The following is a 54,701-nucleotide window of genomic DNA, read 5'->3' on the forward strand; positions in this document are numbered from 1 at the left end:
AAGTATTTACAGATGTTATTATAGAGAAAACTGAATACCAGTTCAAAACAAAACGGATGAAGTTTTTACTTCGTCCGTTTTTCGTATTCTGTCGCCAGCAACTTCAGAATATCGTTCCGGGAATAATGCCAAAGCCCGCAGTCCTCGTCGGGAGGCTTGGCCAGGCAGCCGCCCAAACACCAAGGCAGCAAGCCGCAGATTCTGCAATGCTGGAGACGATAGGGATTCCAGGCCAGATAGCGGAACAGTTGGGGCGAAAAGGGGTCGTCCATTATTTTATTGATCCGGTTTTCCGGCCGGCCCAGGTCGTTCCAGCATTTGTAAATGTTTCCCTCCGCATCCACTATGAAACTTTGGGGGTCGGCGGCCTGGCAGCACACCGGCTTGGGCCGGGGCAGGTTCAGGATCTCAAATCCATCGCTGACCAGGGTTTTAAGAACGTCGGTCTCCTCGTCGCTGAACCGGGGGGCGCTTTGGCAAAACCCGGCCAGATTGCGGCAGAGCGTTTCCGAAGGCTGGCAGGGAATTATCTTGACCGCCGCCGAAGCGGGAAGTTTGCTCCTATTTTCTGCCAGCCCGGCTAGGCTGGCCAGATAAACTGCCTGGAGCGAGGGATCATTCACTATTTCACCGGCTTTCAGGCTGGCATATATCCGGTCCGGAGGGTGGCGTCTGTCTTTAATCATTATCGGCAAATGGTCCGGGCCGCCGTTGGTGATCAGGCTGTAAACTGCACGGGCATTCAGTTTCCGGCAGGTTCCATCCAGCCATTCTTTAAGTTCCAAAGCCAGGGGCCAGGCCAGGGCCGGCTCGCCGCCCCAAAAAGTCACCGAGAGATCCTTAAGGCCGGGACGCTGCAAAACCAGAGCCTTGATCGCTTCGAGGGCCTGAGGGCTTAAATCCCGGGGATTTTCCCGATAGGGGCAGCCGGGGCAGTTCTGGTCGCAGCGGGTGGTCAAGGCGATCCACAGGTCAAGCCGGCCGGAGGAAAAACGGAACAGGTTGGAGGAAAGCTCCAGCTCTAAAATCTCGTCGGCCTGCTCCTCTACCATGAAGCTGCCCGAGGCCAAAAGCTGCAAGGTCCGCTCCACCGTCGGGTCCTTTAAGTTCATCAAATTGCGGGTGATGGGCATCTGCAAACCGCCGTAGATGGCGGCCTGCGCCTGGTCCAGGCTTAAAAAGCTCCGGCGGACGCAGTTGTAAAGCATCTGGGGCAGGCCCCGGCGCCGGATGATGTGGTTGTAGCGGGAAGGCTTCATTAATAAATAGGAAAATAAATAAATGGGAAATAGTTAAATGGGAAATAGTTAAAGTGGAAAATAGGAACTGGGATCCGGTTACGCCAAGACTTTGCCGGACAAGAATGGGAATTGACCGCTACGGGCGAGTAAACATAGTTTCATAAAAAAGCAAAAGGCCGGAAATTCCGACCTTGGTTAACGTCCCCTTATTCCAGGAACAGCTTTATCCGGAAGCCTATTTTACCGGGGGCACAGGGGCCGCCGCCCGGGCCAGGTTGTTCTTCAGATCGTCCTGGTTGTCGGTGTGGATCAAGGCTTCGTCCAGGGTGATCATCCGGCGCCGCACCAGGTCGGCCAGGGAGTGGTTCAAGGGCATCATGCCTTGCTTGGTGCCCATCTGGATAGCCGAGGGGATCTGGCTGGTCTTGCCTTCGCGGATCAGGTTGCGGATGGCGCCGTTAATCAACATCAGTTCGTAGGCCATTATCCGGCCCTTGCCGTCGGCCCGCCGGGGCAGCACCTGGGAAAGCACCGCCAGCAGGTTGCCCGAAATCTGCATCCTCACCTGGGCCTGCTGGTAGGGCGGGAAGACCTCCACGATCCGGTCGATGGTCTGCATGGAATCGGTGGTATGCAGGGTGGAGAGCACCAGGTGGCCGGTCTCGGCCGCAGTGATGGCCAGCTGGATGGTTTCCAGGTCGCGCATCTCGCCGATCACTATCATATCCGGATCCTGGCGCAGTACGCTCGTTAAGGCATTGGTGAAACTGTGGGTGTCCTTGCCCACTTCCCGCTGGTTGATCTCGGCCTTCTTGTCCTGGTAGATGAACTCTATCGGATCCTCGATGGTGACGATATGGCAGTCCTGATTAGCGTTGCGGGTCTCCACCATGGCGGCGATGGTGGTGGACTTGCCGCAGCCGGCCGGGCCGGTCACTAATATCAGTCCCCGGGGGCGCATGGACAGGTTCTTGCAGACGATGGGCAGGTTTAGCTCGTCCACGGTGGGGATCCTATTGGGCACCACTCGGAACACCAGTCCGAACTCAGTGCGCTGAAAGAACACCGAAGCCCGGAAACGGCAGAGGTTGGCAATGGAACAGGCCATGTCCAGCTCCCGCTCCCGGCGGAACCGCTCCAGCTGCTCCTTGGTCATGATGTCCACGGCAAAGCGCTTGGTGTCCTCCGAGGTCAGCACCGGCAGCTCCACCGGGACCAGATTGCCCTGAAGCCTTAAAGCCGGCGGGGTGCCAACCTTGAGGATCAAATCGGAAGCGCCTTTTTGAAAGGTCAGATATAGTAATTCGGCCAGCTGCATCTTATCACAATTAAAAAATAGGAAATGGGAAGCCGATTAAATAGGAAGTCAAAAAATAAGAAATGGGAAACCAATTAAATAGGAAGTCAAAAATAGGAACTTTGGTTCTGGTGGTGCTTCCACTAACGGCCGATGGAGGCCTCCAACTCGGCGGGGTTGGAAGATTTGGCCAGGGCATCCTCCAGGGTGACCAGATTCTTTTGCACCAGTTCCTTGAGGGCGGAGTCCAGGCTTTGCATTCCGAACTTGGAGCCGGTCTGGATCAGGGAATAGATCTGGGGAGTCTTGCCGTCCCGGATGACGCTGCGGACGGCCGGGGTACCCAGCATGATTTCGAAAGCCCCCACCAGCTTGCGGGTCCCCACCGCCGGCAGCAGGGCCTGGGAGATCACGGCCTGAAGCACGGTGGCCAGCTGGACCCGGGCCTGGGCCTGAGATTCCGGGGGATAGGTATTGATAATCCGGTCCACGGTCTGGGCGGCGTCGGTGGTGTGAAGGGTGGCCAGTACCAGGTGTCCGGTCTCGGCCGCGGCGATGGCCAGGGACATGGTCTCGTAATTGCGCATCTCGCCCACCAGAATGACATCGGGGTTCTGACGCATCACATGGCGCAGGCCGGAGGCGAAGGTGGGGGTATCGGCGCCCACTTCCCGCTGTTCGATGATGGCCAGATTATCCCTATATAAGAATTCGATCGGGTCTTCCAGGGTGATGACATGGGTGCGGCGGCTCAGATTGATATGCTCCACCATGGCCGCCAGGGTGGTGGATTTGCCGCTGCCGGTGGGCCCGGTAATCAATATCAGCCCCCGGGGCAGCAGCGACAGTTCTTTTAAAATAAGCGGGAGTTTCCATTCTTCCAATGTTCTGATTTTCAGAGGAATGACCCGCATGATGGCTCCCACAAAGCCCCGCTGCCTGAAAATGTTGATGCGGAACCGGGCCACTCCGGGCAGGCCGAAGGCAAAATCCAGTTCCAGGTCTTTTTCGTAGCGGCGCTGCTGTTCCTCGGTCATGATGGAATAAAGCAGGCTCTTGGTATCCTCTTCCAACATCACCGAAAATTCGCTACGTATTAACTTGCCGCCAATCCGGTAAATGGGGGCCTCGCCCACCCGCAAATGCAAGTCGGAGGCTTCGCGCAGGACCAGCTCTTCTAAAAGCTGATCCATCTGGGGAAGTTCAGGATTGCCGTTGGTCATTGGATCTTAGGAATGATTGTGGTTTTGGGTCTTTTTACGCTACCGGGCTGCCATCAAATAATGCAATATAAAGGATGAGAAAATAAATTGCAATTTTTATGCCATCCTGAAATTTACCAGCGATATCGGGCCCTATTGGGCTGTCTTAGGATGCAATATTCCCTCAGTTCAGGCAAAAGATGTCTAATCAGGCATGCATGATATGTTGCCGAGCCTTGTTGTACGGAGGTGGATTATAGCCAGGCATTGCATTATACTATTGTGCAACACCTGAAGCTAAACACATAAAGCAAAGTTCACGCATTGGCTTCGTCTTTTTGGCCTATATGGTGCCCGCCTACCCATGTTATGGCGGACTATTACCAAGCTCTGGGTTATGGTATGGTGCCTCGCCGTTGGCGGGAATACAGTCCAGCATGGAGGCATAATGGTGCCGGCGGAGGGAATCGAACCCCCAGGGTATTGCTACCGGTGGATTTTGAGTCCACTGCGTCTACCAGTTTCACCACGCCGGCGGATATATTTCTTTAAGCATAACAAAAGATTTATTGTTTGTCAACGATAAACTAAATCCTGAAACTAAATCCTTAAAACAATTTTATGCTTGACATTATCCCGGCCTGGAATTAAACTAACGGGTACTGTCAGGCTTGTTGTCTAATATTGCCCGGCAGCGCAAAAAAATATTTATAAAGTAAAACAGATGAACCTTCCGAATATTCTTTCGTTCCTGCGGATCGGTCTTTTGCCTTTCATCGTGCTCTGCCTGAAGGCCGGGCAAAACTGGTGGGTCCTGGGCCTGCTGCTGCTGGCTGTGGCCACCGATTACTTCGACGGGTTCACGGCCCGCAAGTTGGGGCAGGTCACAGACACCGGCAGGATAATAGATCCATTGGCCGACAAGATCTGCGTCAACACTATGGTCATAGCGCTATGGCTATGGCGGGATTTCCCCTGGTGGGCGGTCTGTTTGATCGCCGGGCGCGACCTGCTGATAGTGCTGGGAGGGATGCTGGCCTTAAGAAAGAAAAAGGCAGTGCCGGTTTCCAACTGGCCGGGCAAGATAGCGGTCACTTTCATGGCGGCCACGATAATCTGCTATTCCCTTAACTGGCAGCCTTGGGGTTTGTATCTGCTGTACGGTTCGGTGTTGATGGTGTTTGTCTCTGGGGCGATATATCTTAAAACTTTGACCCCCTTCCCGTAATTAGGTAGACCCCTCCCAATTCCCTCCCCGGAGAGGGATGTCAAATAGATTTAGGAGCACATAGCATGTCCAGCCAGGTTTATTTCACTGATTTCGGGGAATCCTCCCAGCGCAACATCTACGCCAAGCTGGCGGAGATCATGGACAAGATGCCGCTCGCCGGGGTGGTGGCCAAGGGGGACCTGACGGCGGTCAAGGTCCATTTTGGCGAGCGGGGCAACACCGCCTTTGTGCCACCGCATTACGTGCGGGCGGTGGTCCAAAAGATCAAAGTGCTGGGCGCCAAGCCCTTCGTCACCGACGCCAACACCCTGTACGTGGGCAGCCGCTCCAATTCGGTCGATCATTTGGAAACGGCCCAGCAGCACGGGTTCACCTATTCCTTGCTGGGCTGCCCGGTGCTGATCGCTGATGGCCTGCGGGGCGGGGCTTATGTGGAGGTCGAGGTCAAAGGCGCCCACCTCAAAAAAGTGAAACTGGCCCACGACCTGTACCAGGCCGACGCCATCGTCTGCGTCACCCACTTTAAAGGGCACGAGCTGGCGGGTTTCGGCGGCAGCATCAAGAACCTGGGCATGGGCGGAGGAGCGCGGGGGGGCAAGCTGGCCATGCATTCGGACGTCTCGCCGATCATCAAGGCCGAGAAGTGCATCAAATGCGGCAAATGCGCCCAGAACTGCCCGGCCGACGCCATCGCCATAGACAAATACGCAGTGATCGACCCCAAGAAGTGCATCGGCTGCGGCTCGTGCATCGTGGTTTGCCCCGTCTACGCCGCCCGCAACGGCTGGGACAGCGGGGCCCGGAAGATGCAGGAAAAAATGGTGGAGCACCTGGCCGGGTTTGCCCAAAATAAAAAGGGGGAAATAGGCTATCTCAATTTCATCATGAACGTCTCGCCGGCCTGCGACTGCTACGGCCACGCCGACAACCCGATAGTGCCGGACCTCGGCATCTGCGCTTCAGTAGACCCGGTGGCCATTGACGCCGCCAGCAACGATCTGGTGATGCAGGCCGAGGGGCAAAAGAACTCGGCGCTGGAGAAGGCCCATAAGCCGGGCAGCGACAAGTTCCGGGATATTTATCCCGAAGTGGACTGGGCCTGGCAGTTGGCTCATGCGGAGAAAATGGGGCTGGGCAGCAGGAAGTATGAGTTGGTGAAGGTGGAGTGAGAGAGATTTAATTGTATAAATTTTTTAAATTATAAGATATGAAGTTTTTATTTTCTTTTTGGTTCTTTTTCCTTTTGGCGGCACAAAAATTTATCATTTGCCGTTTGATCAACAATATGATAAAACAACGATTGAGGACGAGAGGAATGTTATGCTAAAACTGTTGCAGAAGCAGAAAATTTAGGTTTTAGGCGTGCCTACCGGTGGACTGGCAAGGAAGTATAAAAAGAAACTCGTAGCACGATTCATACAATTCGTAGCACAAAATTAAAATATAAAGGAAACCAATGGCACTCAAACAAAACCTCGGCAATCTGTTCTTCAAGTGGCGCAGCTACACGCCCATCCCGCTGTTGCTGGCGGCCCTGATATTTGCCAAGCCCACCTGGTGGTCACTGGCCCTGGGGATCGCGGTCACATTCTTGGGCGAGTTCATCCGCATCTGGGCGGTGTCCTATGCCGGCGGCAGCACCCGCACCCTTTCCCCGGACGTGGGCCGGCTGATTACCGGCGGGCCTTTCGGCTACGTGCGCAATCCGCTCTACGTGGGGAATTTCCTGGTTTCGCTGGGCATGTGCCTGGCGGCCTGGCCGTCCAAATGGTCGCTGGTGATTCAAAATTATGCCCCGATTCCTTGGCTGTTGATCCTGTTCCTGCCGGCCTTTGCCCTGCAGTACGGGTTCATCGTAGCTCTGGAAGAAGAGACCTTGACCGCCAAGTTGGGCCAGGAATTTCGAACCTACTGCCAGAACGTACCTCGCTGGCTGCCCCGGCTGACCCCCTACGGCCCCAGCTTTCCGGAGCAGGGCAATACCCGGGCGGCCTTCCGGGCCGAGCGCCGCAGCCTGCAGACCCTGGGCATCACTTTGCTGGTGATAGTGGTGCTCTTCGTGTGGCGGACGGCGTCTGCGGTGAAGTAAATTGTAAAATGTAAATAAAAACAAAGATCGTGAATGGGAAAATGAACTCCGCTTAAGGTGGGTTTTTTTATTAATTATCCGTCCCCGGTCCATATAGTTTTCAGCCAAAGCCTTAAAAAGTAATCCTGTAAATCCTGTCAAACTTATCCGTTGGCAACGGCGCATTTTTATTGTGGCGGTAGATCTGCCGTTCTGTCAGCGCTAACAACCCGGAGGCCACCGCCACTGTCAGGTCGCCTCGCAAGGAGCGCTGGATGATCTCGAGTCTGTTCAGCTCGTTCATCGTCAGGGATATTCTTTCTTCTTTCATACCCTGACATTATCACAAAGCAGTTAGACCCTGACATAATTATTATGCTACCACACGGAGCCTTTTTATTGTTGACAGAGTCCTAATTGCTTGCTATACTTATAATTTATATGACGGGGCAATGGGCTAAAACCAATCACAAAAAATACTATTCCAGGTGATAAAAATGAAAAAATACGGCGTCATATTGCTTTGTTTTTTGGCTGTGTCATGCCAAACATTTAAACCGGCGGTGGACAAGAAAACACCAGTTTCCAAGGACCAGCAGGCCAAAGAAGAACTGCGCCAAAAGAAGGAAACCGAGGCCGCCGGGATTTTGGATAAAGCCAAATCGCAGTATTCGGAGCGCAAACCGGCCGAGGCGGCGGAAACCCTACAGCAACTGTTGGCCAGGTATCCCGAAACGGCATCGGCCGTGGAAGCCCTTTATTTGACGGCCCTGTACCGCTTTGAGATCAGGCAGATCGATCTGGCCCTGCAAAACGGGTTTAAACTCACTGACAAATATCCCGACTCCGAGCTTTGGGTCAAGACCAAAAAAGTGCTGGGCGACTGCTATACCGAAAACAGGGATTATGTCAAGGCCGGACAGCAGTACCTGGAGGGCATGGCCAAGGCCAAAGCCCCGGAGGGCCGGGAAACTTTGCGTCTGCCGCTGCTATCGCTGATCAACGAAAAACTTTCCGCCGGGGAACTGAGGATCCTCTATAAGGCTTACTCGGATGCGGAGACGGCCCCGGCCATGGGCCTGAGATTGTGCAAGCTGGAACTGGAGGCAAAAAATGTTCCCGAAGCCAAAAAACTGCTTTCGGACCTCAGCAAAAAATATCCCGGCAGCGGAGAGGCCGGCACCGCCAACCTGCTGCTGTCCCAGTTATCAGGGGATAACGCGATAATCCCGGCGGTCCCGGTGGAAAAGAAGATAGGCCTGCTGGCGCCCTTAAGCGGCAAGTTCGGGGAATTCGGGCAGGCGGTGCAGAACGGGGTGGAACTGGCCTTTGAGGAATATAACCAGACGGCCGTGGAAAAATTCAAATTAGTGGCGGCCGATTCCAAGGGCGATGCCATTGATGCGGTCAAACAAACCCGCTATCTGGCCGACTCCTCCAAGGTGATGGGGCTGATCGGCGAAGTGCTTTCCGGAGCCACCATCGCCGCGGCCGGGGTGGCCGATGCGCTGGGGGTCCCGCTGCTTTCGCCCACCGCCACCGACGACCGGATCTCGACCATCGGGCCCTGCATCTTTCAATTGAACCCCAGCTTAAGCTGGCAGGGGCCGGCGGTGGCCCAGTATGCGGTCAAGGCCCGGGGCTTTAAGGCGCTGGCCATGCTGTATCCCGACGAAGGCGCCTGGGAATCGGTGGCCCAGGCCTTCGCCAAGGAGGCCGCCAAGCTGGGGGCCAGGCTGGTCTATTCCCAGTCCTATACCCCGGGCGCCACCGACTTCCAGGTCCAGATCGACAGGCTGCGTTTGGTCAAAGTGGACGCGTTGTTCCTGCCGGCCTCGCCTTCGGACATCGTGATGATCGCTCCCCAGCTGGCTTACAATCAGATGAAGCTCCAGTTATTGGGTCCGGAATCCTGGGGAGATCCCAAGGTGGCGGCCCAGGGCGATGTATACGTGGAGGGAGCGATATTCGCTGTGCTCTCGGAGGGTTCGGAGCTGGCCCAGTCCACGGCCGCCTTTGAGGAGCGCTTTAAAAAGCGCTACGGCAAGCCGCCCTCCAAACAGGCGGCCCAGGGATACGACGCCGCTCGGATCATGATCGCGGCCCTGCAAAAGAATCCCGCCTCCCGCCAGGAACTGCAGACCTATCTGAACAGCGGGGATTTCACCGGGCTAAAACTTTCGGGGCAGGGAAGCTTCGGCCGGTTCGGGGCCCAGCCCAAGGCCAAGATGATGACCATCAAGAACCGGCAGGCGGCGGAGCTGGGGGAGGACCAGCCGGCCAAGGATAAAAAGGCCCCGGCCCCGGTCAAGAACGAGAAGGCCAAGGCCGATTCCGCCGCCAAGAAGGCAGCGCCCAAACCCAAGAAACCATAAGGTCAAATTCCTAACACTAAAATAATAAATCCTAAACAAATACAAATCACGGGAGATCCTAATTACAAAATTTAGGGTTTAGGTGGCTTAGAAATTTCATTTATTATGCTTTTCACTAACATCATCGGCCAGGAAGTGGCCAAACAAATACTGCGCCGGTCTTTTGAGGAAAAGCGGCTGGCCCAGAGCTATCTGTTTTACGGGCCTGCGGGGGTGGGCAAGGAGATGGCGGCCTTTGAACTGGCTCAGGCGCTGAACTGCACCGGGGAGGAGCCTCCCTGCGGAAGCTGCAGCCAGTGCCGGAAAACAGTGGAGTTCAATCATCCCGATCTGCATTACGTTTTTCCCGTACCCCATCCCAGCAGCGAAAGCGACAAGAGAAAACTGTCCGAGGAGATCGCCGAGCTGCTGGCCCAGAAGGCCCAAAAGCCTTATTTGAACCTGGAGTTCGACCGGCCGGTGGCCATCTCCATTGACGACATCAGGGTCTTGCAATCCAAGCTTTCGCTCCAGCCCTATCAGGGCCGGAAGAAGGTGGTGATCATCGTAAGCCCCGAGGCCCTGACCACCGAGGCGGCCAACGCCTTCTTAAAAACGTTGGAGGAGCCCTCGCCCACCACCAATTTCATCCTGGTTTGCGACCAGTCCAACGCCCTGCTTTCCACCATTCTCTCCCGCTGCCAGAAGATCCGTTTCATGCGGCTGGACAAGGGATCGGTGGTCCAGGCCTTGGAAGAAAGGCACGGACTGCCTCCGGACCAGGCCCAAATGCTGGCATCTTTAAGCCAGGGCAGCCTGGGGCAGGCCTTGGAGATGATGGAACTGGATCTGCTGGAGGAGCGCCGGATGGCCGGAGAGCTTTTGCGGGCCGGGCTGGAAAAGAATTACGTCGGGATGATGGAATCCATTGACCTGGCCGCCGGCGAAAAAGGCCGGCCCCAGCGGGTGCTGGACATGATGTCGGCCATAGTGCTGGAGGCCCTGCATCCCGAGCCCCAACCATCCCCGGAGGTCTTGAGCCTGGCCCGGCTGCTGACGGAAGCCCGGCTTAACAGGATCACCGCCAACAGGGAACTGGCCAGGACGGCCCTGATGCGAAACGTAACACCCAGGCTGTGTCTGATGGCCGCCTGCAGCCCGGACATTATAAAAGAGGAGCTATGACCGAGAATCTTATATTGGTGCGTTTTAAAGAGGCGCGCCCCAAATACTACCTTAACCCCCAAGCTTACAGCCTGTCGCCGGGGGAACTGGTGGTGGTCACCACCGAGAACGGCGAGGAACTGGGGGCGGTGGAGAGAGAGAGGGCCATACTCAAGGAGAAATTCAAACCTGTCGGCGCGATATTGCGTAAGGCGGAGGAGGAGGACCTGACGAAATTCCAGGCCAACCGCCGGCGCGAGACGGAATCCTACCAGGCCTGTTTGGACCTGATCGGCAAGTACGGCCTGCAGATGACCCTGGTGGACGTGGAAGCCAGGTTCGACGGTTCCAAGCTGACCTTTTATTTCACCGCCGAAAAACGGGTGGACTTCCGGTCATTGGTGAGGGATTTGGCCACCATGTTCAAAGGCCGGATCGAGATGCACCAGATCGGGGTGCGGGACGAGGCCCGGCGGGTGGGCGGGCTGGGGCTGTGCGGCCGCCAGTTGTGCTGCGTGGCCTGGCTCAACGAGTTTGAGCCGGTGACCCTGAAGATGGCCAAGGAGCAGAACCTGTCCACCACTTCCAACAAGATGCTGGGGCTGTGCGGCCGCCTGATGTGCTGCCTGACCTACGAGGACCGCTATTACGAGGAGGCCCACCACAACATGCCCCGGGTGGGGACGGTGGTCACCACCCCCAAGGGCCCGGGCACGGTCTACAAGGTGGACATCTTCAAGCAGAAGGTGATGGTCAGGTTCGAGGAAGGCCACGGAGAATTCGAGGCGTCGGAGGTTTCCAAGAAATGAGCAGATTCTACATCACTACCGCCATACCCTATGTCAATGCCAAGCCGCATATAGGCTTTGCGCTGGAGATAGTGCAGACCGATGCTTTGGCCCGTTATTACAGGCTGTTCGGCCGGGACGTCCGTTTCCTGACCGGTTCGGATGAGAACAGCTTAAAGAATGTCCAGACCGCGGAAAAGGAAGGCATCTCTACCGAGATTCTGGTCAAGCGAAATGCGAAGTTCTTCGCCGACATGCATGATTACCTGTCGCTGTCCAACGATGATTTTATCCGCACCAGTTCCGAGCAACGCCATAGAAAAGGGGTGGAAAAACTTTGGCAGGCTTGTCTGGATAACGGCGACATTTATAAAAAACGCTATCAGGGACTGTATTGCGTTGGCTGCGAGGGTTTCTACCCACGGGACGAGTTGGTTGACGGCAAATGTCCGGAACACGATACTGTGCCGGAGAAGATAGAGGAAGAAAACTATTTCTTCAGGCTGTCCAAATATCAAAAACAGCTGGAAGAAATCCTGGAATCCGATAAATATCAGATTATTCCAAAAACCCGCAAGAATGAGGTTCTTTCCTTCGTTAAAAGCGGGCTGGAGGATTTTTCCATTTCCCGTTCAAAAGAGCGCGCCAAGAGTTGGGGTATTCCGGTTCCCGGCGACCCAAGCCAGGTGGTCTATGTCTGGTTTGATGCGCTGGCCAATTACATCAATGCGTTAGAATATGCCGCTGACGGGCAGTTGTACCGGGATTATTGGACCGATTGTCCCGAACGGGTACATGTAATAGGCAAGGGGATTATTCGTTTTCATGCGGTTTATTGGCCGGCCATGCTGCTATCGGCCAAAGTGCCGTTGCCGCATAAATTGTTGGTGCATGGCTATATTATCTGCGAGGGGAGAAGGATGTCCAAATCCTTGGGCAATGTGATTGATCCCGAGGCGATTGCTTCCCGCTATGGAACCGACCAGTTGCGCTATTTTCTTTTGTCCGAAATATCCACCACCGGCGACGGCGATTTCAGCTATGCCCGGTTGGAACAACGGGTCAACAGCGACCTGGCCAACGATTACGGCAATCTGGCCAGCCGGGTATTCAAAATGGTAGAAACATACTGCGGAGGAGCGATCCCGGAAGCTGGGAAGCTGGGAAGCTCGGATGGTGAGTTTAAACTAAAGGCTTTGGAGCTTGGCGTAAAAGTGAAATCGCAGGTCGAGCAGTTTGATCTGAACGATGCCATCGTTTCCGTGATGGAGGTAATCAAGCTTACCAACCGTTACGCGGAAGCCAACGCGCCCTGGAAACTGTTCAAGGACGGCAATCAGGAGCGGATCGACACCGTGCTCTATAATGCGGCCGAGGCCCTGCGCATCGCCAGCATCCTATTGTCCCCGGTAATGCCGGGCAAGTGCCGGGAGCTCTTATCAAGATTGGGAGTGGAGGAGAAGAATATTACCCTGGCCAGGGCCTCCGGGTGGGGATTGTTGAAGGCGGGGCAGAAGGTATCGGCCGGGGAGCCGCTCTTCCCGAGGATAGACACTAAAACAAAAGATGAAGGCAGCCCTGCGACAAAGCTCAGGGCAAGTAAACGAATAACAGAAGAAACAAACAAAGTTGAAAACGAAAAAACGAAAGATGAAGGCAGAAAACAAATAACAGAAGAAACAAACAAAGTTGAAAGCGAAAAAACGAAAGATGAAGGCAGAAAACAAATGATCGAAGAAACTAAAACTCCGGAAAACACAAAACAGGAAACTGTAAACGCCCAACCGGTTTCGGAGGAGTTGATAGACATCGATTATTTCAAAAAGATAAAACTGCGCACCGCCGAGATCGTCGCCGCCGAGAAGGTGCCCAACGCCGACAAGCTGCTGCGCCTGCAGGTCAAGTTAGGCGAGGAGACCCGGCAGGTGCTGGCCGGAATAGCCCAGTGGTATGCCCCGGAATCATTGGTGGGCCAGCAGGTGATCATAGTGGCCAATCTCAAGCCGGCCAAGATCCGGGGTCTGGAGTCCCACGGCATGCTGCTGGCCGCCCAGGACAAGGACGGGGTAGTGATACTGATCCCGCAAAGGAAGGTGGAGACCGGCGGAGAGGTGCGGTAAACTCTGCACAGCGGGACTTTTTCTATATTTGCGAGAAGAGAAAATGAGAAAAAAGAAGACGGAAGATATTTCCGAAAAAACAGCCGATATTATGATTGATAATTATCTGCTGAAAAAGCGGATTCAAAATGATTATCATATTTCGGTTGATTCCAAAACGGACGATCCTGCGATTGAAAAAGCCTTTTTAACGAACATGATCGAGTACGAGGAGGCTGACAAGGGTCCCCGATGCACGTTGCGCAGCCTGCTTCCGGCAGGATTCGATTTGCCCCCGGTTGAACAACTAAGCCGGAGAGACCTGCGAATAAAGCTGGAGGCCATTCAGAGCATTCTATCCGGACATAACATCAGCATTGATTTCCTCCCCAAACTGCCCGATGCCGTGGCCTATCAGTATCTGCTGGATCAAGGACTAAATGAAGAAGTAATGCGCCGGATGCCGAAAGGCTTTATGTTTCATCTTGACGGGTGCAGCGGAAATTGCGACCAGTGTTTTCAACGTGATTACTGCGACGCATTTACGGAAATGGAAAGAAGGGAAAATGGCGGCGGGTAAGAAAGAAAACAATAAGCGCGGGAAATCCGAAGCGGGGTGCCGCCGGAGGCGGCAAAATGTTAGAGCACGTAATGGTAAATTATAAAAACCAGCAGGTGAAAAATGTCTGAGCTCATCAAAAAAATGATCGCCCTCAAGGAAACGGAACGCAAGATGCTGGTGGGCGACATCATGGAAAGCGAAAAGGGCCTGAAAGAGGCTTTCTGCAAATTGCTGCAAAAAGCCGGAGAACCCTTGCAGGAAGCGTTCTACAAAAGCCTGCCATCGGGTTGGGACGGTTTCATCAAAGAACAGGCCAAGGGCGGAATTGACATCGGTCCTCAGAAAGAGGAAAAAGCCCTGGCAGAGATCTTGAATATGCTGGAGGGCATCGGGGCCAGGCTGGAGAAGCTGGAGCAGAGCACCGTTAAAGCCAAAAAACAAACCCTGAAATTCCGCGATACCATGAAGGCCGGGTTCATCAAGCTGGAGAAGGTGATCTCGGACCAGACCAAGGGGATGGAGCGGGGGCCGCTGCAGAAGGAATATCCAAAAGACGCCGAGATCATCGAACTGCCGGAACCGGATAAGTCGGTCATAAAGAAATCAGATATTTTTGACTGTATCGGCGACCGCAAAAGCCGCCGCCAGTTCAGCGACGAGCCATTAAGACTGGAAGAACTATCTTATCTTTTGTGGGCCACCCAGGGGATAAAAAAAATGCGGGGCAGCAGCGTCGCTTTGCGCATCGTGCCCTCGGGTGGATGTATGCATCCCTTTGAGACCTATCTGGCCGTCAACAATGTTACCGGGCTGAAGAAGGGCCTTTACCGCTACCAGCCGGTGGACCACAAACTGGTGAAGCTTTTCACCATAAGCTCAATGCCCAAAAAGCTGGCCAAGGCGGCCCTGGGGCAGGATTTCGCGGGCCACTGCGCGGTAACCTTCATCTGGAGCGCAGTGCCATACAAGACGGAATGGCGCTATTCATTGGAAGCCAAGAAGATCATCCTCCAGGATTCCGGCCACCTCTGCCAGAACCTTTACCTGGCCTGCGAGTCCATCAACTGCGGGACCTGCGCCATCGGGGCCTATCACCAGAAATTGTTTGATAAGTTATGCCAGTTAGACGGCAAGGACGAGTTCGTGGTCTACGTGGCCCCGGTGGGAAGGGTCGCGGTTGAAAATGTTTGAAATGGCCTGCCCTTAGATAGCAGGAATAACTGACAAATGAAAGGGTTGGAAACGTTTGAAGTGGTTGACGAAGATGGATAAAAGTAAAAGGTTTGCCTTTCTTTTTCTTTTATTATTCTTGGCTGTTGAAGCATTTGCCAAGGATAAACCTGGGACAAAACCAGCACCTGCTCCGGTATATTTCACGAACGACATTTCAGGCCGTGGAGTGCTCAAGGTTTTTGAGAAGATCAAAGGGAGCGTTAAGGGCAAGGTGGCTGTCAAGACCCATTTCGGCGAGGAGGGTAATAAAAACTATATTAAGCCCGACCTGGTCGAGCCGCTGGTCAAAGCCCTGGGCGCCACTCTGGTCGAAACCAACGTGCTCTATTCCGGTCCGCGCCAGAAGACGGAATCGCACATCAAACTTGCTAAAGAACACGGCTTCGACTTTGCGCCGATAGACATCCTGGATTCCGAGGGAGACAAGGCATACGCCTGCAGCACCGGATGCTACACTCGGGTGATAACCGGCAGCCACATCGTCCGCTACAATACGGTCGTGATGCTGACCCATTTCAAGGGCCACGGGCTGGCGGGCTTCGGCGGGGCCATTAAAAATGTGGCCATGGGTCTGGCCGCGCGGGCCGGCAAACTGGCCAGGCACACCAACTACGTGCCGGGCTACGATGCCACCAAGTGCATCAACTGCGGGGCCTGCACCAAGCAGTGCCCGGCCGGGGCCATCACCCTGAATCCGGTGAAGATAGACCCCCGCGAGTGCATCGGCTGCGGCCAGTGCAAGCAAGTATGTCCGGCCAATGTCTTCGAAACCGATAAAAGCCGGGTGAGCCCGGAGCTGTTCAACCGGCGGCTGGTGGAATACGCCAAAGTCCTTTCCGACAGTAATCACCTTTTATATGTCAACGTGCTGGCGAACATCTCGCCGGACTGCGACTGCGCGGCCCGGGCCCGAAAGCCTTTCGTTAAAGACATCGGGGTCCTGGCCTCCACCGACATCGTGGCCATCGAACAGGCCAGTCTGGACCTGGTGAACAAGGCCCACAAGTGCCAAGACGCCTTTCTGAAGGAAAGTGGGCGCAGCGGCAACAGCCAGATATTGTATGCGGAAAAGCTGGGGCTGGGGAGCAGGGAGTACCGGTTGGTCAACCTGGACAAAAAATCCCTGGAGCGAAGCGGGACGAAGGACAGATGACGAAAGCAGCCAAAACCGGCCTGACTATTCCCAAGTCGCTGGAACCGCAGCGCGCCGCGCTCGCAGGATCGATCACTGCGGCCGTTGAAAGAGTTCACGACTTTGCGCGGCAGCACGGCTGGGAAGAGCACTTGCGCGAGCCGTTCTTTGATTCGGTCCGGATCTTCGACGACAAGGCGCAGTGCGACGCATTTCTGCTCGCGACGATGGGCCTGGACCCGGGCACAAAACTTCCGGCCGAATTCTGCGCCGCGCTGGAACAGCAAGCGCTGATGGCCGTGTCTCCCGCGATCTACCACACAGTCTATCCCGACGGCCGGGAGGATAACTCTTACGGAAAGCTGCTGGCTCACGAGATCGCCCACCGGCTGCATATTCGTATCCTCAATGGCGATGAGGAGGCCATGGGGCCGGTATGGTTCTACGAGGGGTTCGCCATTTGCGCGGCCGACCAGATGAACGACCCGAATTTCACGTTGACTGATGACGAATTGTGGCGGATCGTCGAGAACCCGAACCGCGGCAGTTACAAGAAGTACGGGGCGGTGATCAGGCGGTTTCTGAAAAAGAGGACGATAGAGGAGATGGTTGAAAAGGCCGGAAAGAGCGGGTTTATAGAATGGCTTCGGGCTGGGTAAGAAGATGAATCTATAATCCTCCAAGCTTGCTGCGGGGTTGCCTGATTAGGGAAAGTTTGAAAACCGTACGATTTTCATTAGATCATAATTTCCCCGGGATACCTCGAAGCTTGCTGCGGGGCAGTTCATAAAGATATAGCGGGGATATAAACCTTATGAAAAGGGGGATGAGGATGGCTTATATTGAACCGACGCAGGACCAATGGATGGCGCTGTACCAGGCCGCCGAAGAATACAAGCGGCATGAATTGTGGAAATTCATGACGGATAACCAGGTTTTCGGCGTGAAAGACCCTCACCGCGGAAAGACCGGTTTTTGTACGGTCATCGGAAACGCGGGACAGATGTATGGATTGGTGGTGTACCTCGGGCTGGAAGGGCTTCATGTTCTATGTGAAATGTACCGCAGGGGCGACGACATCATGCAGGATCCCGATTTTATGTATCAGCAGGATACCTTCGTGATGTCATTCGGCGGGCGGGAAGAACTGCTGCCATGGGACCTGAAGACGATTAAGAAACTGGGATTGAAATACCGGGGGCTGAATGCCTGGCCGTCGTTTGCAAGACATCTTCCGGGATATTACCCGTGGCGGTTGACTGCGGATGAGGCCGGATTTATGACCGAAATACTGCAACAGGCGGCTATCGTCGGCGAAAGATACCTACAAGATCCGGACTGTTTGCCGCCGATGCAATCAAACTGGTATTTAATACGGATCAAGGGCAGCGATGGCTGGCAGGACCAGCTGACGGAATGCCTTCCCCAAAAACCGGAGGGAAACCGTGCGTCGGATATTCCGGTCGCTCAACGCGCAATTGAAGACATTCTGGCTATGAACCTCAAGCGGCAGGGGGAATGGGAAGTCGATTGTTTTTACGGGCCGGTCTATATTCACGAAAGCGAAACGGAGCGCCCCTATTTTGCCTACATGCTGGCGGTCATGGATTGCCGGAACGGCATGGCTTTGAGCATGGAAACCGCCGCGCCAGGGAATTACGCGGAGCCGTTCATGAAAAAAGTGCTGGCAACAATGAGGAATGTCAGAACGGTGCCGCAGAAAATATATTATCAGCGCGATGAAATATTCAGCCTGTTTTCTTCCGTGGCCGAAAAACTGGGCATTCGCCTGAGCCGGGTGAAGCAATTGAATATGGTCAGCGATTTCCGTCAGGGCCTGGATAAATATTTTTCTAAAAATAGAGGTAAAGACAGGTAATTCCATTAAGCTGCTAAAACCAAAGTTGAGCGAATTTGACACATCCTTACTGCAGCCGGCAACTGCTATTGGATTGTACAATTCTTTGCCCTGCGCCAGGAGGTGCGATATACCCGGTAATACGGCTGCGGGAGCAGTCCATCCGTTCTTGGTCGGATTGCTTCGTAATCAAGGCACGGGACCCCGCTCTCAATGACCAACGGACGCAGAGTCACTGCGAGGAAGGCCAAGGAGATAACAAACGAAGCGGTCCAACTGTTGGATCGCTTCGTTTGAAAAGCACGATGCCGTCCTTTCGTATGCAAAACAAGTAGTATTGCTCGGGACATGTCTCGCGATGACGATGAAGCGCGAAAGGAATATATGATTAACAAGGTAGTTGCATTGTCCCAGGCCCAGACCATCCGCCAACAGGCCAAGGCCGCCGGAAAGAAGGCGGTCTTCACCAACGGGGTGTTCGACATTTTGCACCGGGGGCACGTGGAGTACCTCGAGAAGGCCAGGGAGCTGGGAGATCTTTTAATCATTGGCCTCAACTCCGACGCTTCGGTCCGCCGGATCAAAGGACCCCAGCGGCCGTTGTGTAGCCAGGAGGACAGGGCCATGGTGCTTTCCGCTTTGGCCTGCGTGGATTACATCGTGCTGTTTGACGAGGACACTCCGCAAAAGATAGTAGAGTCATTAGTCCCGGATATCCTGGTCAAGGGCGCGGATTACAGCGTGGAGCAGATCGTGGGCGCGGACGTCGTTTTAAGGAACGGGGGGAAGGTCCTACCGATAGAGCTGACGCCGGGAAAATCCACCAGCGGGCTGATCAAAAGAATAGTCGCCGCTTATGGGGCGGGTGAAGATTGAATACAGAAGATGGAATGGAGTCTTTGCGAGGCATGTCCCGAGTTGCGCTGCCTGCATAGCATGCGAAGGGAATAGCCCCTTGATGTGCGAACGAAGCAAATTATCTAATTATAAAGGAGACCTGAAATGAAGAAAGCCCTGCTGGCCGTTATGTTCGTAACGGTTGTCTCTTCGTGGTGCCTGGCCCAGACCGACAGCCTGCCGACCCCAAAGGCCGAGCCATGTCCACCTGCGACATGCGCCGAGCCGTTCGTACCCAAGTGGGCGGTGGGTATGAAAGCCAGTGCATTAACTAATTTTCCCGGCAGTATTATTGTGGAAAAAATGTATGGGTTTAATAATTCCTTGAGGCTTATTGTTAATGGTGATTACAATAACGATGACAATTATTATATTTTTAACAATTGGTGGGTCAGCAGCGGAGTTAAGTATTACCATAGATTCAATTTCGACAGGTTACAGTTTATTAAACCGTCGTTTGGTTTAGGGTTAATTTATACTCGTAGAGAAGATAAAAGACAATATTCCAATGCCTCGGATTATCAACACACATATTACAACAAAGTTGGGTTGTGTATGCCTTTGGCGCTTATTCATTATTTCAAAGTTACGGGTAATAATTTTGCTGCCGGGGTAGAGGCCGATATTTTCAATATAACTGTAGAGCAGAGGAAAGAGGAGATAAGAGATATATCCACAGGTCAAACAGATACACGCGGTCCGGACACAGATGTTCAAGCATATTTGTTTGACAGTCCATATTTTGTAATTAAGTATTTTTTTAAATAGCATAAATTAAGGAGACCAACACATTGCTCTGGAGTAAAGCGTTCATACCAACGTTGAAGGAAGTCCCGGCCGAGGCCGAGATGATCAGCCACCAGCTGATGCTGCGGGCCGGCCTGGTCCGCCAGTTGACCGCCGGGGTCTATGAGTACCTGCCACTGGGCTGGAAGGTGATGCTGCAGGCGATGAAGATCGTGCGCGAGGAGATGGACAAGGCCGGGGCCCAGGAAGTCTATCTGCCGGCCCTTTGCCCGGCCGAGCTCTGGCAGGAGAGCGGCCGCTGGGAAAGCTTCGGCGACGAGATGTTCCGCTTAAAGGACCGCAAGAAGCGGGAATACGCCCTGTGCCCTACCCACGAAGAGGTGATCACCGACCTGGCCCGGGCCCAGCGCTTCAGCTACCGCGACCTGCCCCAGAACTGGTACCAGATGCAGGTAAAGTTCCGGGACGAGCCCCGGCCCAGAGCAGGCGTGATCCGGGTGCGGCACTTCACCATGAAGGACGCCTACAGCATGGACCGGGACCAGGCCGGATTGGACCGGTCGTACCTGGCCATGCGCGAGGCCTATAAGAAGATCTTCACCCGCTGTGGCCTGAAGTTCTTCATCGCGGGGGCCTCGTCCGGACTGATGGGCGGCAGCGGCTCCCAGGAATTCATGGTCCCCTCGCCCTCGGGCGAGGACACCTGCGCGGTCTGCGAAGCCTGCGGCTACGCCGCCAATATCCAAATCGCTTTCTCCAAGATCCAGGCTCCCCAGTACCCCGACCAGCCGCTGTCTGAAGTACACACCCCGGAAAAGCGCACGGTGGAAGAAGTCTCCCAGTTCTTAAAAGTTCCCGTCCCCCAGCTGATGAAGAGCCTGCTGTACATCGCCGATGATAAACCGGTGTTCATCTTAGTGCGGGGCGGCGACGAGGTCAACGAGGACAAACTGCAAAAGGCCATAGGCACCGGCACTTTCCGGTCGGCCACCCCGGAAGAGGTCTTAAAGCACACCGGGGCTAACGTGGGCTTCATCTCGCCGGTGGGGGTCAAAGGAGTCAGGATCATCGCCGATGAACTGCTGAAAGACGCCTGCGGACTGGTCTCCGGGGCCTGCAAGGACCAGTATCACTATCAGGGGATTAATGTCAGCCGTGACTTAAAAGTGGACAGCTATGCCGATCTCAGATTAATAAAGAACGGCGAGCCCTGTCCCGAATGCGGCAAGCCGGTGAGTTTGACCCAGGTCATAGAACTGGGCCACATCTTCAAACTGGGGTTGAGATACTCAAAGTCCCTCAACGCCACCTTCACCGACGAGGACGGGACCCAGAAGCCGCTGGTGATGGGCAGCTACGGCATCGGGATCGATCGGATCGCGGCCTGCATCATTGAGCAGAGCCACGACAAGGACGGGATCATCTGGCCGCTGGCGGTGGCGCCATACCAGGCGTTGATCACCCTGCTGGGCGAGCCCACAAGCGAGGCTGGACAGCTGGCCCTCAATATCCACGATGATCTGATCCAGGCAGGGTTTGACGTTCTTTTAGACGACCGCCCGGAGCGGCCCGGCTTCAAGTTTAAAGACGCCGACCTAATCGGCATCCCGGTCCGGATCAACGTGGGGGAAAAGGGCCTGCGGGAGGGGATGGTGGAGATAAGGCAGCGCAAAGACGGGCTGGTGGTCAAGGCCAGGCCCGAGGAGATCAAGCACAAACTGCAGGAAATGACCGCGGCCCAGATCTGGCCTGGCAGGTAAGAACGAGAGTTTATCACTCCGCAGACGCCGTCGGCCAAAGCCGGCAAACATGACAGCCTGCTATGGCGCCGGACGATTTTGCAGATTTCCGCAGATTTTTCATTTCTTTTTACCAAATAGTGTAGGCCAGATAGCATAATTATTATTGCTTGACAAAATCTGAATAAATGATTATATTTATTTAACGGAGAACCTTACTAAACCAACCACGGAAACACGAAAACGGAATCTTACCACGGAATAATTATTCATTCGGTGTTTCCAGTATTCAGTGATTCCGCGTTAAAAGTCATGGCTGAATTCCGTGTACCCTAAACTCAAGGAGACGTTTAGTGACCGAGGAAAACAAGGGAAGGATACTGTACCGCAAGCTCAAGGCCCGGTTGAAGGAGCTGATGGGGCAGTCCGCCCTCTACCGCCAGATGGCCGATGAGAACTTTGACAAGTACTTAAGGGCCATGGCCGACCTGGACAATTACCGCAAACGTACCGCCAAGGAGTATCTGGAGAGAGAAGGCGAGGCCAACCGCAACTTAGTGGCCAAAGTCCTGCCGGTGCTGGACAACCTGGACCGGGCCCTAAGCTCGTCCAAGGAACTCTGCGAGCGGGACGAGAGCTTCAAATCCTTCCATCTCGGGGTCCAGATGATAGACCAGCAGATCCACAAGATACTGGAGGCCGAAGGCCTGTCGGTGCTGAAGAGCGAGGGCCTGCCCTTCGATCCCACCAAGCACGAGGCGGTGCTGACGGTGGAAAGCCGTGAGCACGCGCCGGACACGGTGGTCAACGAGGTGGAGAAGGGGTTCCTGTTCCGGGACAAGGTCCTGAGGCCGGCCCGGGTCGCTGTTTCCAAGCTTCCGGCCGAGCCCGCCGAAGAAGCGGCCGAGCCTCAGGCCGATCAAAATGATAATCAGTAAACCTGGATACGGACTGTTGAATGTCTTTTACTACTCGGAGCATATATTAGTAGACATTGCTTCATTTGTGAAAGCATATTGTCGGTGCGATTATGTCATTCCCGCACCACGCCCCGCCGAAGGCGAGGCTCCGCTTAAGCGGGGCCGGGGGAAAGCGGGAATCCATATATTCACTGGATACCTGCTTCCGCAGGTATGACATGACGCTAAAAACAGAGCGTTAACAAGTTTATATAATCATTCTGCTTAACCTGTGTCTACTAATATCCGCTCTGATTATATAAACATTCCTTATTAATGATGAGTGGGATGTACAAAAAATGTATCAGTGAAAATCGTTCGGCTGAGTTTATCGAAGCCAGTATCCAATAAATAAGCCATTTAAAAATAAAAAGCAGTTTAGAAATAAAAAGGAGACGGAGAAAAAATGGGTAAAGTAATAGGCATCGACCTGGGGACCACCAATTCCTGCGTGGCGGTGATGGAGGGCGGAAACCCGGTGGTGATCCCCAACCAGGACGGGATGAGGACCACGCCATCGGTGGTGGGCTTTTTGAAGAGCGGCGAAGAAGTGGTGGGGATGGTGGCCAAGCGCCAGGCCATCACCAATCCCGAAAACACCGTCTATTCCATCAAGCGCTTCATGGGGCGCCGCTATAACGAAGTGGATTCGGAGCTGAAATTAGTGCCCTACCAGGTCTCGGAAGGGCCGCACGGCGACGCCCGGGTCAAGGTCGGCGACAAGGTCTATTCGCCGCCGGAGATCTCGGCCAAGATCCTGCGCTATCTGAAGGAAGCGGCCGAGGCCTACCTGGGCGAAAAAGTGACCCAGGCGGTGATCACCGTTCCGGCCTACTTCAACGACGCCCAGCGCCAGGCCACCAAAGACGCCGGCCAGATAGCGGGCCTTGAAGTGCTGCGCATCATCAACGAACCCACTGCGGCCAGCCTGGCCTACGGCATGGACAAGGGGCAAGCCCACAAGATAGCGGTCTACGACCTGGGCGGCGGCACCTTCGACGTCTCCATCCTGGAACTGGGCGAGGGAGTGTTCGAGGTCCGTTCCACCAACGGCGACACCCATCTGGGCGGCGATGACTTTGACCAGAAGATCATCGACTACCTGGTGGAAGAATTCAAAAAACAGCAGGGAATAGATCTGAAAGGCGACAGAATGGCCCTGCAGCGCCTGAAGGAAGCGGCCGAGAAGGCCAAGTGCGAGCTGTCCACCACCATGCAGACCAACATCAACCTGCCGTTCATCACCGCCGACGCCTCCGGGGCCAAGCACCTGGACCTGACCCTAAGCCGGGCCAGGCTGGAGCAATTAGTGGACGACCTGATCCAGCGGACCATCGGGCCCTGCCGCCGGGCCTTGGACGACGCCGGTCTCAAGGTCACCGACATCAACGAGGTGGTCTTGGTGGGCGGCATGACCCGGATGCCCAAGGTCCAGGACGTGGTCAAACAGGTGTTCGGCAAGGAGCCCCACCGCGGGGTCAACCCCGACGAAGTGGTAGCGCTGGGGGCCGGCATCCAGGGCGGGGTGTTAGTGGGCGACGTCAAGGACGTGCTGCTTTTGGACATCACCCCGCTTTCCCTGGGGATCGAAACCCTGGGCGGAGTGATGACCCGGCTGATCGAGCGCAACACCACCATCCCCACCCGCAAGAGCCAGGTGTTCTCCACCGCCACCGACAACCAGCCGGCGGTGTCCATCCATGTGCTGCAGGGCGAACGGGAGATGGCGACGGACAACCGCACCTTGGGCCGCTTTGATCTGGTCGGCATCCCCCCGGCTCCCAGAGGCGTTCCCCAGGTGGAGGTCTCGTTTGACATCGACGCTAACGGCATCCTCCACGTTTCGGCCAAGGACCTGGGAACCGGTAAGGCCCAGAGCATCAAGATCACCTCTTCTTCCGGATTGAGCAAGGAGGAGATCGACAAGATGACCAAGGACGCTTTGGCCCACTCGGCCGAGGACCAGAAGAAGCGGGAAGAAATCGAAACCCGCAACAAGGCCGACGGACTGATCTACAACACCGAGCGGATGATGCGGGAGTACGGGGCCCAGATCTCGGCCGACGATCGCAAGCGGATAGAGGACGGCATCGCCCGGCTGCGCAATACCCTGGGCCGCGAGGATATCGAGGCCATCAAGAGCGCCACCGAGGAGTTGAACGTGGCTTCCTACAAGATAGGCGAGGCGGTCTACGCCAAGGCCAAGGACCAGGGCGGCCAGCCGGGTGCCGGCCCCGAGCCCGGGGCGGCCCCCGGTCCCGAGCCTGGGCAGGCCAAGCCCGAAGGCCCGGAGGACGCCGATTACAAAGTAGTGGACGACGAGAAGAAATAATTTCCTTTAAGCGGCAAAAGGGGAGAACAGCCTTGCTTAACAAGGCTTCTCCCCTATTTGCGTATTTATGAGGGTGTTGGAAACGGCTTTTAACTCATCCCTTGCTCCCTTCTCTTTGGTTTGACAAGACTTCGGCGTGAGCTCAGTCGAACGCTCACCACAAGCAAAGAGAAGGGACGGGGTTGAGTTCAGCTATAAACCAAATATAACTGTTGAGAGGTATCAAGATGAAAACCCGAAGCGGTATCTTTATCTTGGCGCTGATCCTGGCCATATCCGGCTGTTCCAAGGACGAGCCTACCGCCACCGGCGGCAGTGTTCTGCCAAGCAGTTATCTGATGCCGGACTCCGTTGGACAAAGCTGGCACTACAACGGATATGAAACGATATTAGGGTATGATACTTTAGGAAATAAAACCGACAGCAGTACATATATTTTCTCTTTGGATATCAATATTATAAGCCGGGATACTATTAACGGGTATCAGACTTTTACCACAGAACTTGCTTGTCATGGTGATACTAGTTTCTGGGGGTCCGAAAAGGACACCGGGCGAGTGCGGTATGCCCAAAACGATACTTTATTGGCAGAAGTGGCTTATGTTCCAGGCACGCCAGGGGGACCAAAACAAAAGGGGTTAAGACTGATACGCTTTGGCGGGAAAATTTATAATGATATTGGAGAACTGCGGAATGCCGTATTGTTTGGGTCTGGTTCCGGAGGAAAATATGACACTACACTTATTCCTTATGACCCGCCCCGGATCCTGCTGGATTATCCGCTTTCCCGGGGCAAGGAATGGGTCCATTATAATACGGCATGGTTAAGCCATCGAAAAGTTGAAAAGACAGAACGAACCATAGTTAACGGGCATTATTACTACTGCTGGAAAATAAAATCGTTATTGGATGTTGATGGCGATAGCAACTGGGATACGGATATAATCTGGTACGATTGGTATAACAATTCAGGCATGGTAAAAAGGCATTTGGAAATGCAGGGAGTATGGATTGGACCAGCAGGTGAGTTGTTGGGAACCTTTGTTTATGTGGAACATTACGAACTGGCAAACCCATAAATAAAACATAGATATTGCACATGACCCCCACCAAAAACGACTACTACGACATCCTGGGCATTCCCAAGAAGGCCACGGAAGACCAGATAAAGCAGGCCTACCGCGCTCTGGCCAAGAAGCACCATCCCGACATGAACCGGGACAACCCCAAGGCGGCCGAGGAAAAGTTCAAGGAGCTGTCCGAGGCCTATGAGGTGCTGATGGACAAGCAGAAGCGGGCCAACTACGATCAGTACGGCCACGCCGGGGTGGATCCATCGTTTGGTCAGGGCGGCTTCGACTTTGGCCGCGACTTCACCCATGCCGACGACCTGCAGGACATCTTCGGCTCCATGTTCGGCGGCGGGGGCGGGGGCAATTCCATCTTCGATATGTTCTTCGGCGGCCAGGGCCAGGGCGCGCGCCGGAGGGGCCGGAGCGAACGCCGGGGCGGCGACCTGCAGATCCGCCTGCCTCTCACTTTGGAAGAGATCGCCTCCGGGGTGGAGAAGACCCTGCAGCTAAAGCGCTATGAATCCTGCTCCGACTGCGGCGGCTCGGGGGTAAAGTCCGGCGTGGACGTCAAGAACTGCCCCACTTGCAAGGGGGCCGGCGAAGTGCGGCAGGTCTCGCGCTCGATATTCGGCCAGTTCATCAACGTGGGAACCTGCCCCCAGTGCGGGGGCGAGGGCAAGATCATCTCCAACCCCTGCAAGGGCTGCGGGGGCGAGGGCCGGGCGAAGAAGGACGCCACCATCAAGGTCAAGATCCCGGGCGGGGCCGCCGCCGGGAATTACCTGCCTTTGCGGGGCCAGGGCAACATCGGCTTAAGGGGCGGCCCGGCCGGCGACATTCTGGTCTACATCGAGGAAAAGGCGCACCCGCTGTTCACCCGGCACGGCGATGATTTGATCGTGGGCATTTCAGTCTCCTACGCCCAGGCGGTTTTGGGCTGCAAGATAGAGGTGCCGATGCTGTCCGGCAAGGCCGAGCTCTCCGTCCCGGCCGGCACGCCCTCGGGCAAAGTGTTCCGGATGCGGGGCAAGGGTCTGCCCCGCCTGAACTCCAGCGGCAGCGGCGACCAGCTGATCAAGGTGGAGGTCTGGATGCCCCAGAAACTTTCGGGCGAGGAGAAGAAGATCCTGAAACAACTGGAGGAACTGCAGAAGAACAAGGTGCCGGGGGCCTGCAAGATAGACCTGGATGCTGGTTGATTACTATAATGAAGTTAAGAAGGTCTGAGGGTGAGAAGTTGAGATCACCCAGGTTAGCAGTCGGATCTTCATAATTTCTCAACTTCCCAACTTCGGCAAGTTATCGTGGCAGAATACTTTTACGCTCCGCCGGAAAACGTCTCCGAGCGGCAGATCATCATCACCGGTGAGGAGGCCCGGCACATCGCCAAAGCGCTGCGGCATAAGAAGGGCGACCTGCTGACCATCGTGGACGGCCAGGGCGGAGAATACCTGTGCTCCATCGCCGCCGCCGCCGAGCACACGGTGACCGCCAACATCGTTAACAAATTGCGCAAGTCGCACGAGCCGATTGCTAAAGTCACCCTGGCCCAGGCGGTTCCCAAGGGCCAGCGGATGGACTTTGCGGTGGAGAAGGGGACCGAGCTGGGCCTGTACGCCATTGTTCCGCTGATCACCAAAAACTCGGTGGCCAGACCAGGCGAGGGCGACAAGCAGCTGCCTCCGTTGTCTGATGAGGAAGGCCCCGGCCACAAGACCGCCCGCTGGCAGAGGATCGCCGCGGCGGCCATGAAACAATCGTTGCGCTCGGTGCTGCCCCGGATAAGCCAGCCCGAGGATTTCAAAGATCTGATGCAGCGCCACAAGGAATACGACCTGATCCTTCTGGCTGACGAGGGACAGCAGAAGATCTCGGTGGCCTCGGTGTTCAAGGGTCTCGCCAAGCAGCCCCGGACCGTCTTATGCCTGGCCGGCCCGGAAGGCGGGTTCACCCCGGAGGAACGGGGACTGGCCCAAAAATATAACGCCCATATTGTCACACTGGGCCCAAGACGCCTGCGGGCCGAAACCGCCGGGATCGTGCTCAGCACCTTGGTCCTGGCGCAACTGGGAGAATTGGGAGGATGAAACAGATGAGAGTAATTAAGACTATTTTAGTCCTATTAACAGCCGCCGCTCCGGCCCTGGCGCAAATGCCTTTGGAGACCAAACCTGCCCCTGACTTTTTAAAGCCGAGAGCCGGCAGCGCCAAGTTTGACTCGGTTCACCAGTACGATGTGCTTAAGTACCGGCTGGCGGTGGACCTGCCCATGACCAACGATTCGCTCTACGGCCACCAGAATATTCTGGCGGTCAAGAAATCATCAAGCGACAGCCTGACCTTAGACTGCGTCCGCTTGGAGGTGGACTCGGTCAAACTGAATGGCAGTCACACCGGCTTCTTGCCCAGCGCCGATACCTTATATTTGATGGCGGACTACGCGTCGGTGGCGGTGGGGGATAGTTTTGATCTGGAGGTGTTTTACCGGGGCGGTAACTTCAGCAAAAACGGCGGTAGAAAATGGGGGTATTACTGGTATCCCAAAGGTTACGATGCCAATACCCTTCACGCATCCGGCTATACCATGAGCGAGCCGCAGGATGCTAGAGCATGGATGCCTTGCTTTGACGAGCCTTGGGACAAGGCCGATTCCGGCTGCAGCATCTCCATAACCATTCCGGACTCCTTGGCCGCCGCCTCCAACGGCCTGCTGCAGGATACCCTGCGCAGCGGGGACCGGCTGACCTGGCGCTGGCGGGAGGATTCGGCCATCACCACTTATCTGATGTGCTTTACCGCTTCGCGTTTTTCCATCTGGTCCGATACCGTCTATACGGTTTCGGGAAAAACCATTCCCCTGAACTATTTTGTCTGGCCCGAGGATTCAGCTTTGTCGCAGACGGTCTTTGCCACGGTGCCCCAGATGACCAGGCTTTATGATTCGCTTTTCCACCCTTATCCTTTTGGCAAATACGGCATGGCCGCGGTCTATCCCTTTGCCTACGGCGGCATGGAGCACCAGGCCATGACCACTATCCACCGCAGTTGGATAACAAACAATTCGCAACGTGGAATCGTGCACGAGCTGGCCCACATGTGGTTCGGGGATCTGATCACCTGCGGCACCTGGGCCGACATCTGGCTGAACGAGGGTTTTGCCAGCTATCTGGAGGCTGTTTACGATGAATGGCTCAACAGCCGCCTTCCGGGCATATACATGAATCAGTATTTTTGGAGAGCGCTGACCGGAAACGCCAACATCTATCCCATCTACAACCCGCCGCCCAATCTGCTGTTTGACTATTCCATGGTCTACACCAAGGGGGCCTGGGTGCTGCAGGGCTTGCGCTGGGTGATGGGCGATACCGTCTTCTTCCCCATGATGCGGGCCTATGCCGATAGTTTTGCCAACGGCAACGTCGTTACCGCCGACTTCCAGAGGATAGCGGAACAGCATTACGGTTCTACCTTGGATTGGTATTTTGCCCAATGGGTCTACCGGGCCGGGCACCCCAAGTATTACCTGGTGGGCTATCATAAGACCCATCCCGACAGCAACGGGGCGAAACTTCTGATAAAACAGACATCCGCCACCGGTGAATTATACAAGATGCCGGTTGCCATAGTGGACAGTTCTTCTGCCGGCGCATTAGATACATTCAGAGTTTGGATTCAAAATACCGATACAGTAATTATTGGGGATTATTTAAATAGTATTGAATGGTTTAAATTTGACCCCGACAGTTGGATATTGAAGGAACTTTACGACAGCCTGCCGGTATTATCTAATCTTAGCACCGGTACCAAAAAATACGGCAACAGCCTAATAGACGTTTATTGGCGTAAGTTCCGGATGGACTCCGCCTGCGCCGGGTATAACGTCTACCGGGCGGATAATGCTGCCGGGCCTTTTGCCAGGATTAATTTCGATATCATTGCCGACACCATGTTCAGCGATACCACCACCTACAGCGGCAGCGAGTATTATTACGCCGTAACCGCGGTAAGCTCTTTAGATACCTGTTACGAAACGCGCCATTCCAATGTCCTTTCCATAGTGGCCGGGGGAGTGGGGAGCGAGCCTGATAACAGGGAGCTGATAACGGATCTCGGGTTGAACCAAAACGTACCCAATCCCTTTAAACAATCAACAATGATCAACTATCAATTAACAAAACCGGGGTTGGCAACCCTGAAGGTGTATAATATACAGGGGCAAGCGGTGAAAACCCTTGTCAACTCTATTCAATCGGCGGGCCGGCACCAGGCGCAGTGGGACGGCCGGGATGCCGCCGGCAACCGGGCATCCAGCGGGATATATTTCGTAAAATTAGAAGCTGAGGGCAAGACCATCACCCGGTCGCTACAGTATATAAAATAAGCATTGGGATTTATTCACCGCAAAGACGCGCCCAAAGCTATTATATGATGGCCCCTTTCACTGGCCCACTCCTGCGGCTCGCCTGCTCCCGCCGACGGCGGGATGCGCCGGACAGGCATGAATGCGGGGCAGGCTTTGTGGCAGGTAATTCCAGGTTAACTTAAATAGGAGTTCAAATGAACTGGATAGACATCATCATCCTGGTTCTGCTGGGGCTGGCGGTGGGCATGGGCTTCAAGAAGGGCCTGGTGCAGGAAATTGTGGGCATCGTCGGCTTGATAGTCTCGTTCTTCCTGGCCTTAAAACTTCATCCGGCCGCGGCCGGGGGGCTGGTCAAGCTGTTCCCCAAAGTGCCACTGCACCTGGCGCCCACCATCGGGTTCGTGGTGATGTTCCTGGCGGCCTTCGGGGCCATCACTCTGGCCGGATGGTTGCTGTCCAAGCTGATTAAGGCCACGCCGCTGGACCTGGCCGACAAACTGGGCGGGATGGTGGTGGGCCTGCTCAAAGGCGCGGTGGTGATCTCCATCCTTTTATTGCTGCTGACATTTCTGCCCCTGCCCAAGGAGGTCAACCAGAAATTAGATCGCTCCGGGATGATCCGCTCCATGCGCAAGGTGGCGCCGTGGGTGTACAAGAAGACCAAGGGGCTTTGGCCCAAAGCCCAGGAACTTTACAAGGAGTTTGAGAAGACGCCGGAGCCCAAGAAAGTGGAAGAGTTGAAGACGATCTAGGACAATGGGGATAAATGGGAATATGATGGATAACCGCAACAACAACTAAAGAAAGATATTAAAAACCGGAATCATGGATAAGAGGCAACGAGATGAATTTAAAAAGAGGATCAAGTCGTCCATCATTGGCCTGATGACTTTCATTGACGCTTTGCCTGCGTCTCAAACCACCAAGATCATCAGCGGTCAGTTACTTCGAAGCGGGACCAGCATGGGCGCCAACTACTTTGAGGCGATCGCCGCAAGCTCCAAGAAAGACTTTATTAATTTTTAATACCCCACCCGCTTGCGGCGGGATAATTCATTAATTATTTTCACTATTCCCTTAAGTCTGGCAATGAAACCTGCTTTTGGCTGGATATTCTGATCGACTCGGGAAAATGCGATAAAAACACGGGACAAAATCTTTTAAAGGAAGCCAGGGAACTGGCTAATATATTGGCCGCCAGCGTCATCACCATGAAAACAAAGGGTTGATCTTTAATTTTTGGTATTTTATTTTTTGATGAACGCCCATAGTTTACAGATATTAGAATTCAGCTTCGTCCGCAACGCCCTTTCCCAGCGGGCCTCCACGCCCTATGGCCGGGAGGAAGCCCTGGCATTGATGCCGCTGGCCGATCCCGATGCCGTCGCCCGGATGCAAGACGAGACGGCCGAGGCCAGGAAGTTTTTGGAGGCCGGCTTCGGCCTTGATTTCTACGACCTGCACGACATCCGTCCCCAGCTGGAGGCGCTGAAGGCCGAGGGCGCGGTGATGGATGCCCTGGTTCTGCTGCACCTGGCCCGGCATTTGGCGGCGGCCCGGCAGGTCCGCTCCTCACTTGGCCTGCGCAATGAAGAGTATCCGCTGCTTTCGGAACAGGCTCTGGGTCTTTGTGCCTTCAAGGAATTAGAGGAGCGGATAGTCAAGGCCATCGAGCCGGACGGCAGAGTGGCCGACAAGGCCAGCCCCGAGCTCTATCACATCCGGCGGGAGCAGGAGACGGTGCGCCAGCGCATCCACTCCAAGCTGGAGGACATCATGGGCCGGGAGGCGGCCGACATCCAGGAGACGCTGATTACCATCCGCGAGGGGCGCTATGTGATCCCGGTCAAGGCCGATTCCAAGAACAAGCTGAAAGGCATCGTTCACGACAGCTCGGCCTCCGGGGCCACGGTCTACATGGAACCGCTGGCCACCATCGAGATGAACAACCGGATGCGCCAGCTGTTCTCAATGGAGAAACAGGAAGTGGAGAGGATCCTGCGGCAGTTCTCGACCGAGGTCTCCGAAAATATTGATGACATGGAAAATAATCTGCAGTTGCTGGCCCACTTTGACCTGGCATTCGCCCGGGCCCAATTAGCGCTGGCCTGGAAATGCGTCCGGGCCATTTCACCGGGCGAGCAGTACTTGAAGCTGATCGAGGCTCGGCACCCGGCTTTGGCCAAACCGGTTCCGCTGAACCTGGAGCTGGGAAACGGCCGGACCACCATGGTCGTCACCGGGCCCAACACCGGCGGCAAGACGGTGGTGCTGAAGACGGTGGGCCTGCTGGCACTGATGAACCAGTCCGGCCTGCAGATCCCGGCCCGGGACGGCAGCGCCCTGTCCCTGTTCGGCCAGGTATTCGCCGACATCGGCGACGAGCAGTCCATCTCCCAGTCGCTGTCAACCTTTTCTTCGCACATCTCGCAGATCAAAGGGGTGCTGGAGAATTCCACCGCCCTGTCGCTGGTCCTGCTGGACGAGATCGGGGCCGGCACCGAGCCGGCCGAGGGCGCGGCCCTGGCTATGACCATCCTTTTAGCGCTGACCCGGAAAGGCTGCCTGACCCTTTCCACCACCCATTACGGGGCGCTGAAGGCCTTTGTCCAGCAGAATTCCCAGATGCTGAACGCGGCCATGGAATTTGACCGGGAAAAACTCCAGCCTACCTACCGCCTGATAATGGGCGTGCCCGGGGCCAGCTACGGGATAGAGATCGCCTCGCGGCTGGGGCTTTCGCCCGAAGTAATCAGCGACGCCCGTTCCCGGATAGATTCCAAATCGGTCCAGCTGGAGGAGCTGATCACATTCCTGGAACAGGTCAAGCGCCGGGCCGAGCAGAAAGAACTTAAGGCCCTGGACGAAATGGACCAGGCCAAAAGCCTGAAGGAAGAATACCGGTCCCGGTTGGAAGGGATCCAGGAAGAACTGAATACCCTGAAGCAAAAGGCGGCCGAGGAATCCAGAAATATATTGACCCAGGCCCGCAGCGCGGCCGAGCAGGCGGTGGCTGTTATAAAGGGCGAGCAGGCCAGCAAACAGAGCATCATCAAGGCCAGGGAGATGCTGAAGGAGGCCGAAGCCCTGCTGCCGCCGGAGGAGCGGCCCCAGCCAGCGGCCAAGCACGATCCCGGACATGTCTTCCAGAAAGGGGAAAAGGTTTACCTGACCGATCTCAAAAAAGAGGGCTTGATAGTGGACCTGTTGGATTCCGGGAAGAAACTCAAGGTCCAGGTGGGCAATGTGCTGATGACCGTGCCCCGGCAAAAGGCCGCGGCCGGCGCTTCCCAAAAATTAGCAGAGCCAAAACCTATCTCCACCGTCAGCGCCGAGAACGTCTCCGGGTTTGCGCCGGAACTGTATCTGCTGGGAATGCGGGCCGATGAATCCATAGAGGCGGTGGAACGCTACATTGACGATGCGGTCTATTACGGGATCACCAAACTGCGAATAGTGCACGGCAAGGGCACCGGGGTACTGCGCAAGATAGTAAAAGAAGTGCTGACCAAAAATGCCCAGGTGAAATTTTTCCGTCTGGGAGAGTGGAACGAAGGCCAGGACGGGGTGACGGTAGTGGAGCTGAAATAGTTGATACAATTAGCAATGAACAATGAATCCAACTACGCCCAAGGCTACGTCGGACAAGCAATGAACAATGAACAATGAACAATGAACAATGAACAATGAACAATGAACAATGAACAATGAACAATGAACATTGAACATTGAACATTGAACAATGAACAATGAACAATGAACAATGAACAATGAACATTGAACGGTGAACAGTAAACAGCAAACAGTAAACAGCAAACAGTAAACAGTAAATGGTAAACAGTAAACGGATAAACTTCATGGATAAAGGCTTGCAGGTGATTCCCGGGGTGGGCAAAAGCATCGCGGAGGACCTGAACCGGCTGGGGATTAAGAAGGTCTCTTGCCTTAAGAACAAAGACCCGGAAAGGCTCTATGCCCGGTTCTGCGCTATGGAGGGGCGCCCGGTGGACCGCTGCCTTTTATACGTCTTCCGCTGTGCGGTTTACTACGCATCCCATGAAAAGCACGACCCAGAACTGCTGAAGTGGTGGAACTGGGCCGATTCAAACTTCAAAAAGCAAAAAGCAGAAATTAAAAAGCATAAAGGGAATCAACCGCCATGGCCATAATCATCAAAGAGGTCGTAACAAAAAAAGAACTGAAACAGTTCGTGGAGTTCCCCTTCTCGCTGTACAAAAACCATTCTTACTGGATCCCTCCACTGCTGATGGATGAGTATCACACCCTGCGCAAGGACAAGAATCCGGCCTTTGAGTACTGCCGGGCCAAGTTCTGGCTGGCCTTCAAGGACGGCAAATTGGTTGGGCGCATCGCCGGGATCATCAGCCAAAAGTATATTGAAAAATGGGGCAACAAGTACGCCCGTTTCGGCTGGGTCGACTTCGTCAATGATCGTGAGGTCGTAAAAGCCCTGTTCGAGACCGCAGAGCAGTGGGCCAAGGAGCAGGGAATGGAGGGTATTCACGGGCCGCTGGGTTTCACCGACATGGACCACGAGGGCATGCTGGTGGACGGCTTCAATGAGCTGGGCACGCTGGCCGCCATTTACAATCATCCCTATTATCCCAAGCATCTGGAATCGCTGGGCTACGCCAAGGACGTGGACTGGCTGGAGTTCGAGGTCCAGGTGCCCACGCAGATTCCAGAGAAGGCCGAGCGGGTGGAGCGGATCGTGATGCAGAAGCTGGGGCTCAAAGTGCTGGAGGCCAAAAAGGCCAAGGACCTGCTGCCCTATGCCCGCGAGATGTTTCAGGCCTTAAACAGCGCCTTTGCCGGCATCTACGCCTTTGTGCCGCTGAACGAAAAACAGATCAGCATGTACATCAAACAATATTTCTCCTTCATCCTGCCGGATTATACCAAGATCCTGTTGGACCCAAACAACAAAGTGGCCGGGTTCGTGATCGGCATGCCCTCGCTGTCGCGCGCCCTGCAGAAGTCCCGAGGCCGGCTGTTCCCCATCGGATTCATTCACATCCTAAAGGCCATCAGCCGGAAAAACAAACATATCGATCTCTATCTGGGCGCCATCCGACCCGACCTGCAGGGCAAGGGGGCCGACGCTCTTTTAATGACCGAGATGTGCCGCTCGGCCATCAGAAATAAGGTGATCTCGGCCGAGACCAACATCGAGCTGGAGGAGAACGTCAAGGTCCAGAGCCACTGGAAATATTTTGAGTCGCGCCAGCACAAGCGGCGGCGGTGTTATATTAAGAAGTGGTAGGTCATTATTTTTCTAAACGTTAACGAGATAAATAATACTTATGGCTAACCTCGTCACCTTATTGCGTCTGGTCCTGCTGTTCGTGCTGGTGGTCATGGCCTATCAGACCCGATACCTCTGGCTGCAGCTGGCCAATATGCCGCTGCTGGTTATAGTCATCGCGCTGGACGCGGTGGACGGGGTGGTGGCGCGGAAATTCAAGGAATCCGCGCTGTTCGGGGCCATCTTCGACATCATGGTGGACCGGGTGACCGAGAACGTGCTCTGGATAGTGCTGGCCGACCTGCGCTGCATTCCGGTCTGGGTAGCCTTAGTGTTCATCACCCGCAGCCTGATCGTGGATTCCATCCGCTCCCACGGCATCCAGCAGGGAAAGACCCCGTTCGGGCAGATCGTTTCCAGGTCAGGGCAGTTCCTGGTGGGCAGCCGTTTCATGCGGGGTCTTTACGGAACGCTGAAGGTCGTGACCTTCGGCTGGATATTCCTGTTGCAGCCCTGGCCGGCACTGATGCCCGGTTTCTGGTCACAAAATGCGGCGTATCTCAAGACAGCAACAGCGCTGCTTATCTACTTGACCGTGGCCGTCTGCATTCTGCGGAGCGTTCCGGTGATAGCGGAGTTTATAATAGAGCAGAAAGTATTTTCACATCTCAAGTTTTCTGCCAAAAGGCCTAAAGATGGCGCTAGCCTTCGTTGACGTCGACGGCACGATAATCAAGGGCACCAGCTGCGAAAAACTGTTCATCCCCTATCTGATCAGGAACAACAAGCTGGGCCTCCGGCAGTTTTTCCACTTTGCCTGGTTTGCCCTGCGTCATTTTTCAAAATACGGATTAAGGGTCTATAAAAGGGACAAGGCTTATTTGACTGGGCTGTCAATCGAGGAAACGGAGCAGCTGGCCAAGGCATTTATCGGCCGGATAATCCCAGAACGATTGAACCCGCTGATTATAGCGGAGCTGGAGCGCCATCGGACAGCCGGAGATGAACTAGTGTTGCTTTCGGGGACACCGGAATTCCTGGCCGAACCGCTGGGCAGAAAACTGGGCATCGAAAACATCATTGCCTGCAAAGTCCTGTCGCTCAATGGGTGCTATACCAGCGGGGACCCGGCGCAGCATCCCTACGGGCAAAGCAAGCTGCAGCTGGCCCGGGAATATTGCCTTAAGCGCGGGGCTTCCTTGGAAAAGTCCGCCGCCTATGCCGACAAGTCAAGCGACCTGCCGCTGCTGGAGCAGGTTGGAACAGCAGTGGCAGTAACACCAGTCCGGCGATTAAGAAAGGTTGCATTAACAAAAGACTGGAGGATCATAGGATGAAAAAGTATTTCCTGCTTGTGCTACTGAGCGCTTTTCTGGCGGTCCTGGCAGCGGCCCAGCCCAGCGAGCAATCCTTGATCGCTGCCTGGGAACAGTCCCTGAAGAACGACCCGGCTACGTTGGCCTTTGAGAAGACCGGGGAAAGATCCTACAAATACCAGACCAAGAAATTTCCCTTCTGCCGAATACCGTAAGTCATATACAAAAAAATACGGAGGCGCCGGGAAATCCCTCTGGCTGGCAATATTAGGAAACTTTTGGATGATATTTTTCGTAATCCTTGTCATATTCATCATCTTTTTATCGCGCAAGACCAGCCGGCAGATGAAGGAGGCTTTGGCCAGGCAGGATCGTGCTTTGGCGGAAACAGACCGGGCCTTAAAACTTTCCAAGCAGTCCCTGAAGTTAGGCGAGGACAGCAACCGGGTGCTGAAGGAAATACTGGAAACCCTGAAAAAACAAAAACAGAGCGAATGATCCCATGTCTTCCAAAGTAGCCGTAATCAAAACAAAACCGGAGACCATAATTCAGGACATTGCCCAGGTGATGAATCTGGCGGACTTCAGGCAGTCGCTTGATTGGCAGCTGGAGGGAGTGATCAAGGCCCTGCAGGAAGCGGGCTATAAGGACATTTCCTGCGTCCAGAACAAGACGGTGGTTACCGACGCCTTCAAGGGCGAGGATCTCAACCGTTACCTTCCCATCTTAAAAAAGCATGGCGTTCCGGTGCTGTACAACTTCAAGGATCGGGACATGAAATGGGTACCCTACCTTCCCAAGGCCCGGATGCTGGTCTTAGACAAAATATTTCCCGAAGGGATACTGGTCCCGGACTACTTCTTCGGCAAGAACATCGTCCACTTGCCCACCGTCAAATGCCACATCTACACCACCACCACCGGGGCAATGAAGAACGCCTTCGGGGGCCTCTTGAACACCAAGCGGCACTATGCCCATTCCTGGATACATGAAGTGCTGGTGGATCTTTTAGCCATCCAAAAAGAAATCCACTCCGGGCTGTTCGCGCTAATGGACGGCACCACCGCCGGCAACGGCCCCGGCCCCCGCACCATGTTCCCGGTGATTAAGGACTATCTTTTAGCCTCGGCCGATCAGGTGGCCATTGACGCCGTCTCGGCCCATATGATGGGCTTTGATCCCCTGTCCATTAAATACATCCGGCTGGCCCACGAGAACGATCTGGGCTGCGGGCGGTTCGAAGAGATAGAGCTTTTGGGCGCTGATGTCCGGAACGAGAACTGGAACTTCAAGGTCGGCAAGAACCTGGTCAAAAGGGTGGGCGGCGACCTGATCTGGTTCGGGCCATTGAAGAAGATGCAGAAATTCTTCTTTCACACTCCGCTGGTGCACCTGTTCATCCTGGCTTCCGAGATCTACCACGACTACCTGCGCTGGCCGCTAAAGGACAGGTTCACCTTTGAAAAATGGAAAAGGGAAACGGCCTGGGGCCGGCTGTTCCAAAAGTATTCTTGAAACAATGTTCTGATTTTCCGGGGAAAGACAGGAGTGCCTTCGCTAAAGCTATGGCCCCTAAGGGTAGGCAAGCATGTAGCGTAAGCGAACCCTTTTTCGGGCGAATTTTTCGGGCGAACCAATTTTTCGGGCGAATTATATTGAAAAACGCCTAAATTTATGATAAAATTAAAATTTACGGTCAAAAATAATATAACCATATTTTATTCAAGGAGAATCACTGCCATGAAAAAACTGATTGGACTGGCGCTGGGGCTGGGCCTGGTATTATCCGTGGTTTCCTGCGGCAACCGCAGCAAGGTGATCGCCAAGGTGGGCAGCCAGAAAATAACCCTGGGGCAATTTGACGACAACTACCGGGCCCCGGTCCCGCCGCCGGACTCGGCCGCCGCTTTGACAGCCAAGAGACGGCTTTTAGACCAGATGGTGGAGCAGAAGCTTATGGCTCTGGAAGCCCTGGCCCGCAAACTGGACAAGGAACCCAAACTGCAGAAGGAATACGAGGACCTGACCAAGAACATGCTGATGGGCCAGCTTTACCGCCAGGAGATCCTGGAGAAATCACAGCCCACCGACCGGGAGATCAAGGATTATTATAAGAGGATGGGCACGGAAGTTAAGGCCCGGCACATCCTGGTCAAGGCCGAGGCAGAAGCCAAAGCCATCTACCAGTCATTGAAAGACGGGGCCGACTTTGAGGAGACCGCCAGACAGAAATCCCAGGATCCTGGTTCCGCTCCCCGGGGCGGCGACCTGGGCTGGTTCGGTTGGGGCCGGATGGTTCAGGCCTTCCAAAAGGCGGTCTTTGATCTGAAGCCGGGACAGCTGGGCAAACCGGTCCAAACGCCTTTCGGTTTTCACATCATCCGGATGGATTCCACCCGGGCGGCCGAGATCAAGCCCTTTGACCAGATGAAGGACATGATCAAACAGCAGCTGACGGCCTCCAAGCCGCGGGAGATGGCCAACGAATACGTTGAAAAGATAAAATCCTCGGCCAGGGTCAAGATCAAAAAGGAAGTTTTGGATCTGCTGGCGGCCAAGCAGCCCCAGACCCAGGGCCCGGCTCTCCTGCCGCTTTTGGGAGACGAAGCGGAAAAGAAGAAGACCATCGTTACCTACAGCGGCGGTTCCTGGACGGTGGAGGTCTTTTACAACAAGCTTAACAAGATGTTCGGCGGTAATGCCGACCTCAGGAATCCCGCCGGGCTGGAACAGCAAGTGCAGGCCATGCTGGTGGAAGACCTGCTTTTGGCCCGGGCCAAATCCAAGAATCTGGAGAACAATTCCAAGGTCAAGCAGCAGATGAAAAAGGCCTGGGACGAGATGCTGGCCGCCGCGCTGTATCAGTCCGAGGTGGGACCCAAGGTCAGCGTCAATCCGGAATCGGTCAAGGTTTATTATACAAGGAACAAGAAGGAATTCTATCAGCCGGCCAAAGCCATGGTCCGCCAGATAGTGACCCGGACCAAGCCCGAAGCCGAAGCCGTTTATAAACTGCTTTCCCAGGGGGCCGATTTTGCGGCCACCGCCTCGGAAAAATCGGTTGACTGGACTAAGTCTTCGGGCGGAGCTTTGGGCGAAGTTACCCAGAACGATCCCCGGTTCCCGGAAGTTTCCAAAATGGCTTTTGCCGCCGGCCTGAACCAGGTTTCCCGGCCTTTCGCCGTCAAGGACGGCTTTGCGGTGATCAAGGTCAGCGCCCGCACCCCTGGCAAACAAATGAGCTTTGACGAAGTGAAAGCGCCCATAGAGCAGAACCTGGCCCAGGGCCAGGAACAGATGTTGTACCTGAGGCTGATCGAAGCTCTTAAGTCAAAATATCCGGTAAGTATAGATGAAAATATTTTAAAACTGGCCGGTCAGCAAAAGCCGGAGAAGGGAAAATAAAATGAAGAGACTAACCATGGCCGGACCGATCCTGATCCTGGCCTTAAGCCTGCTGGCCGGAGCCGGCTGCAAAAAAGGGCAGCCCCAGGGGCAGGTGGTGGCCCGGGTCAACAAAACGGTTTTAACAGACTCCGATGTCAAAGATTATCTGCCCAACGGCGCGGTCGGAATCTCCCCGGCCCAGAAAGAAGAGTTTTTGCGGCGCTGGGTGGACACCGAGCTGTTCTACCAGGAGGCCATCAAAAAGGGGCTGGACAAGGATCCCAAGGTGGCTAAACAGTTGCGCGATTTGAAACGGGAGATTTTGGCCAACCAGTTGCTGCAAAAAGAGGTGGTGGAAAAGCAGAGCCTAAGCGAGGCCGAGGTCAAGTCCTACTTTGAACTGCACCAGACCGAGTTCCAAAACAACATCCGCTACAGCCAGATAGTGGTCCAGTCCCAGGAGGAGGCCGCCGCCATCAAGTCGGCCCTGGACGGCGGGGCCGATTTCGCCAAGCTGGCCCGGGAAAGGTCCCTGGAAGCAAATTCCCGAGCCAACGGCGGGGACATGGCCGGCTACCTGCAGCGGGGCAGCGGGGAACTGCCCCTGGATTTCGAGGAGAAATTATTTGGCCTGGCCAAGGGGCAGATCTCTGAGCCCATCAAGCTGTTCAACGGATATTTCATCATCAAGGCTACCGACAAGAAGCCGGTCTGGCCGCCGGTGAAATACGAGGACGTCCGGGAGGGGCTGTCCAACGGGTTGACCATGAGCAAGCAAAAACTGGCGTTTGACGCGTTGACTGAAAAACTTAAGAAGACCGCCCAGGTGGAAACCCATCCTGACCTGATCAAGTAGTATTTTAGTGTTTCGTGTTTGCCTGTCTGACGTTGGCCGAGTTGGCCGGTGGTTGAGTGCCCCGCCTGGCTTTGATACGGCCGTTGGCCACTCAGCCGACGGCGGGGCGTACTTGTGCTGAACGAAGCTGAAGCATCAAAACCACCGGATGTGCCAGCGTTGACTATATTGAAGCATCGCGGCCAGGCAAACAGGGCGCGAAAACGTGGTAAGTGTAATTCCCCGGAGATCCAGTTTTGACGCAATTAAACGCAGATAGATAAAGGAATAATTCAGAATGAAAAAGATTTACCTGGCCGGAGGCCTGCTGCTGCTGGCCTTGACCAGCTCCCTGTACGCCCAGCCGGCCGGCGACGGGGTGGTGACGGTGGTGGACGAGCAGCCGATCCTGCAAAGCGAGCTGGACAAGCAGGTCACGCTTTTAAAGCTGCAGCTCAACCAGAACAGCGTGCCCGAGGACTCCCTGAAAAAACTGGCTATGGAGAGACTGATCGAAGTGAGGCTGCTGATGCTTCAGGCCAAGAAGGAATCGCTGGACGTCACCGGCGCCGAAGTGGAGGAGGCTTTGAACAAGAGCATCGGCGAGATGAAATCCCAGTTTCCCAGCGAAGAAGCGTTCAATGCCCAGCTTAAGGCCGAGGCCACCAATGTCGAAAAGCTGAAAGCCAAGCACCGGCCCGACGCCAAGAACCAGCTTTTGATGCAGAAGCTGATCGACAAGAACATCCGGGCCCGGGTTACGCCGCCCACCGAGAAAGAAGTGACGGACTTTTACGCCAGCCACAAGGACTCCATTCCGCCGGAACCGGAGAAGGCCGAGGTGGCCTGGATCGTGATCGTTCCCAAGCCGGGGGCCGCGGCCAAGACGGCGGCCATCGCCCGCTATAACGAAGTTATGGCCAAGCTAAATGCCAAGAAGAATTTTGCCGCTTTGGCCAAGAAATATTCCCAGGATCAGGGCTCGGCCGTCAACGGCGGCGACCTGGGCTGGTTCGGCCGCAACCAGATGGTGCCCGAGTTTGAGAAGGCCGCCTTCGGCGCCAAGATCGGCCAGATCACCGAGACCGACACCCGCTACGGCCGGCACATCATCAAAGTGCTGGAGAAAAAGGGCGACCAGGTGCATGCCGCCCATATCCTGATCTCTCCCATTCCCACCGAGGCCGACCTGGTTAAAGCTCGCAAGCTGGCTGCCGGGCTTTACCGCCGTGTGACCGCCGAAAAGGAGGATTTCGGCCGGGTGGCCAAGACCTACTCCGACGACCCCATGTCCAAGGAGAACAACGGACTGCTGGGCCTGGTGCCGGTGGAGGCCTTCCCCGACGCCATCAAAGCCGAGCTGGCCTCCATGCAGGAAGGCGATATCAGCGAGGCAGTGGAAAGCGAGAACGGGCTTACCATTCTCAAGCTTATCAAGCGGGTAACGGCCAGGGAGCCCACCTACGAGAACGTGAAGAAAGATTTGACGGAGTATTTGAAAAACAAGAAGATGCAGGAGGCCCTGGAGGTCTATTTGAAGGACCTGAAGACCAAGTATGTGATCGAGAGGAAGTAGATCTTTTTGCCACAAAGTCACCGAGGCAGAGAATATAAACTGGTGACTAAACGGTTTAAAGCAAAAGAACCTCCACGTTGTGTGTGGAAGTTCTTTTGTGTTGCAACAAAACGCTATTGACAAATATCATAATCATGATATGATAATGATATTGTAAAACAAAGGATAAAGCCCATGCCGATGATAAAACCTATTTCCGATCTCAGAAACAAGGCTAATCAGATATCAAAGATAGCCCACAGCACCGGGCAGCCGATCTTCATTACCAAGAACGGGGAAGGCGATATGGTGGTGATGTCTTTGGCCCATTACGGGGACATTCAACGCAAGCTGGAGCTGTACGGAAAGCTGGCCGTGGCCCAGGCCCAAAAAGCCGGGGGAGACAAGGGCCGGGAGCTTTCTGTTGTAATGAAGGACCTGCGCCGGAAGCTGAATGAAAAGGCGTAGTTACTAATCAGAGCGGATAATAGTAGACTTTTTTCCACCGAAACACGCTAAATACGCTAATTATATTGGATTTAAAAGAAACCGGAATGTCTACTAATATACGCTCCCACTACTGTCCCAACGTTGAGAAAAGCTAAAGCTGTAATTAGATGTTCATCAATGAGATATAACGCAAAAACAGTTTTTTCGATTTGAATTATAGGTTATACTTTGACCACTCTATCCAGGTTCAACTACCAACAAGGAGTGGTCAATGAATACCGGGAAAACTATTTTTGCACAGTTGCTGGATTTTCTGCCGTTCTATGAATTCAACAAGTGCGTCAAACGATACCGAGGCAATTACAAAGTAAAACAATTTACCTGTCTCAGTCAGTTTATCACGATGGCGTTTGCCCAATTGACGTATCGGGAAAGTCTCCGTGATATTGAATCCTGTCTGTAGGCCCTGAGGTCAAAGTTGTACCATATCGGCATCAGGGGAGCGGTATGCCGGAATACCTTGGCGAACGCCAATGAACAACGGGATTGGCGTATCTATGCAGACTTCGCTCAAGTCTTGATCCAGACGGCCCGGCCATTATACGCCAACGATGAGTTTGGCGTGGATTTGCAGGAGTTGGTTTACGCTTTTGATTCGACCACGATAGATTTATGCGCCTCGTTATTTCCCTGGGCTCATTTCAAGAAAACCAAGTCGGCGGTCAAGCTGCATACGCTGCTGGACCTGCATGGTAACATCCCAGTGTTTATCAGCATTACCAAAGGAAACGTCCATGATGTAACGGTGCTTGATGTGTTGCCAGTTGAGCCTGGCGCTTACTATATGATAGACCGGGGATATTTAGATTTTTCCCGACTCTACAAGATACACCGTTCCCAAGCTTTCTTTGTAATCCCGGCTAAAAGCAATACCAGACTCAGGCGACTGTATTCACTCCCTGTCGATAAAAAGTCCGGTATACTGAGCGACCAAGTGGCGGTCTGCGCAAATTATCAGGCATCACAAGACTACCCAGAGAAGTTGCGAAGGATTCGATATTATGATGAAGAACAAAACAAGAGGTTTGTCTTCCTTACCAATAATATGACGCTTCCGGCAACATCAATTGCCAAGCTATACAAATGCCGCTGGCAAGTAGAATTATTCTTCAAATGGATAAAACAACATTTACGCATCAAAGGGTTTTACGGCACTTCCGATAATGCCGTAAGGTCGCAGATCTGGATTGCCGTATCAATCTACGTGCTGGTAGCCATAGTAAAAAAACGATTAAACCTTCGGGCAAGTCTCTACAGCATTTTACAGGTTTTGAGCGTATCCCTTTTTGAAAAAGAGCCCATTTTACGGATGTTTTCAGAGATCGACCCCCAATCTCAAGACCCCCTGTTTCATAACCAATTGGTACTCTTTGACTAATATTGGGACAGCAGTGATACGCTCCCATTAGTATAAGGTCCGCCTGCTGCGGACGGCCGAGCAAGACTTTACCGAGGCGGTGATGTATGTAATGGCCGAAAGCCCGGCCGCGGCTCAGGTTCTGGCTGAAAGAATGGAGAAACAACTATCCTTGCTGTCCGGCCAGCCGTTAATGGGCCAAACGCCCGGTGACGCTAATCTGGCAGGGATGGGATACCGGTTTATCGTGGTCAAGAATTATTTAGTATTTTATACGGTGGAAGAGAATGATGTGCTTGTGCACCGGATAATACACGGAGCCAGGGATTATTTAAATGTATTGCAGTAATATTTGCAGCTTGTAACAGAGCCGCCCCGCGCTTGTCCGCCATAGCCCCGCCAAGGCGGGGCGAAGGAGGAATGCGGGGCGGCTCTGTTTATTACAGAAAACAAGGGATTTGTCAATAGATTTTACCCCCTGGGAAAAAACAATTTATTTTCAAGCATGGCATCGAGGTCAACGGGAATTATCAGTAATCTTTTATCAAGATTCGGAACTTTCTCAAGGGCCAGTTGCCAAGGGGTCTTGTTTTCCTTGTAGGTGTTGGGTCTTTCCAGATTAAAGAAAAGCAGATAAGAGAGGCTCTTGTTCATAAAATCCTGCCGAAGGGCTGGTGTGAAAGGCCCGGGCCGCTGGCTTTACTCCGTGAGCAACGGCGTAGTTTACCATCTGATAACGAAGTTGTCGTTTGTCTTTACAGTTTCTCATCTGCTGGTTATAGGCGCTGGGACACATACTCGCTCCCTTCTTGATTGCAGGGGAGTTATAACCGAAAAGGCACTCGTTTGTCTATGGTAATCTGTGTCGTTAGTCACTACCCGTTTGGCAGGTGTCAGGACATCGTTGACAGTCTTTAGTGCTTTCTGTAAACGTTTGAATACTTGCCGGCTCTTGCATAGTAGCTTCGTCAACCTTGGCCGCCCTTTCGGGGGTAATGATCTATTATACCATTCCCAACATTTTTTCGCAAAACCCCGACATAATTATTATGCTACCACATTTTTTCGCAAAACCCTTGACTTTTTATGCTCTTTGTGAAATAATTCATTTTTTGTGCCCCAAATATACCTGAACGGTCATAATTTTATTTTTGATCGCGGTATCAAGGGGCCGTTCGTTCATTACCAAATAAATACCCAATTTATTTTGCCACAAAAAGCACAAGAAACACAAAATGGATGGGCCTCATCACTATTTTTTACGTAAGCATATTAAAGGTGATTTTGTGAATTATGTGCTTTGTGTGGTTAATTCCGTGAAAATCAGTCAGCAATCATTTCAATAATTTAGGCAATAAAAATATGCCGGAAAAGACGGTTTATTCTTTGGCCAGGGCCCAGGCGTCGGATCTCATCGCCAGTCTGCTGAAATCCCAGAACGAGGTGTGGGCTCCGGCGAAGGGAGAGAGCGGCGACACCTTTTTGTCGCGGATAGAATCGGCCAAGCAGATGGCCCCCGAATATGTCAACGGATTTTTGGGGGCCAAGCGCTATGTGTTCCCGCAGCTGGAGGAGCTGTTCCGTTTCAAGAAGGGCAAGAACGGAACCACCCTGCAGACCGGATCGGAACAGCCCCGGGCGGTGATCTGGGGGATCCGGCCCTGCGACATGTCGGCGGTCCATTATTTTGATAGCTTCTTCGGGACGGACGCTAAATCCGGTCCCGATTGGAAATCGGGAGATCCCTTGCCGGATCCATTGTATAAAAAGCGCCGGGAGCGAGCGGTGTTCATCACCCTGGCCTGCAACCAGGCCGGCCCAAAATGCTTCTGCATCTGCACCGACTCCGGGCCGTTCCTCTCCCAGGGCTATGATATCCAGCTGACCGATCTGGGTACATATTATCTGGCAGAAGTGGGAAGCCCCAAGGGCGAAGAATTCGTGAAGGAATTCAAGACCTTGTTCGGCACCGGAGACGAGAACGACATGAAGCTCCGGCGGAAGCTGGAGGTCGAGGCCGAGAAGACCTTCCAGCAGCCGGTCAGTTTTTTCGCCAAGGCCATGCGCAAAATGGACGCCGGCAAGGTGGACCAGAAATTCTGGGAGAAGGTCGGCGGGTACTGCATCGGCTGCGGGGGCTGTATCTACGTCTGCCCCATGTGCAGCTGTTTTGACGTGGACGACAGGATGGAATCCGATACCGAAGGCCTGCGCTACCGCAGCTGGGATACCTGCGACTTTGCCGGGTTCACCCGCGAGGTCTCCGGCCATAACCCCCGGGTCTCCAAAGCCGACCGCCGGAAGCGGTGGTTCTACCATAAGCTGTCCATGGATTATCTGGAGAAGAACCCGGTGATCGGCTGCGTGGGCTGCGGCCGCTGCGTGATCACTTGCCCCGGGGAGGTGGACATGGCCACGGTGGTGCGCTGGATGCGGAAGGCGGATTCCGAAAGCCCTAATTCCTAAAACACGAAATCCTAAACAATGTCCGAAAGCCAAAATACAAAAACAGAAAAACCCAGGCAGTATGATCTTGAGGACGGACATTAAAATTTGCCAAGGCGGTTATTGCTTTTGCAAGGAAACTGCCAAAGGATGTTATCAATAACGAATTAATCAAACAATTAGTGCGTTCCAGCGGTTCTATCGGAGCCAATTACATAGAGGCCAATGAGGCCTTGAGCCGCAAAGATTTTCTGATGCATGTCAAGATATCCCGCAAGGAGGCCAAAGAGTCCAGATACTGGCTTAGAGCTTATCCTCAAATAACAATTTGGGCATAAACGGCTGCAAAACCGCCATACTACGTTACGCTCATTCACCGTATCGCTGTGGATACGCTTCACTCGCGTTCCTCGTCTGGCATGGTTTGACAGGCTCACCACATGCCTTTTCGCTCGTTTATGCTGACCCAAAGCTTATTTAAGGATAAACTCTTAATCTGATTGAAACAGATGACGAAAAGATGGAAAAAGAAAGACTGGTTCTTTGTGATGAGGCCGGGCAGTTGATGAAGATCTTCGGCTCGATAGTTGAAAAAACTCAATGATAGTTATTGGAAGTTTGTATTTTAAGATTGTTTAGAATCTAGAATTTAGAAATTAAAGTAGAAGAGCTATGAACCCTAACATTTATGTACCTTATATAGCCGAGATCACCGACATCAAACAGGAGACCGGCGATACCCGGACCTACGATGTCAGAATAAAGAACCAGGACGAGGCCAGGCTGTTTCTTTCCCGGCCCGGACAGTTCGTGGAGGCCTCGGTGTTCGGGGCCGGCGAGGCCCCCTTCGGCCTAACCACTTCACCCAAAGATCCCGGGGTAATGACCTTTACCGTGCGGGCCTGCGGCAGGGTGACCAACGCCCTGGCCCGGCTTTCGACCGGGGACGAGATCGGCGTCAAAGGGCCCTTGGGGAACAGCTTTCTTGACAAGATCGACTCCAGGGGCAAGGATGTTTTAGTGATCGGCGGCGGCATCGGGCTCCCGCCGCTGCGCTCCATGATAGACCACATATTCAATAACCGCTCCGACTACCGGGATTTCACCATCCTCTACGGCGCCAGAACCCCGGCCGACCGGGTCTATAAATATCAGTTAAGCGAATGGGAAAAGAAAACCGACCTGAAACTGATCCAGACGGTGGACGTGGCCGACCAGGATTGGACCGGGAACGTGGGGGTGGTCACCACTTTGTTCCCCAAGCTTAAATTAGACATCCCCAACACCGTGGTCTACACCTGCGGGCCGCCCATCATGATCAAGTTCGTGATCGTCGAACTGCTTAAATTAGGTCTGCCGGAGAAACAGATAGTGTCCACCCTGGAGCGCTACATGAAATGCGGAGTAGGCAAGTGCGGGCACTGTTGCATCGGGAACAAGTATGTCTGCACCGAGGGGCCGGTGTTCGACTACACCGAGATCAAGGGGCTGGCCGAAGAGGCGTTCTAAACAGAGAACAATGAACAATGAGCAATGAACATTGGCCAAATTGCGAGGCGCCATTGTATGCTCATAAGGGGCCGAAATGTCCGATCTGATAGAATATCTGTGTTCTTTGAACGAAAGATCGCTGATCATCGGGGTGGGCAACCCCTTAAGGGGGGACGACGGGTTCGGCCCGGCGCTGATCGCGGGGCTAAACGGCCGGGTTGGCATAAGACTATTGGACGCCGAGGAGATCCCGGAAGCCTTCCTTGATAAAGCGGTGGAAATGTCCCCGGACAAGCTTTTGATCGCCGACGCGGTGGCCCTGGGCGGCCTGCCCGGGGAAGCGGCCCTGATGCCGCCGGAATCACTGGGACAGAAGATCGCCATCTCCACCCACAACCTGCCGCTTTTAATGTTCATCAAGTTCTTTAAGGAACAAAGCCCCAAGACCGAGGTGATGCTGCTGGGGGTCCAGCCCAAGGGCATAGAATTCGGAAAAGAGCTGAGCCCGGAGATAAAGAAGACCATAGACAGCCTGGTTGATATACTGACAGCCAAATAAAACGGACCTAACCCTTGATCCCTTCCCCGCAAGGGAAGGGGAAATAGTAAACAAAAGATAAAAGATATGTTACCCATTCTCCTATTTACAATGTTGCTGCTGCCCTTTGCCGGGGCGCTGATCTCGCAGTGGCTGCCGGAAAAAAGGCAGGACGGCTTTGCCGCTGTCATAGTCTCTCTGGTTTGCGCAGCCTCGCTATGGGCGGTGTTCCTGGGATTGGGCAAAAGCTTCCATCTCAATGTCCTGCCTTGGTGGCCCTGGCTGCCCCAGGGCACTGAAGTGATGGGTCTGCATTTGGATCCGTTGTCCACGGTCCTGCTTTTAGTGACCACCATCATCGGGCTGGCGGTGACATTTTTCGCCCGTGACTATCTAACGCCCCAAAATAGGTACCATCCCATCGAGGGCGGCAAGCGGCGTTTCTACCTGTGGCATTTGCTGTTTGTGGGGGCCATGGTGGGGGTGGCGGTCTCGCCGAACTTCCTCCAGATGTTCATCTTCTGGGAGCTGACCACCATCTGCTCCTGGGCGCTGATATCCTACTATCACAACCATGAATCCCTGGAGGCCGGGTTCGAGGCCCTGATCAAGACCTTCTTCGGGGGCATCTTCTTCCTGATCGCGCTGATAGTGATCTTCGTCAACGCCGGTAGCTTCGACTTCGACGCCATCAATCTTTTGACTCCCCAGTTGAAGACCCTGGTCTTCATCCTGTTCCTGATCGCGGCCTGGGCCAAGTCCTCCCAGATAGTCTTCTTTGCCTGGCTGCCCAACGCCATGGCCGCGCCCACTCCGGTCTCCTGCTATCTGCACGCGGCGGCCATGGTCAAGGCCGGGGTCTATTTAATGGCCCGGGTGGCCATCTCCACCGTGGGCTTTTCCTACGGGCTGGGGCTTTTAGTGGCGGCCTTCGCGGTGTTCACCATGCTGGCCTCGCTGTTTTTGTTCTTCTTCCAGACCGACCTTAAAAAATTCCTGGCCTATTCCACCATCGCCCATCTGGGTTATATCTTCCTTGGCATCGGGCTGGGGGTGATGGGCAGCTATTACGGCTATCAGGGCGCCATTTTGCACATCATCTGCCACGCCCCGGCCAAGGCTCTGCTGTTCATCTGCGTGGGGGCCATCGCCTATTCCACCGGCACCCGCAACATGGACGAACTGGGCGGCCTGGCCAAGGCCATGCCCCTGACCTCCATCGCCTTCATCGTCGGCGCTTTGGGGGCGACCGGCATTGCTCCGCTTTCTTGTTTCTGGTCAAAGCTGTTTTTGATGGAAGGCGTGATCGAGATCGGCGGCAAGACGGCCGTATTTTTGATGATCCCTTTCGTGGCCGAGATCATCATCGCCTTCGCCTGGTATTTCTTCATCGCCCACAAGGTATTCTTCGGCGAGCCCTCGGCCAAAGTGAACCGGGTGATCGCCCTGCCGCTGACCTCCAAGATCATTTTGATCGCGCTGATGGCGCTGACCGTAATCGCCCCGCTGGTGGGCCTGCCGCTGGTGAAATTAGTCAGGTGAGCCCGATACAGTTTAAAAGGTTGAAAATGTTTGAAAAATGGTTTGTTTATGGCGGATGGTTTATGGGGGGCGGACAATCAAGGCGGATTTACGCTGATTTATATTTAGGGCTGGCAACCCTTCCGACTGCGCCATACGGCTTCCGCCTACGTCCGCTTTGTGCGGATTAATGCGGACAGGTCGACGAGCAAGCCGCGAGGAGAGGAAAAATAAAAAGGTTTGCCACCGCCTTTGGCCACCGCTTTTAGCGGGGCAGGCGGGGTGCCGCCACAGGCGGCAAAAGGATGTACTAATCATGTCAGACGAAGAACTAAAAAAAGAAATAGAATCAATAGCCGGTCAGCTGGTTGAGAAATACCATGCGCAAAAAGTAATTTTGTTCGGCTCGGCTGCCAGAGGCGGGTTTGGCCCGGACAGCGATCTGGATTTTTTAATTATCAAACAGGATGTGCCGGCCAATAGGCGGGAGCGGATGCGGGAGGTGCGGCGATTGATCGAGAAGCGTGTCCCAGCGGATTATTTCGTCTACACACGCGAGGAACTGGAAAACCGGCTGCGGCTGGGCGACCCATTCCTGAAGGCCGTCATTGCGGATGGGCGGGTGTTGTATGGCTGACGCCGGTGGAAATTAGAAACTTGACATTCCAAAATGGAATATCAAATTAACAGGATAGAACGGTTATAACCAGGGCCTGCCCTCAGACTTGCCCTGAGCAATGCCGAAGGGAAGGCGAGCGTGCCTCGCGAACGAATGGGTTGGAAAGGTTATGACCTAAGTTAGGAAGTCTGTAACTGCGGTTATCAAGGTTCTGACCAAGGCCGTAAGGATTCTAACCAAGGTTAGGAAGGCTATAACCTAAGTTAGCAAGGTTGTAACCAAGGTTAGGAAGGTTATTACCTAAGCCGGAAAGGTTATTACCGAGGACAGAAGGGTTCTTACCTTGGTTAGCAAGGTTCTAACCTAGGTCGGAAGGGTTCTAACCTAGGTCGGAAGGGTTCTAACCTAGGTCGGAAGGGTTCTAACCTAGGTCGGAAAGGTTCTTACCTAGGTCGGAAAGGTTATTACCTGGGTCAGGAAGGATGTAACTACGGTTATCAAGGTTCTGGCCAAGGCCGGAAAGATTCTAACCAAGGTTAGTAAAGTTATAACCTAAGTTAGCAAGGTTGTAACCTAAGTTAGGAAGGCTGTAACTACGGTTAGCAAAGTTCTGACCAAGGCCGGAAGGATTCTAACCAATGTTAGGAAGGTTATTACCTAGGCCGGAAAGGTCCTTACCTGGGTTAGGAGGGTTATAACCAAGGTCGGAAGGGTTCTAACCAAGGTTAGGAAGGTTCTTACCAAGGTCGGAAGGGTTCTTACCAAGGTAAGAAGGGTTCTTACCTAGGTCAGGAAGGTTATTACCTAGGTTAGGAAGGTTATTACCAGGGTTAGAAGGGCTATAACCAAGGTTAGCAAGGTTGTAACCAAGGTTAGGAAGGCTGTAACCAGGGTTGGCAATGCCCCGCTGATGGGCCTGCCGCTGGTAAAGCTGGTGAGGTAGTTTGACCCCTCCCTTGATCCCTCCCCCAAAAGGAGAGGGAATAGCATCGAGTAATAAATAATCCGTAATTCAGATAAACATATGAGCCTTCAATTCATCATACTCCTTTCCATGGGCTGGCTGCTGGCCGGCGCGGCCATTACCCTGGCCATGCCCTACTCCCGGCGCAGCATCGGCTGGGTCTCGCTCTTCTTCCAGACCCTGGCCGCGGCCGGTTTCGGCTACATGGCCTGCCAGGTGCTGGCCAACGGAACTTTTAATCCTGACCGGCCTCTGTTCTCGGTCGCCGGGCTGGGAGCGGCCTTCCTGCTTAAGGTGGACGTGCTGTCGGCCATCTTCCTTTTAGCCATCACCATTGTCTCCTGGGCGGCCGGGCTGTACTCCATAGAATACATGAAGCATTACAAGGAATCGCTGGCCCGCTACTATCCGCTGCTGCTGCTGTTCCTGCTGGGCATGTACGGGGTGGTGCTTGTGCGCGACCTGTTCTTCTTCATCGTCTTCTGGGAGTTCATGACCCTGACCAGCTACGGCCTGGTGGTGTTCGAATGGGGCAACAAGAGCAGCGTCAACGCCGGGTTCAAGTACTTCCTGATGACCCACATCGGCACCGCCGGCATCATCATCGCCGCCAACACCCTGTATCACTATTCGCAGTCCTTCGACTTTGAGGCCCTGCGCCCGGTGATGGCCCTGTTAAGCAGCGAGAACCCGGCCCTGCTACATACAATCTTATTATTGTTCTTCGTGGGCTTCGCCACCAAGGCCGGAGTGTTCCCCTTCGGCGACTGGCTGCCGGACGCCTACCCGGCCGCCCCGGCCCCGGCCAGCGCGGCGTTCTCCGGCGTGATGAGCAAGATGGGCATCTACGGAATACTTCGCGTCTTTTTGGGGATGCTCCCGGTGTCGCACTTCTCCTATGTCTGGGGCACGGTGATGGTCGTCTTCGGAACGGCGTCTTTGTTCATCGGCACCTTCACCATGCTTTATCAAAACGACAGCAAGCGGCTGCTAGCCTTCAGCTCGGTGGGCCAGATCGGATACATCCTGCTGGCCGTCGGGGCCGGCCTGATGCTGACCCGGATCTCCCCGGCCCTGGCCACGGTGGCCCTCGTGGCCGGGCTGTTCCATCTGATAAACCACGCCGCCTTCAAAGCCCTGCTGTTCCTGACCGCCGGCTCGCTCCAATATAAGACCGGCCACCGCGACCTGGACAAGATGGGGGGCCTGGCCAAATACATGCCCTACACCGCGGCCGTGGCCCTGATAGCGGCCATGGGCATTTCGGGCATTCCGCCCTTTAACGGCTTCGCCAGCAAGTGGCTGATATACCAATCCACCATCAACGCCGGGTTCAACACGCCCTTCCTTCTTTTGTGCGGGCTGATCGCGCTGTTCACCAGCCTCTTGACCCTGGCCGGCGTGATGATCAAATACGTCGGCCTGGCTTTTCTGGGCCAGCGCCTGCCCCACAATAAGGGGGTCAACGAAGACGTACCCCGCTCCATGGTCTGGGCTAAAGGGATCCTGGCGGCAGTGGTTATCCTGGAAGGAGTGCTGGCCGGGTTCATAGTCAAGGGTCTCTATACCGCCGCCTGCGGGCTTTTGACCCCGGATTACTGGCCGCAGTTCGGTTCGCTCTTCCATACGGCTTTCTTAGGCCTTCGCTTAAATTTTGGCGAGGGGCTGGTAGGCTTCTATAATCCCCTGTTCCTGCTGATCATTCTGACCGGGCTGGCCCTGGTCGCAATATTGTTCTGGTGGTCCGGTGGAGCCAAGCGCAGGGTGGCACCAGAACTCTGGTATTCGGGCGAAGTGCAATCCCCGGCCTCGGTGCGCTATTCATCGTACAGTTATTTCAAGACCTTCAAGCAGAATTTCAACATCCGCATCGGCAAATACACCCAGGAGGGGGTCTATCCCAAGTGGCCGGCGATCAAGTTTAAAAGGCCGTTCAAGATCAAATATCTTTTAGACGTGGACAGCTGGTTGTACCGGCCGCTGGCCTATCTGGGCCACAAGGCCCTGGAGATATTCGCCGGCACCCACAGCGGATTCCCCCAGTGGTATTTGTTGTGGATGGTGATCGGGGCGGCGGCGGCCATGCTGGTGATGTTTTTGGTGCGGTAGGAACCTTAGACAGGATTTACATGATTTTTTCAAGACGACGGGAAAAATTATCGGCACGCGGATTTCCACGGATTCAAACTTATCTCAATAATACAGTCTGACATTTATACTTTTACAGCATTTGAAACCTTTTAAACTTTTAGGAAATATGACCAAACAGGAAATTCTTTCATTACTTAAGGCTAAGCTTGGCCCGGGTTTCATAGCCCATACCGAGTCCATTCACGACCAGCTGTGGGTGGAGGTCAAGCCCCAGTCCGTGATCCAGGCCGTGGAGCTGCTGCACCGCACCACCAAGGCCCGCTATTTAGTCAGCGTGGGCTCGGACGAGCGGGAGCTTAAAAAGCGCTTCGGGGTCTACCACCTGTTCAGCTTTGACAAGGAGCATTTCTTCGTCACCATAGACGTCTCGGCCGACCCCCACAAGCCGGTGCTGCCCTCAATCACC

Annotated in this window: 49 protein-coding genes, 1 tRNA gene and 2 pseudogenes; 46 read left to right on the top strand and 6 right to left on the bottom strand. The window is 54.3% G+C overall.

Annotated elements, in window-relative coordinates:
- Positions 1-65: 65 nt before the first annotated feature.
- The 4 genes from HY768_00630 to HY768_00645 all read right to left on the bottom strand — a co-directional run bounded on the left by HY768_00630 (position 66) and on the right by HY768_00645 (position 4,276).
- Positions 66-1,259 (bottom strand): SPASM domain-containing protein, encoded by a 1,194-nt coding sequence (locus tag HY768_00630; GenBank protein MBI4725728.1) that lies wholly within the window; start codon positions 1,257-1,259, stop codon positions 66-68.
- 217 nt (positions 1,260-1,476) lie between these two features.
- Positions 1,477-2,559 carry a type IV pilus twitching motility protein PilT gene (locus HY768_00635; GenBank protein ID MBI4725729.1) on the bottom strand — a complete coding sequence of 361 codons (1,083 nt, stop codon included), beginning with the start codon at positions 2,557-2,559 and terminating at the stop codon, positions 1,477-1,479.
- A 122-nt stretch (positions 2,560-2,681) separates the two neighbouring features.
- Positions 2,682-3,761 carry a type IV pilus twitching motility protein PilT gene (locus tag HY768_00640; GenBank protein MBI4725730.1) on the bottom strand — a complete coding sequence of 360 codons (1,080 nt, stop codon included), beginning with the start codon at positions 3,759-3,761 and terminating at the stop codon, positions 2,682-2,684.
- 428 nt (positions 3,762-4,189) lie between these two features.
- Positions 4,190-4,276 (bottom strand) — tRNA-Leu (locus tag HY768_00645).
- A 188-nt stretch (positions 4,277-4,464) separates the two neighbouring features.
- On the opposite strand from HY768_00645, the gene HY768_00650 reads away from it, so the two are divergent.
- From HY768_00650 to HY768_00660, 3 genes are all read left to right on the top strand, one after another.
- Positions 4,465-4,968 carry a CDP-alcohol phosphatidyltransferase family protein gene (locus HY768_00650; protein ID MBI4725731.1) on the top strand — a complete coding sequence of 168 codons (504 nt, stop codon included), beginning with the start codon at positions 4,465-4,467 and terminating at the stop codon, positions 4,966-4,968.
- Positions 4,969-5,033: 65 nt separating this feature from the next.
- Positions 5,034-6,140, top strand: a complete 1,107-nt coding sequence (locus HY768_00655) for a DUF362 domain-containing protein (GenBank protein ID MBI4725732.1) — start codon at positions 5,034-5,036, stop codon at positions 6,138-6,140.
- A 287-nt stretch (positions 6,141-6,427) separates the two neighbouring features.
- Positions 6,428-7,060, top strand: a complete 633-nt coding sequence (locus HY768_00660; protein ID MBI4725733.1) for an isoprenylcysteine carboxylmethyltransferase family protein — start codon at positions 6,428-6,430, stop codon at positions 7,058-7,060.
- A 112-nt stretch (positions 7,061-7,172) separates the two neighbouring features.
- Here the strand turns inward: HY768_00660 and HY768_00665 are convergent, their stop codons facing one another.
- The gene (locus tag HY768_00665; GenBank protein MBI4725734.1) at positions 7,173-7,370 is read right to left on the bottom strand and encodes a hypothetical protein; all 198 of its coding nucleotides are present in this window, start codon (positions 7,368-7,370) and stop codon (positions 7,173-7,175) included.
- 166 nt (positions 7,371-7,536) lie between these two features.
- On the opposite strand from HY768_00665, the gene HY768_00670 reads away from it, so the two are divergent.
- The 35 genes and pseudogenes from HY768_00670 to HY768_00840 all read left to right on the top strand — a co-directional run bounded on the left by HY768_00670 (position 7,537) and on the right by HY768_00840 (position 44,915).
- Complete coding sequence (locus HY768_00670; GenBank protein MBI4725735.1) at positions 7,537-9,414, top strand: penicillin-binding protein activator; 1,878 nt, start codon at positions 7,537-7,539, stop codon at positions 9,412-9,414.
- 105 nt (positions 9,415-9,519) lie between these two features.
- Complete coding sequence (gene holB, locus HY768_00675; protein MBI4725736.1) at positions 9,520-10,578, top strand: DNA polymerase III subunit delta'; 1,059 nt, start codon at positions 9,520-9,522, stop codon at positions 10,576-10,578.
- Positions 10,575-11,366: a stage 0 sporulation protein gene (locus HY768_00680; protein MBI4725737.1), complete on the top strand. Its 792-nt coding sequence runs from the start codon at positions 10,575-10,577 to the stop codon at positions 11,364-11,366. Before holB ends, HY768_00680 begins: the two co-directional genes overlap by 4 nt.
- The gene (metG, locus tag HY768_00685; protein ID MBI4725738.1) at positions 11,363-13,465 is read left to right on the top strand and encodes a methionine--tRNA ligase; all 2,103 of its coding nucleotides are present in this window, start codon (positions 11,363-11,365) and stop codon (positions 13,463-13,465) included. Before HY768_00680 ends, metG begins: the two co-directional genes overlap by 4 nt.
- A gap of 43 nt (positions 13,466-13,508) precedes the next feature.
- Positions 13,509-14,024 carry a hypothetical protein gene (locus HY768_00690; protein MBI4725739.1) on the top strand — a complete coding sequence of 172 codons (516 nt, stop codon included), beginning with the start codon at positions 13,509-13,511 and terminating at the stop codon, positions 14,022-14,024.
- A gap of 357 nt (positions 14,025-14,381) precedes the next feature.
- Positions 14,382-15,197 (top strand): SagB/ThcOx family dehydrogenase, encoded by an 816-nt coding sequence (locus HY768_00695; protein MBI4725740.1) that lies wholly within the window; start codon positions 14,382-14,384, stop codon positions 15,195-15,197.
- Positions 15,198-15,405: 208 nt separating this feature from the next.
- Entirely contained in the window at positions 15,406-16,392 is a 987-nt protein-coding gene (locus tag HY768_00700) for a DUF362 domain-containing protein (GenBank protein MBI4725741.1), read from the top strand.
- A gap of 131 nt (positions 16,393-16,523) precedes the next feature.
- On the top strand, positions 16,524-17,030 hold the full coding sequence (locus HY768_00705) for a hypothetical protein (protein MBI4725742.1): 507 nt from the start codon (positions 16,524-16,526) through the stop codon (positions 17,028-17,030).
- Positions 17,031-17,197: 167 nt separating this feature from the next.
- Entirely contained in the window at positions 17,198-18,250 is a 1,053-nt protein-coding gene (locus HY768_00710; protein ID MBI4725743.1) for a hypothetical protein, read from the top strand.
- A 363-nt stretch (positions 18,251-18,613) separates the two neighbouring features.
- Positions 18,614-19,105, top strand: coding sequence for a D-glycero-beta-D-manno-heptose 1-phosphate adenylyltransferase (gene rfaE2, locus HY768_00715; protein ID MBI4725744.1), 492 nt, complete (start codon positions 18,614-18,616; stop codon positions 19,103-19,105).
- Between the two features lie 126 nt (positions 19,106-19,231).
- Complete coding sequence (locus HY768_00720; protein MBI4725745.1) at positions 19,232-19,894, top strand: hypothetical protein; 663 nt, start codon at positions 19,232-19,234, stop codon at positions 19,892-19,894.
- 23 nt (positions 19,895-19,917) lie between these two features.
- Positions 19,918-21,633: a proline--tRNA ligase gene (locus HY768_00725; protein MBI4725746.1), complete on the top strand. Its 1,716-nt coding sequence runs from the start codon at positions 19,918-19,920 to the stop codon at positions 21,631-21,633.
- Positions 21,634-21,965: 332 nt separating this feature from the next.
- The gene (locus HY768_00730) at positions 21,966-22,550 is read left to right on the top strand and encodes a nucleotide exchange factor GrpE (GenBank protein MBI4725747.1); all 585 of its coding nucleotides are present in this window, start codon (positions 21,966-21,968) and stop codon (positions 22,548-22,550) included.
- A 427-nt stretch (positions 22,551-22,977) separates the two neighbouring features.
- Positions 22,978-24,903, top strand: a complete 1,926-nt coding sequence (gene dnaK, locus HY768_00735; protein MBI4725748.1) for a molecular chaperone DnaK — start codon at positions 22,978-22,980, stop codon at positions 24,901-24,903.
- A 227-nt stretch (positions 24,904-25,130) separates the two neighbouring features.
- Positions 25,131-25,982: a hypothetical protein gene (locus tag HY768_00740; protein MBI4725749.1), complete on the top strand. Its 852-nt coding sequence runs from the start codon at positions 25,131-25,133 to the stop codon at positions 25,980-25,982.
- A gap of 20 nt (positions 25,983-26,002) precedes the next feature.
- The gene (gene dnaJ, locus HY768_00745; protein ID MBI4725750.1) at positions 26,003-27,175 is read left to right on the top strand and encodes a molecular chaperone DnaJ; all 1,173 of its coding nucleotides are present in this window, start codon (positions 26,003-26,005) and stop codon (positions 27,173-27,175) included.
- 105 nt (positions 27,176-27,280) lie between these two features.
- Positions 27,281-28,063 (top strand): 16S rRNA (uracil(1498)-N(3))-methyltransferase, encoded by a 783-nt coding sequence (locus HY768_00750; GenBank protein ID MBI4725751.1) that lies wholly within the window; start codon positions 27,281-27,283, stop codon positions 28,061-28,063.
- 5 nt (positions 28,064-28,068) lie between these two features.
- On the top strand, positions 28,069-30,357 hold the full coding sequence (locus HY768_00755; protein ID MBI4725752.1) for a T9SS type A sorting domain-containing protein: 2,289 nt from the start codon (positions 28,069-28,071) through the stop codon (positions 30,355-30,357).
- Positions 30,358-30,533: 176 nt separating this feature from the next.
- The gene (locus tag HY768_00760) at positions 30,534-31,091 is read left to right on the top strand and encodes a CvpA family protein (GenBank protein MBI4725753.1); all 558 of its coding nucleotides are present in this window, start codon (positions 30,534-30,536) and stop codon (positions 31,089-31,091) included.
- Positions 31,092-31,164: 73 nt separating this feature from the next.
- Positions 31,165-31,365 (top strand): four helix bundle protein, encoded by a 201-nt coding sequence (locus tag HY768_00765; protein MBI4725754.1) that lies wholly within the window; start codon positions 31,165-31,167, stop codon positions 31,363-31,365.
- Positions 31,366-31,394: 29 nt separating this feature from the next.
- The gene (locus HY768_00770; GenBank protein MBI4725755.1) at positions 31,395-31,568 is read left to right on the top strand and encodes a four helix bundle protein; all 174 of its coding nucleotides are present in this window, start codon (positions 31,395-31,397) and stop codon (positions 31,566-31,568) included.
- A gap of 28 nt (positions 31,569-31,596) precedes the next feature.
- Complete coding sequence (locus tag HY768_00775; GenBank protein MBI4725756.1) at positions 31,597-33,930, top strand: endonuclease MutS2; 2,334 nt, start codon at positions 31,597-31,599, stop codon at positions 33,928-33,930.
- A gap of 266 nt (positions 33,931-34,196) precedes the next feature.
- A complete protein-coding gene (locus HY768_00780; GenBank protein ID MBI4725757.1) occupies positions 34,197-34,508 on the top strand; it encodes a pathogenicity locus in 312 nt (103 codons plus the stop codon).
- Positions 34,499-35,623, top strand: coding sequence for a hypothetical protein (locus HY768_00785; GenBank protein MBI4725758.1), 1,125 nt, complete (start codon positions 34,499-34,501; stop codon positions 35,621-35,623). Before HY768_00780 ends, HY768_00785 begins: the two co-directional genes overlap by 10 nt.
- A 40-nt stretch (positions 35,624-35,663) precedes the next feature.
- Positions 35,664-36,320: a CDP-alcohol phosphatidyltransferase family protein gene (locus HY768_00790; protein MBI4725759.1), complete on the top strand. Its 657-nt coding sequence runs from the start codon at positions 35,664-35,666 to the stop codon at positions 36,318-36,320.
- On the top strand, positions 36,301-36,942 hold the full coding sequence (locus HY768_00795) for an HAD-IB family hydrolase (GenBank protein ID MBI4725760.1): 642 nt from the start codon (positions 36,301-36,303) through the stop codon (positions 36,940-36,942). Before HY768_00790 ends, HY768_00795 begins: the two co-directional genes overlap by 20 nt.
- Complete coding sequence (locus HY768_00800) at positions 36,939-37,136, top strand: hypothetical protein (GenBank protein ID MBI4725761.1); 198 nt, start codon at positions 36,939-36,941, stop codon at positions 37,134-37,136. The genes HY768_00795 and HY768_00800 overlap by 4 nt, the downstream gene beginning before the upstream one ends.
- Before the next feature lie 67 nt (positions 37,137-37,203).
- Positions 37,204-37,419: a hypothetical protein gene (locus tag HY768_00805; GenBank protein MBI4725762.1), complete on the top strand. Its 216-nt coding sequence runs from the start codon at positions 37,204-37,206 to the stop codon at positions 37,417-37,419.
- A gap of 4 nt (positions 37,420-37,423) precedes the next feature.
- Positions 37,424-38,437, top strand: a complete 1,014-nt coding sequence (locus HY768_00810) for a DUF362 domain-containing protein (protein ID MBI4725763.1) — start codon at positions 37,424-37,426, stop codon at positions 38,435-38,437.
- Positions 38,438-38,662: 225 nt separating this feature from the next.
- Positions 38,663-40,327: a peptidyl-prolyl cis-trans isomerase gene (locus HY768_00815; GenBank protein ID MBI4725764.1), complete on the top strand. Its 1,665-nt coding sequence runs from the start codon at positions 38,663-38,665 to the stop codon at positions 40,325-40,327.
- A 1-nt stretch (position 40,328) separates the two neighbouring features.
- Complete coding sequence (locus tag HY768_00820) at positions 40,329-41,165, top strand: peptidyl-prolyl cis-trans isomerase (GenBank protein MBI4725765.1); 837 nt, start codon at positions 40,329-40,331, stop codon at positions 41,163-41,165.
- Positions 41,166-41,442: 277 nt separating this feature from the next.
- A complete protein-coding gene (locus HY768_00825; GenBank protein ID MBI4725766.1) occupies positions 41,443-42,720 on the top strand; it encodes a peptidylprolyl isomerase in 1,278 nt (425 codons plus the stop codon).
- 174 nt (positions 42,721-42,894) lie between these two features.
- A complete protein-coding gene (locus HY768_00830; protein ID MBI4725767.1) occupies positions 42,895-43,167 on the top strand; it encodes a type II toxin-antitoxin system prevent-host-death family antitoxin in 273 nt (90 codons plus the stop codon).
- A gap of 253 nt (positions 43,168-43,420) precedes the next feature.
- Positions 43,421-44,587: pseudogene (locus tag HY768_00835) on the top strand (IS4 family transposase).
- An 82-nt stretch (positions 44,588-44,669) separates the two neighbouring features.
- Complete coding sequence (locus HY768_00840) at positions 44,670-44,915, top strand: type II toxin-antitoxin system RelE/ParE family toxin (GenBank protein ID MBI4725768.1); 246 nt, start codon at positions 44,670-44,672, stop codon at positions 44,913-44,915.
- A 122-nt stretch (positions 44,916-45,037) separates the two neighbouring features.
- Here the strand turns inward: HY768_00840 and HY768_00845 are convergent, their stop codons facing one another.
- Positions 45,038-45,220: a hypothetical protein gene (locus tag HY768_00845; GenBank protein MBI4725769.1), complete on the bottom strand. Its 183-nt coding sequence runs from the start codon at positions 45,218-45,220 to the stop codon at positions 45,038-45,040.
- 708 nt (positions 45,221-45,928) lie between these two features.
- On the opposite strand from HY768_00845, the gene HY768_00850 reads away from it, so the two are divergent.
- From HY768_00850 to HY768_00885, 8 genes and pseudogenes are all read left to right on the top strand, one after another.
- Positions 45,929-47,032 (top strand): 4Fe-4S dicluster domain-containing protein, encoded by a 1,104-nt coding sequence (locus tag HY768_00850; protein ID MBI4725770.1) that lies wholly within the window; start codon positions 45,929-45,931, stop codon positions 47,030-47,032.
- Positions 47,033-47,050: 18 nt separating this feature from the next.
- Positions 47,051-47,349: pseudogene (locus HY768_00855) on the top strand (four helix bundle protein).
- Positions 47,350-47,683: 334 nt separating this feature from the next.
- The gene (locus tag HY768_00860; protein ID MBI4725771.1) at positions 47,684-48,520 is read left to right on the top strand and encodes an FAD/NAD(P)-binding protein; all 837 of its coding nucleotides are present in this window, start codon (positions 47,684-47,686) and stop codon (positions 48,518-48,520) included.
- A 76-nt stretch (positions 48,521-48,596) separates the two neighbouring features.
- Positions 48,597-49,061, top strand: coding sequence for a hydrogenase maturation protease (locus HY768_00865; GenBank protein MBI4725772.1), 465 nt, complete (start codon positions 48,597-48,599; stop codon positions 49,059-49,061).
- 66 nt (positions 49,062-49,127) lie between these two features.
- Positions 49,128-50,582: a hypothetical protein gene (locus HY768_00870; protein ID MBI4725773.1), complete on the top strand. Its 1,455-nt coding sequence runs from the start codon at positions 49,128-49,130 to the stop codon at positions 50,580-50,582.
- Positions 50,583-50,877: 295 nt separating this feature from the next.
- Entirely contained in the window at positions 50,878-51,198 is a 321-nt protein-coding gene (locus HY768_00875) for a nucleotidyltransferase domain-containing protein (GenBank protein MBI4725774.1), read from the top strand.
- Between the two features lie 1,006 nt (positions 51,199-52,204).
- Positions 52,205-54,253, top strand: coding sequence for a hypothetical protein (locus HY768_00880; protein ID MBI4725775.1), 2,049 nt, complete (start codon positions 52,205-52,207; stop codon positions 54,251-54,253).
- Positions 54,254-54,401: 148 nt separating this feature from the next.
- The coding region (locus HY768_00885; GenBank protein MBI4725776.1) for a hypothetical protein at positions 54,402-54,701 on the top strand (300 nt) is incomplete at its 3' end.

This window comes from candidate division TA06 bacterium (assembly GCA_016208585.1).
In the GTDB taxonomy this organism is placed as follows: domain Bacteria; phylum Edwardsbacteria; class AC1; order AC1; family EtOH8; genus UBA5202.

What these genes read in the sequence shown, in the direction of transcription:
- HY768_00765 (MBI4725754.1), top strand. Translation starts at nt 31,165, where the DNA reads ATGGATAAGAGGCAACGAGATGAATTTAAAAAGAGGATCAAGTCGTCC.
- rfaE2 (MBI4725744.1), top strand. Translation starts at nt 18,614, where the DNA reads ATGATTAACAAGGTAGTTGCATTGTCCCAGGCCCAGACCATCCGCCAA.
- HY768_00710 (MBI4725743.1), top strand. Translation starts at nt 17,198, where the DNA reads ATGAGGATGGCTTATATTGAACCGACGCAGGACCAATGGATGGCGCTG.
- HY768_00850 (MBI4725770.1), top strand. Translation starts at nt 45,929, where the DNA reads ATGCCGGAAAAGACGGTTTATTCTTTGGCCAGGGCCCAGGCGTCGGAT.
- HY768_00760 (MBI4725753.1), top strand. Translation starts at nt 30,534, where the DNA reads ATGAACTGGATAGACATCATCATCCTGGTTCTGCTGGGGCTGGCGGTG.
- dnaJ (MBI4725750.1), top strand. Translation starts at nt 26,003, where the DNA reads ATGACCCCCACCAAAAACGACTACTACGACATCCTGGGCATTCCCAAG.
- HY768_00680 (MBI4725737.1), top strand. Translation starts at nt 10,575, where the DNA reads ATGACCGAGAATCTTATATTGGTGCGTTTTAAAGAGGCGCGCCCCAAA.
- HY768_00690 (MBI4725739.1), top strand. Translation starts at nt 13,509, where the DNA reads ATGAGAAAAAAGAAGACGGAAGATATTTCCGAAAAAACAGCCGATATT.
- holB (MBI4725736.1), top strand. Translation starts at nt 9,520, where the DNA reads ATGCTTTTCACTAACATCATCGGCCAGGAAGTGGCCAAACAAATACTG.
- HY768_00695 (MBI4725740.1), top strand. Translation starts at nt 14,382, where the DNA reads ATGCTGGAGGGCATCGGGGCCAGGCTGGAGAAGCTGGAGCAGAGCACC.
- HY768_00820 (MBI4725765.1), top strand. Translation starts at nt 40,329, where the DNA reads ATGAAGAGACTAACCATGGCCGGACCGATCCTGATCCTGGCCTTAAGC.
- HY768_00755 (MBI4725752.1), top strand. Translation starts at nt 28,069, where the DNA reads ATGAGAGTAATTAAGACTATTTTAGTCCTATTAACAGCCGCCGCTCCG.
- HY768_00775 (MBI4725756.1), top strand. Translation starts at nt 31,597, where the DNA reads ATGAACGCCCATAGTTTACAGATATTAGAATTCAGCTTCGTCCGCAAC.
- metG (MBI4725738.1), top strand. Translation starts at nt 11,363, where the DNA reads ATGAGCAGATTCTACATCACTACCGCCATACCCTATGTCAATGCCAAG.
- HY768_00800 (MBI4725761.1), top strand. Translation starts at nt 36,939, where the DNA reads ATGAAAAAGTATTTCCTGCTTGTGCTACTGAGCGCTTTTCTGGCGGTC.
- HY768_00790 (MBI4725759.1), top strand. Translation starts at nt 35,664, where the DNA reads ATGGCTAACCTCGTCACCTTATTGCGTCTGGTCCTGCTGTTCGTGCTG.
- HY768_00865 (MBI4725772.1), top strand. Translation starts at nt 48,597, where the DNA reads ATGTCCGATCTGATAGAATATCTGTGTTCTTTGAACGAAAGATCGCTG.
- HY768_00785 (MBI4725758.1), top strand. Translation starts at nt 34,499, where the DNA reads ATGGCCATAATCATCAAAGAGGTCGTAACAAAAAAAGAACTGAAACAG.
- HY768_00875 (MBI4725774.1), top strand. Translation starts at nt 50,878, where the DNA reads ATGTCAGACGAAGAACTAAAAAAAGAAATAGAATCAATAGCCGGTCAG.
- HY768_00870 (MBI4725773.1), top strand. Translation starts at nt 49,128, where the DNA reads ATGTTACCCATTCTCCTATTTACAATGTTGCTGCTGCCCTTTGCCGGG.
- HY768_00825 (MBI4725766.1), top strand. Translation starts at nt 41,443, where the DNA reads ATGAAAAAGATTTACCTGGCCGGAGGCCTGCTGCTGCTGGCCTTGACC.
- HY768_00860 (MBI4725771.1), top strand. Translation starts at nt 47,684, where the DNA reads ATGAACCCTAACATTTATGTACCTTATATAGCCGAGATCACCGACATC.
- HY768_00720 (MBI4725745.1), top strand. Translation starts at nt 19,232, where the DNA reads ATGAAGAAAGCCCTGCTGGCCGTTATGTTCGTAACGGTTGTCTCTTCG.
- HY768_00655 (MBI4725732.1), top strand. Translation starts at nt 5,034, where the DNA reads ATGTCCAGCCAGGTTTATTTCACTGATTTCGGGGAATCCTCCCAGCGC.
- HY768_00805 (MBI4725762.1), top strand. Translation starts at nt 37,204, where the DNA reads ATGATATTTTTCGTAATCCTTGTCATATTCATCATCTTTTTATCGCGC.
- HY768_00845 (MBI4725769.1), bottom strand. Translation starts at nt 45,220, where the DNA reads ATGAACAAGAGCCTCTCTTATCTGCTTTTCTTTAATCTGGAAAGACCC.
- HY768_00880 (MBI4725775.1), top strand. Translation starts at nt 52,205, where the DNA reads ATGAGCCTTCAATTCATCATACTCCTTTCCATGGGCTGGCTGCTGGCC.
- HY768_00640 (MBI4725730.1), bottom strand. Translation starts at nt 3,761, where the DNA reads ATGACCAACGGCAATCCTGAACTTCCCCAGATGGATCAGCTTTTAGAA.
- HY768_00740 (MBI4725749.1), top strand. Translation starts at nt 25,131, where the DNA reads ATGAAAACCCGAAGCGGTATCTTTATCTTGGCGCTGATCCTGGCCATA.
- HY768_00670 (MBI4725735.1), top strand. Translation starts at nt 7,537, where the DNA reads ATGAAAAAATACGGCGTCATATTGCTTTGTTTTTTGGCTGTGTCATGC.
- HY768_00660 (MBI4725733.1), top strand. Translation starts at nt 6,428, where the DNA reads ATGGCACTCAAACAAAACCTCGGCAATCTGTTCTTCAAGTGGCGCAGC.
- HY768_00650 (MBI4725731.1), top strand. Translation starts at nt 4,465, where the DNA reads ATGAACCTTCCGAATATTCTTTCGTTCCTGCGGATCGGTCTTTTGCCT.
- HY768_00810 (MBI4725763.1), top strand. Translation starts at nt 37,424, where the DNA reads ATGTCTTCCAAAGTAGCCGTAATCAAAACAAAACCGGAGACCATAATT.
- HY768_00635 (MBI4725729.1), bottom strand. Translation starts at nt 2,559, where the DNA reads ATGCAGCTGGCCGAATTACTATATCTGACCTTTCAAAAAGGCGCTTCC.
- dnaK (MBI4725748.1), top strand. Translation starts at nt 22,978, where the DNA reads ATGGGTAAAGTAATAGGCATCGACCTGGGGACCACCAATTCCTGCGTG.
- HY768_00665 (MBI4725734.1), bottom strand. Translation starts at nt 7,370, where the DNA reads ATGAAAGAAGAAAGAATATCCCTGACGATGAACGAGCTGAACAGACTC.
- HY768_00840 (MBI4725768.1), top strand. Translation starts at nt 44,670, where the DNA reads ATGTATGTAATGGCCGAAAGCCCGGCCGCGGCTCAGGTTCTGGCTGAA.
- HY768_00795 (MBI4725760.1), top strand. Translation starts at nt 36,301, where the DNA reads ATGGCGCTAGCCTTCGTTGACGTCGACGGCACGATAATCAAGGGCACC.
- HY768_00830 (MBI4725767.1), top strand. Translation starts at nt 42,895, where the DNA reads ATGCCGATGATAAAACCTATTTCCGATCTCAGAAACAAGGCTAATCAG.
- HY768_00780 (MBI4725757.1), top strand. Translation starts at nt 34,197, where the DNA reads ATGGATAAAGGCTTGCAGGTGATTCCCGGGGTGGGCAAAAGCATCGCG.
- HY768_00815 (MBI4725764.1), top strand. Translation starts at nt 38,663, where the DNA reads ATGAAAAAACTGATTGGACTGGCGCTGGGGCTGGGCCTGGTATTATCC.
- HY768_00630 (MBI4725728.1), bottom strand. Translation starts at nt 1,259, where the DNA reads ATGAAGCCTTCCCGCTACAACCACATCATCCGGCGCCGGGGCCTGCCC.